Here is a 57,671-nt window from a genome sequence, read left to right as displayed (position 1 = left end):
AATTATGAAGTACGCCTTCCACTAGTGAAACTGCAAGATGCAGAACGTCAAACGTTAGAAGAAGCATATGAACAATTTAAAGCAGGTGACAATACATGAACATTGTTTTAATAGGCTATGGTGCCATGAATCAACGTGTAGCAAGATTAGCTGAAGCAAAAGGACATCAAATTGAAGGTGTGATTGTACCTAATTCATCTAAATCATACCCTTATCCAACGTTCCAACGTATTTCAGACGTTAAAGATGCCGATGTTGCAATTGATTTTTCAAATCCAGAGTTATTGTTGCCTCTATTAGATGATGAATTTAATTTGCCATTAGTTATCGCAACAACTGGAGAAAAAGAAAAAATTATTGCAAAATTAAAAGAATTAAGTAGTAAAATGCCAGTATTTTTCAGTGCAAATATGAGTTATGGAGTTCATGCTTTAACTAAAATTTTGGAAGCTGCGGTTCCCCTACTTCAAGATTTTGACATTGAACTAACTGAAGCACATCATAATAAAAAAGTGGACGCACCTAGTGGTACATTAGTAAAGCTTTATGATGTCATTGAGTCATTACGTGAAAAAACAACGCCAGTATACGACAGACATGAGTTAGATGAAAAACGTACACAAGATGAAATTGGTATCCATTCAATTCGTGGTGGTACGATTGTTGGTGAACATGATGTGTTATTTGCAGGTACTGATGAAACAATAGAAATCACCCATCGTGCTCAATCAAAAGATATTTTTGCCAATGGAGCGATTGGTGCAGCAGAAAAATTAATTAATAAATCAAATGATTTTTATACATTTGATAATTTATAACTTTTAAGGAGCGAAAAAATTATGGTACAACATTTAACGGCAGAAGAAATTATTCAATATATAAGTGATGCGAAGAAATCTACACCTCTTAAAGTTTATGTGAATGGTAAGTTCGATAAAGTAATATTTCCTGATAACTTTAAAGTATTTGGCGGACCTGACTCTAAAGTAATCTTTTGTGAAGCGGATGATTGGAAACAATTTTATGAAAAAAATCAATCAGCGATTGATGAATTAGAAGTTGAGATGGATCGTCGTAATTCAGCAATTCCATTAAAAGATTTAACCAATACGAATGCACGTATAGAACCTGGTGCATTTATTCGTGAACAAGCTACGATTGAAGATGGTGCAGTGATTATGATGGGTGCTACGATCAATATTGGTGCTGTAGTCGGCGAAGGAACGATGGTTGACATGAACGCAACACTTGGTGGTCGTGCTACTACAGGTAAAAACGTTCACGTTGGAGCTGGTGCAGTATTAGCTGGCGTAATTGAACCACCTAGTGCATCACCTGTGATCATTGAAGATGACGTACTCATTGGTGCAAATGCTGTAATACTTGAAGGTGTTCGCGTTGGTGAAGGCTCTATTGTTGCAGCTGGTGCAATCGTTACGCAAGATGTCCCTGCCGGATCTGTGGTTGCTGGAACACCAGCAAAAGTAATTAAGCAAACAAGTGAAGTTGAAGATTCAAAAAGAGAAATCGTTTCAGCACTAAGAAAATTAAATGATTAATACTGAATTAAGAAGATAGATCATAAAAACTGAAATTTTAATATTTGTAGGAGGTTTTAGACGATATAACATTTTATTATTAATGTATTCATTTATTTTAATGTATATATTAATTTGTAACTATAAAATCGTCTAACCTCCTTTTTATACATAAATAAGCATTTTTTATATTAATACATATTATAATAACTAAAAGGATTTGATTTTAATGAATGAGTTAGAATTTGTTACAACGCATAGACGTCATTTGCATCAACATCCAGAATTAAGCCTCCATGAATTTGAAACCACTAAATATATTGCAACATTTTTAGATGAACTTGGTGTCCAATACGATCGTCCATTGGAAACAGGTTTGATTGCTTATCTACCAGGTAATGGTAATCATACGATTGCTTATCGCGCAGACATAGATGCTTTGCCTATCTATGAAGAAAATGATGTCTCTTATCGAAGTAAAACAGATCATGTCATGCACGCATGTGGACATGATGGGCATACAACTGCATTAATGTTATTTGTTAAACGTTGTAAGTCTATGGCTGATCAAGGCACATTGCCTCAAAATATTGTATTTATCTTTCAACCAGCTGAAGAAACAGGAGGTGGCGCAAACCGTTTAATTCGTGCAGGCGCTTTTGATAAATACCCTATCGAAGCTATATTTGGTATCCACGTGATGCCTTTTGAAGATGAAGGTCGAGTTGTAATTCGTGATGAAGAAATTACAGCAAGTGCTACAGAGTATCGTTTTTATTTAACTGGTCTATCAAGTCATGTTGCGGATAAAGAACAAGGACATTCTGCTGGAGAAGCGCTGCAGCATGTTTTAAGTCAAGTGGGTCAGATACAACAATTCCATTTAAATGGCTTAAAGAGAAATATTGTACATATGGGTCATTTTGAAGCCGGAGAAGCCATAAACACAGTACCAAGCAATGGCTATTTAGAAGGCACTATTAGAACTTATGATGTCCATGATTTGGAAACTGTGAAACTGCAAATGCACAAAATTGCTGAAAGTGTAAAATTGTTATTTGACGTTGATTGTGAAGTGAAATTTGAAGAAGGCTATCCACCAACATATAATTCACCTGAATTACGTAAACATATTGAAAATGGTCTCAACATTGCTAACTTAACAATAGTTGATAAACCTACACCTTACTTATTTGGCGAGGATTTCAGCTTTTATAGTCAACTTGCACCTAGTTATTTTATTTTTGTCGGTGTACGAGACGAGACAAAAGGTTTTGTCACAGGTTTGCATACTGCCCTTTTAAATTTTAATGAACATATGTTGATTAAAATTGCAGATTATTATGAAGCGATTTTAAAATCCTATAGTGAGGTGGAATCACAATGACCGCAGTTTGGTTTGTTGACACTCAACGATTTTACAATAATGTGCTTAAAGTAATCCAAAACAATCAAATTATGGCAGTAGTTAAAAATAATGCCTATCATTATGGGTTGGAGTTTGCAGTACAGCAATTTTTAGAAGCTGGTATTAATACTTTTAGTACGACATCCTTAAGAGAAGCAATTCGCATAAGACAATTAGCCCCTAATGCAACGATTTTCTTAATGAATGCAGTATATGAATTTGATAAAGTGCGAGATTATCAAATTCAAATGACCCTACCCTCGTTAAATTTCTATTATGAACATATTAAAGATTTACAAGGTATTCAAGTTCATTTAGAATTTGAAAATTTACTGCATCGCTCAGGTTTGAAGAGTATAGATGAAATAAAAGAAGTGTTGCACCATCATATGAAAGATGAAAGTAAAGATAAAATGCGTATTACAGGTTTATGGACTCACTTTGGATATGCAGATGAATTTGATGTATCAGAATATCATAAAGAGCGTAAAGCTTGGTTAGAGATTGTTGACGCATTATTAGACGAAGGTTATCACTTTGAAATGATACATGCACAAAACAGTGCAAGTTATTATAGGGAAAACGGTGTGTTTGATAACCATACACATGCGCGCGTTGGCATTGCGCTTTACGGTTCTAGACCTTATCAAACGATTGATGTAAATGAGATTGAACAATCACTGACCGTTAAAGGTAATGTTATCCAAGTTCGTGAAGTAAATGAGGGTGATTATTGTGGCTATAGTTTTGCATTCGAAGTTACGCATAATCACACAAAATTAGCAGTAGTTGATATTGGCTATGGAGATGGTATTCTTAAATCAAGAGCAAAACATGAGGCACTTATCAACGGCAAGCGTTACCCTATTCGTGCGTTGATGATGAGCCATATGTTTGTTGAAGTTGATAACAACGTGCATGCACAAGATGAAGTAATATTATATAATAATGATATTCGTGTTGACGAGTTTACATTTAAAGGTGTTGGCGCGAATTCTGAACAATTAAGTGCAATGAATCACGACTCACTAATAAAGGAGTATAGATAAATTATGGTAGTAGAATATAATGATCGTGGCGAGTTAACAATGGGAGGTACAAGTCTTAAAACAATAGCTCAAAGTTTTGGAACCCCTACTATTGTTTACGATGAACATCAAATCAGATCACAAATGCAACGATTTCACACTGCTTTTCAGAAAAGTGGATTAAACTATAACATTTCATATGCTTCTAAAGCATTTACTTGTCTACAAATGGTGAAATTAGTACAAGAAGAAGGTCTTGAACTTGATGTAGTATCTGAAGGAGAATTGTATACAGCATTGGAAGCCGGTTTTGACCCACAGCATATACATTTTCATGGTAACAACAAGACAAAGCATGAGTTACAGTATGCTTTAGAAAGCAAAGTTGGCTATATCGTTATTGATGCATTAGAAGAAATAGAACTCATAGATAAATATGCGAGTGAAACGGTAAATGTCGTATTACGTTTAAACCCTGGTGTTGAAGCCCATACACATGAATTTATTCAAACTGGTCAGGAAGATAGTAAATTTGGTTTGTCAATTAAACATGGATTGGCAAATCAAGCAGTTGAAAAAGTAAAAAACACGAAACATTTAAATTTAAAAGGTGTTCACTTTCATGTAGGATCGCAAATTGAAGGCACAGAAGCGATGATTGAAACAGCAAAAATAGTAATTCAATGGTTAAAAGAAAATGCTATAGAGGTTGAACTGATTAACTTAGGCGGTGGTTTCAGTATTAGATATGTTGAAGGTGATGTAAGTTTCCCTATCGAAACTGGAATTTCAGAAATTACTGATGCGATAAAAGAAATTTCAACTGAATTTAACTACCCTCTTCCAGAAATTGGAATAGAACCTGGTAGATCTATAGTTGGAGAAGCCGGTATAACATTATATGAAGTTGGTACAATCAAAGAGATTCCCAATGTTAACAAATATGTATCAGTTGATGGTGGGATGAGTGATCATATTCGTACTGCATTATATGATGCTCAGTATGAAGCATTATTAGTTAATAGAAATGAACCAAAAGATGAAACTGTAACAATAGCTGGAAAACTTTGTGAGTCTGGAGATATTATAATTAAGGATGCTAAGTTACCTAGTACCGTTAAACGCGGTGATTATCTAGCTGTTTTATCAACAGGTGCTTATCATTATTCCATGGCATCTAATTACAACCAAATGCAAAAACCGTCAGTATTCTTTCTAAAAGATAGTAAAGCTAGAGAAGTTATAAAAAGACAATCATTGCGACAATTAATCATAAATGATACAAAATAACTTGTTAATAATATAAAGAATCAATCATAATTAAAGCTCTTTTTAAAGTACTCGATTAACGAGTATTCACTTTAAAAAGAGCTTTTTAAATTACATTTTAAAAATTTATATATTAAAAAAGAACCTTTAACAAGGTTCTTTTTATAGTCAATATTGCAATCTATATTATAGTTTTACAACGTTTGCAGCTTGAGGACCGCGATCGCCTTCAACTACTTCAAATTCAACTGATTGACCTTCTTCTAATGATTTGTAACCTTCTTGGTTAATCGCTGAGAAGTGTACGAATACATCGTTTTCTCCTTCTACTTCGATAAAACCAAATCCTTTTTCAGCGTTAAACCATTTTACTGTACCTTGTTTCATAAATGTGAAACCTCCAAGACTAATATTCATTCAATATGCATTATTCGCATATTACAAAAAATACAATTTCACAGTGTAAATCTGTCTTACAATATTCTTTGCAATATGGAATAAAACAATTGCTTGACTCATATTATAAGCCATAATAGCTGAAAATGCAATGCAATTGTGAAAAAACAATTTCTTAAACAATCGGTAATTTATAATAAACTTCATTATTATTTAAAACAATATAACTATAAAAAATCTGTAAATCTTCATCACAATCTTCACAAAATCCTAATTCACAATTATTATAAAATGCATGAATATTGTATTTACCAACCAGAAAATTGTCATAGTGCTTTTTACTATTTTCAATGATAGATTGATAGTAATTTAGCATCTTTTCATAGTTTTTAAAATGATATTGTTCCACGATATGATCAGTCCAGTCACTAAATAACCACCAGCCTTCGTAATCAGCCCGAATTTTTGCAACTGTCCACATGTAAATTACACCCTTTCACTTTCAACTTCATACTTGCTCTTATCAAATAAATCATTGTAATGATCATCATTATATTAATCATGATTTATTACGTTTATTTTGAATTATTTGTATATAATTTTATATATTGTCTATATGTTATGTAAAGTATTTTAAAAAATTTATTCATCCATACGCAAAAGATATTGCTAAATAGCTATGTGTAATATTTTAACTGTATCATATATAAAATCAAGTTATCTGTTTCATACTTTTGACGGATAGACACTTGTTATTCAGACAAAAATATTAGTTTTGTATGATAAAATTTCGTATAATGATAATAAGAGGTGATTATATGCAATGCAAACATATTAAAGTATTTGGTATAGTACAAGGCGTTGGTTTTCGCTATTATACTGAGAAGATAGCAAAAAAATATAATGTTGTAGGTACTGTTCAAAATATATCTGATTATGTAGAGATTTATGCTCAAGGAGATGAATCATCACTAACATCATTTATTAATGCTATCACTGAGGGTGCTTCACCTGCTTCTCAAGTTGAAGATTATGAAATTGAAGAGATAGAAACGAATGAATCATGGGAAAATTTTAGTACAATATAAAGGAAGATGAAGTTTGAGATATAATATTTCGCGAATTTATGGGACCATTATTGCTTTTCCAATAGCTGTTATCGCGTGGATTTCTAGTGTATTTGCATTAGAGTTAAATTTTATTTTTGATTTTCTTATTTCTGCAGTAGCGTTTATAGCATTCTACTTCCCTACTCAGCGTTTAACTTCTAGAAAATATTTAAATGAGATTGGTTTAACACGAAGAGATTATCATTTTGTAAATAGTCAATTAAATAATGCACAAGACAAGATAAGAAGAATTTTAAAAACTTTTGTTAACGTAAGATCAATCAAAGATTTTAGACAAGTAAACGAAATATATAGAATATCTCGAGCAATATACTATGCAGTAAAGCAACAACCCAGAATGTTTTTTAAAGTAGAAAGTTTTTTCTACTCTCATATTGATAATGCATTAAATCTCATTGAATCTTATACGAGATTAGCAAAATCACCAAAAAAATCAGAAGAAGAAAAGCAAAAGTTAGCACAAACTCGCATCACTTTAGATGAAGTTAAACGAACTTTAGTAGCAGATTTAAAGAGAATTAATGAAGAAGATTATAGCCAATTAGATATAGAAATGGAATTAAATAAAATTGAACAAAAAAGACAAAAGTAACTTATATAAAGAAGTGGAGTGAAATTAAATGGTAAGAGAACAAGACTTTTTAAATTCGCACCCATTGGATAAATATATTGATGAACAATCAGCAAATGAATCAGAAATTATTAACAGCACAAAACAATATACTAAAGAAGATGAACAGAAGATTGATGAATTAACTAAACAAATAAAACCAATGGATAATGATAGCTTATTAAATTATGGTACTTCTGCACAATCTGATATGTCTCAATTTTCACATCGTATTCTTAATGAGGTGAAAACCACAGATGTTGGTCCTGTTGGGGAATCTTTAAATGGATTGATGAGCAAACTTAAATCTGTAAACCCAGATGAGTTAAACCCAGAAAATCAATCAAAATTAAAACGTATTTTTAGAAGAACAAAAGCTTCAGTTAATGAAATTTTTTCAAAAATGCAATCTGTAGGATCTCAAATTGATCGCATTTCAATTGAACTAGATAAACATAAAAATAATTTAAATAAAGATATTGGAATGCTAGATGAATTGTATCATTTAAATAAAACGTATTTTGATGAATTAACACTGTATATAGAAGCAGCTAAAAGAAAGCAACAAGTGATACAACAAGAAGATATGCCGAAATTAAATGCTCAAGCTGAATCCACAGGTAATCAAATGGATGTGCAAGCTGTATCAGATATGGAACAATTTATAGATAGATTAGATAAACGCATTTATGATTTACAACTATCCAGACAAATTGCTATACAAACTGCGCCACAAATTAGAATGATTCAAAATGTGAATCATGCATTAGCAGAAAAAATTCAAAGTTCAATTTTAACGAGCATTCCTTTATGGAAAAACCAAATGTCTATTGCACTGACATTAATGAGACAACGTAATGCAGTTTCTGCACAGAAAGCAGTAACAGATACTACAAATAATTTGTTACTCAAGAATTCAGAACTTTTAAAGCAAAATGCTGTTGCTACAGCTACTGAAAATGAACGTGGTGTTGTCGATATTGAAACCTTAAAAACAACACAGCAAGATATCATAGACACGATTGAACAGACCCTCCAAATCCAGGAACAGGGTCGAAATAAACGTAAACAAGCAGAAACTGAATTAAACCAATTAGAAACAGAGATGAAAAATCAATTATTAGGTATGAAACAGCAAAAATAAAATGGATACAGAAATAAATTATAAGATATTAAGCCCGCAAATGAATATTTTTAATGATTCATTTACGGGTCTCTTTTTTTATTGTATATTTTGTCTTGGTTGTTATATCATGAGCTTGTTACTGTCCATCAGTTAAGTACTCCTTTCACCTAGAACAAGTAATCTTAATATACAAAAACGTCAATTTCTATTGAAATTGACGTTTTTTCGTAAATGAGGGATGTTTATACCCTACGAGTTATTTGATTTTATTATTCTTTTTCATAAACGATAGTTTTCTGTTTCTTAAATAACGGTGCTACAATATAACCAATAATTGTAGTGATCACTGCTATTGGGAACCATTCTAATGAATAATCTTTCAGTGGTAAGTTATCAATAAGACTTAACTTGAACCAACCTTGTGTGTGAATCACACTAAGGATTGAAATAATAGAAACTACTGCTACAGGAATTTGCTGTGCAATTGGTTTTGTTGGAATAAAACGTGCTAGTAATATTAAAAGTACCGAAGTAATCGCTACTGGATATACAATACTTAAAACAGGAACTGACATTGTAATCACTGAGTTTAATCCTTGATTTGCTAAAATAAAACTCACTAACGTGAAGATGATAACGTAAGTTTTATATGAAATTCTTGGGAATATTCTATTAAAATACTCTGAAACAGATACGATCAATCCACAAGCAGTTGTTAAACAAGCAAGAGCTACGATGATACCTAACAAGTACTTTCCAAAAGCACCAAATCCAGCGCTTGCCATTGTCGTTAGTAAATATGTACCAATATTTTGATCGTTAGCAATTAAACTGGCAACTTTCTCTTGCGGGACAGCCATATGGTTACCAATAAATCCTAAGGAAATATAAATAAACATAAGTGCCACTGCAGCAATAATTCCAGCTAATAGTGTTTGTCTGAAAATTTTGTTGGCGTGCGTGATGCCAGTTGCTTTTACCGCGTTAACCACAATCATTGAAAAAGCAATGGCAGCAATCGCATCCATTGTCAAATAACCATTCGTAAATCCTTGTGAAAAACCTGCAAAATTAGAAGTAAAAGCTTCAGCTGCCTGACTATGTGTATTACCACCATAATCAACAAACCCTTTGATAATCATCGCTAAAATAGTAATTAATAATAATGGTGTTAACAATGACCCAATGCGATCTACCATTTTATTTGGATTAATACATAAATATAAAACTACTAAAAAGTAAATGATTGTAAATATAAACAATGCTAAGCTACTATTTGTATGGGCAATTGGCGTAATTGTCATTTCAAATGACGTAGATGCAGTACGTGGTATTGCAAAAAGAGGTCCAATTGTTAAATATATGACAATTAAGAATATCACAGAAAATTTTGGTGAAATTTTATTTAAAGAACCAATATAACCTTGTTTATCTAAAGCACCAACGATTACCCCTAATAAGGGCAATCCTATACCAGTTAAAGCAAATGCTAATATGGAAGGCCAAAAGAATTGGCCGCTATCTAAACCTAAATTTGGTGGAAATATAAGATTGCCGGCTCCGAAAAACATAGCAAACAGCGTGAATCCTATAATCCATGTATTTTTATTCATAAATCGTTCTCCTTCTTGCCTATAAAATAATATTTACTATTCTATCACGATTTATAAGAATGCGTCTATATAAATTTCTGAATATTTCAATTTATGTGTGATTTTATAAATAAATTACGTACTAAAAAGATTTTAATAATAATTTTTTAAGTAATGGTGCAAGATGGCTTGGTAGATTTTCTACACCTTCTACGAAAATTGCATAGTTGCCATAAATGTTATGAATTGTTTCTTCAATATCTTCTGTAATTGGGTCTTGACTTAAAAATACATTAAAAACTTCAATACCAAATTTACGAGCTGTTTCCACAGCTTCATAAGTATCAAGAATACCATCTTGACTATAATTATAAGCTGATGGCTCACCGTCAGAAAACACAATTAGAAAACGTTGATTATGCGCTCTACGCATTAAGCGTTCGCTGCCAATTCTTATCGCAACACCGTCTCTATTATCATCTTGTGGTTGTAATGCCATGATTCTAGGTCCTTCTCGTTTTATAGTTGATTGATCATAAGCAATAATTTCATCAATAATATTAGGTTGTTTTGTATCATCAGCATCAAAGGCATCTTCATTAAATGCTAGTATCTCATGTTTTACGTTTAAAGATTTTAACGTTTCATGAAATAAAACGACACCTTTAATTGTTTCAGACATTTTATCTTGCATACTTGCTGAAGCATCAACTAATAAAGTAAAGGTTGCATCAAATGATTGACTTAAATCTTGTTTTTTATAAAATAATTTATATTGATCATCAATAAACCAATTTAATAGATTTTTTTGTAATCGTCCTTTTGTTAGATTTCGACGCTCATCTTGGTATTCTCTATCTATTGTTTTTTTGATAATTTGTATCAAGTCTTTTGTTTCAAATTGGACTTCTTTTTCAACATCATGATATTCATTATGATATTCAGGTAGTATTTCAGGTATGTTCCATTTAACGTCTACGTTTGCGTTTATCCCTTTTAATGCAAAAGCAGAATGATTGCCTACTGACCCACCTTCTTCACTTTCTACTTGATTCGTAGATCCTTTACCTTTTTTAGTTTGCATATCTGTCATATCATCACCGCTGTCGCCTTCTCTAGCAGTGTCATTATCACCAACAACCTCACTATTTTCACCTTCATGTAGTTCCATTTCTAAATATGCTCCACCTTGTGAAGCACTATCTTGATGATTAGATTCTATATCTTCACTAACACTTTCTTCGTCATGGTCATTGTTTGAAGATTTATCAGTATTACTTGCATCCGTTCGTTTTATATCTTCAAATTTGAGTTCGTGAATGGCTTCATATACTTTTTTAGGTAAATGATAATATTCATTTAACATATCTTCATTTAAGATATCATCAATTTGGAACATAATCCGTTCAGCTAAGTACATATTATCCTCGGACGAATCATTATAGAAAAAATTAGGCAAATATTGATACATATTTGTCAGAATATCATCAATTTGTGGACCAATTTGGGGTATGTCGTAAAAGTTCTCACTTAAAAACGATGATTCCAAATATAAAAAGAGTAAATCTGTAAACGTCTTTTTGGTTTTATATACATTGATTTGAGTCCTAGTATAACTTAATCTAATTTCATTGCGCATGTGAATGGCATCTTTAGTAGACGGCCGTTGTTTAACTATTTCGTTTAATACTCTTTTATCTTCTAATAATTTAAAAAGTTGTTGGAAAAATTTTGGATGCTTAAACGTATTATTATGAATAACTTCGTTGACAACTGTTTCATCCATCAATTTGTAGCCGTAAGCAGCAAGCATGACATCAGTCTTGAGCCCCGTTGTTTCAATGTCATTTCTTCTATGCGACCAAAAAGCACTCGTTATTAACATATTATTGATTGGATCGTAATATGGGAATTTTTGAATTTTAACTTGTGTTTGTTCATTTTTTAGTAATAATCGAGCTAAATCTTGCAACATCATTACTTGCTTTGCATCTAGCTGTTCGTCATTAAATAATATAAAACGATCGCTCATAAATATCCCTCACTAAAAGTTTAATTCTACTGCATTTAATATGGCTTGCTGTTCACGTTCGTCTTCTAGTTTATCGATAATTGTACGTTTAATGGCACGCTCTATAGGCATCACGGTAGCCAAATCACTTAAATCAATTAAAGCACGTATACTCGCTGCTTCTTCAGAAATTTGGCCTTGTTTGGTCATTGTTCGTAAATCTTCATTAAAATTAATGATTTTTTGTATTGTTTTATCATCTGATAATTGGCTTTGATTTTTAATTACATCACTTAAAATATCGCCATCAATATAATCTACTTGAATAACGACAAACCGGTTTTTAAGTGCTTCGTTCATTGGCAATGTACCAATATATCCTTCGTTTATTGCAGCGATTACATTAAATCCAGGGGCAGCATTGATAATTTCACCAGTGAACGGATTTGTTAATTTTCTACGGTAATCTAATACGCCATTTAAAATGGGTAAAGTTTCTGGTTTTGCCATGTTGATTTCGTCGATATAAAGTATATGGCCTTCTTTCATTGCTTTGATAACTGGTCCATCAATAAATACAATCTCTTGTGTGCCATTTTCATTTGTCTGTATCGTTTTAAAACCTAATAAACTTTCAGCGTCTAAATCTACTGAACAATTGACCTGGTGCATTGGACGATCTATTGTTTCGCTCAAAGTCTCAGCTAGCTTTGTTTTTCCAGAGCCCGTTGGTCCTTTTAATAAAATATTTTTATTCAATGCCATCATTGATGTTGCATCATCAAACACAGTTTCATCTTTGTTAATATATTGCGAATTCGTCATTGTTCCTTGCTCCTTTAAAAATAAAATAATTTATAAAATTCATATCATTAAAAATAGACTGGGGCTTGGATAATGTTTGAAATTATATAGCCCTAGTCTTATTAATTTAAGTTATATTTAATATTACACGTTTTCTATTTCACATGTTTCATATTGTAAATTATACCTCTTTAAAATAGGTTTTAAAGTAGCCACCGACAAGTCCAGAGTTGTCGATGATTTGATAATATTCTTCAGTTTCATTTATTACATCATATTGTTGTCCTACAGTTAACATGTCAGACACTGTGAATTTTTGTGCATCTGTATGTGTAACTTCTACTTTTTTAATGGGTGTATGATCTTTCCAAGTTTCATGTAGCATAGCTAAAAATCCTCTCTTTTTTATTATGAAGTTTCTAAGGTTAAAATGAATGTAATACCACTTTTTTCAGTGATTCTTAGTGATCTTTCGCCTTCTTGATCTAATGTTTGATAAGGGATTCCAATGGATTCAAGTTCTTCAATAGTCTTTTGGAATTGTGATTTAGATTCTATTCCAAATTCAATTTGTTCTAATATACCATGTTCCGGCATTAAAATTTCTTCGTCTGATGCGTGAACATGCAGCTCGCCGCCTAAACCACCATCACCAATACGAAAAACTTGTATTTTAAAATTAGCATGGTCGTTAGGAGTATATTCTGCAAAATGTTCTAGGCCAAACACCCTAGTTAAAATAGATTGTGTAAGTACTATATCGTTAACTTTTAAGATAACAGGACCTAGGCCTTGAATTTGATGCAGCGGGTTAACATTACTTTCGAAGGTTGGTATACCGAGTGGTGTACCAGAATTATGTTCATTGGAATAAATATTAAATGTCTGCCCATTTTGATCTTGGAAATTGAAATATTTATGACCGTTTAAATCAGTAGGCGCACCGAAAGCAATTTGATGCTGTTCTAAAATTGATTGATATTCTTCAAGTCCTTCATCACTTGGAACTCTTAAACCGATATTTTCAATATGGTTGTTATTGTTAATATAGTTTGGTACTTCTACAAAATGTATACGTGTACCTGAATTTAATTCAGCATCACCAAAACGTAAAGCTTGTCCTTTATCGGCCACATTTAATCCAAGTATGCTGGAGAATAACTCTTTGGTTTTACTTAAATCATTTGTCCCTGTAGTTACACTTCTAAGACCATTCATTATATTAACCCCTCTATTCATATTCTTTCAATACATTATAACTTATTTTACATGTTATTTGTATGATGAAGTATCTGATTGTGATTGTATTTACAAAATTGTAAATTTTAAACATTGGAGGATTAGCAGAAATGTATTAATATAGGTATATAATAGGAATAATTATTTTATATGTATGAAAAAATTTATTTTAGTTATTTAAGGAGGTTATATATATGTTTGGTACATGGATTTTATTTGGTGTCACAGTACTGATTGCAGTTTATTCAGGTATTACTTTCTTTTCCAATATAAATAATAAAGCAAAACAGCAAAAAGCAAGCAAAGAAAGTATTAAGAAAAATAATATTTATGGAATTGTTTTTCTAGTGTTTTTAATTTTAGCGATTATTGAGCTTTTTGTATTTATTGCTTAAAATAACGCGCTTTAAATTAGCCAAAGATTTTAATATTATTGATGAAATAATATAAATGTCAATTTCTATTGAAAAATTATAGAAATTGACATTTTGTTAATTTTAATGCAAATAAGATAAAGCCCACTTCCCATTTAAAGTTGTTTATGCAAAAATAAGATATTTTTGCTTCTATGTTTAATCTATTTTTTGATAAATCATTTGCACTACACCACTTTTATAAACATGTGTATTACATAATGAGATGTTGACGCGATTTTGATTGTGTTCAAAAAGAGGTTTTCCAGATCCTAAAATGACTGGGTGGATTGAAAGTCTATATTCGTCAATAAGGTTAAGATTTATAAAAGTTGTGATAATATTTGAGCCGCCATAGAGCCAAATGTCTTTGTTGCTATGTTTTTTGATTTTCAAAACCTTGCTACTGATATCATCACCGTTAATAAACTTTGTATGCGCTTTATCATTATAATTTTGGTTAGTAAACACAAATTTCTGCTTGCTATGAATTTGGTCCCACATCATTTTATCTCCAAATTGATCATCCTTTAAATTTGGCATAAATTCTCCCCATAAATCATAACTTTTCCTACCATATATAATAGTATCAATTTGTTCTAGAAAATGATTAAAGTTCATTTCTTCGTCCATGATGCACCAATCAACTTCTCCATTCGGCCCTTCTATATATCCATCCAATGTAATCGCTAAATCTAAAATAATTTTATTTGTGGTCATCATGATTACTCCTTATTTTGGTTATTATCATTATAGTTTATAAAATTACTATTTACAATAAAGCTAAGAATAATAAAAATGGACAGAAATCGATATAAAAAGGATTTCTGACCAGTTCATTAATTAACTTGAATGAGTTTACTTTTAATCGCTATGATTATGTTCCACAATAAATTAAAATACCAAAATTTCATTTGTTTGCTAAATACTCGTAAAATGAATTGTCTCATTTGTTTGTGAAGATTTTTGTATTGCATCTATGATTGCTATTGATGGTAATGCATCTTTAACATGTATATAGTTTTTAGTGTGATTATAAATGGAATCGTAGAATTGATTTATGAGTGTCCCATGACTTGGTCCATAATATGATTTTGTACCTGGCAATTTTTTATCTTCAATAATATGAATTTTGTATCCTTCTTTATTAACACGTGTAAGTATATTATCTTTAATTGTGAATTTTTCATTTTCAAAAATGACTTGAAGTTCGATACTTGAATTGCCAAAATTAGCGTTAGTGGCAAAAAACATTCCATTCGCCCCATTTTTAAATTTAATATGTGCAGAAGCGGTATCTTCGACTTCAATATGATAATCTAACAATTGTGATACATTGCCTTTAATTGTATCAACAGGGCCACAAAGTAATTGCATTAAATCCAAGGTGTGTATGGCTTGGTTGATTAATACACCACCTCCAGCAGTATCTAATTTTCCACGCCATGGTTTATCAGTATAATATGATTCAGGTCTGAACCAAGTAACGATACCTTTTATACCAATGATTTCACCAAACTTTTTGCTTTGTACTATCTGTTTTAAAGTTTGAAATGTTTCATTAAATCTATTTTGAAAGCAAACACATATTTTAGTATCTGGATATTTTTGCTCTAATTGTATTAATTTTAATCCTTCTTTAGTATTAATTGATAAAGGTTTTTCTTGCAAAACATGTATACCTCTTTCTACACAGGCAGTTGTCGCAGATACATGTAAATGATGAGGCAAACAAATATGTACACAATCTAGATCCACTTCTTTTAACATATTTTCAAAATTTGTAAAAAATTGAGCATTGGGTACTTTAGTTTGCATGGCGTTATCAATATCACATGCAGCTACTAATGCTACATTGGAATTTGCCTCTATCGTATTGAGATGTATTGCTGAAATATCACCTAGTCCTATAATTCCAATTTTCAACATATTACCAGCTCCGATTTTAAACATTTTTAATGTGCTTCGTTTTGAATTTGTTGCTTTAATGCATCTTTAAATTCTGAGGGATTTACTGGAACTGTTACTTCTTTACCTGTCCAACTAGATAAATAGATTGCATTTACTAAATTCACGCCATTTATGCCGTCATTTCCAGGCGCAATTAAAGGTGTCCCGTCAATGATATTAGCGGCAAAATTTTCTAATACATTTATATGTTGCTCACCCCATACACTTTCAAATTCAAATGTTTGCTGATCATAAATATTTTCTAATCCGTTGCCTTTAAAGATTTTAGCTGCTTCTTCCCAAGACATATTTCGATTCATTTGTGTTTCTGATTCTTTTAGACGTGTCAATGTGATTGTCTTACTATCTTCAACTAATATTTTGCCATTATCACCTGTGATTTCTAAACGATCAGTACCGATAATATCGTGGGTACATGTAATGAATACACCTGTCGCACCATTGCCATAATCTAGAATGGTTGTTACATCATCATCAACCGCTAAATCACGCTGATAGCCATATTTAATATTTGAAAACACAGATTTTGGCATCCCACATAGCCACTGTAATAGATCTATTTGGTGTGGCGCTTGGTTTACTAAAACACCGCCGCCTTCTTCTGACCATGTAGCTCTCCATGAACTTTGATCATAGTATGCTTGAGGACGCCACCAAGTCGTGATGATCCAATTCGTACGACGAATATTTCCAATTACACCGTCATCAATAAGAGATTTTACTTTTTGATAAAGTGGATTTGTGCGTTGATTAAAGAATATCGCAAATGTTAAATGTGGTTTGGATGCTGCTAATTCACTTATTTCTTTCACTTTTTCAGCATAAATATCAGCCGGCTTTTCAAGTAAAGCGTGAATATCCCGTTTTAAGGCTTCTTTACCTATATCAGTATGCAGATAATGAGGAACGGTTGTAACAATTGCATCAACATCCCCACTTTCTAGCATAGCGATATAGTCATTATAAAATGGTACATTAGGATAATGATTTTTTACTTCATTTTTCTTTTCAGTATTGATGTCGCAAATCGCTCCAATTTCAATTTGTGGAATTTTACCAGCTTTAATAAATTCAGCATACGTACTCCCTTGAGCGCCCAAACCAATAATGCCTAAACGAATTTTTTTCATTGTGTATTCTCCTTATTGTTTATATTCGATAATATTTTCAAAAGTGCTTCATATTGCATTTTATATCCTTCTGCACCATCTTTTGCAGCAGAATTTTGAATTGTTTCAGTTGAATGTTCTAATTCTAAGTCTTTAATAGCATCAAAAACGACAAGATGCGGTTCAAGTGTTAAGAATCCTTGATAACCTGATTCAAAAAATTGTACTAAGATACTTTCAATCTGACCATCACCTGTACCACATAGCACATTAACATTATCTTTGTATACTGCATCTTTAATATGGATATACGCTATGTCATCTGAAAGTAAGTCGTAACAGTCCTGTGTATCTTCTCCACATTGGACAAAGTTCGCAAAATCAAATATCGCCTTGAAATTTGGAGAGTTTACTTCATCAAGAATAAGTTTACATCGACGAGCAATATCACCAAAAATATCTTTTTCATTTTCATGTAACAGTACAATATTGTATTGCTCAGCTATTTTTGCAAATTCCTTTAATTTTGAAATCACTACATTTTTATAATCATCAAAATTGTCTTTTTTAGGAATATAAAAACTAAATATTCTAATATACTGACAATTGAGCAATTGACTTATTTCACATAATGATTTGAGCATTACTAATTGTCTTTCAAACGCTGCTTCATCATCTATATAAATTTTGCCAATTGGTGAACCTATAGATGATACTCCGATATTCCATTGCTTTAAGCGAGGAATTACATCTTTCTTAATCATTTCTACTGAGTAATCACCAATATTTTTATCATCAATTCCACGTAAGGAAATATAGCTCATGCCTAGCTCATTTACCGTTTTTAACTGTGTTTGAAAATCTGAAGCGATTTCATCAGAAAATCCAGAGATCTCAATATTTTTAAACATCGTATCTACATCCTTATCATTTTGATAGCGCTTACTTAATTAAATGTAAATAAGCACAGAATATTTATTTTAGAGTAAACATTAAAACCAAGATTTATAACCCAGATCATATAAGTGGTCCCGGCTAATTGTTAAACAATTATATGGATCTTCGCCGTATAGCTCGTCTTGTTCAACGAAGAAATATTCACTGCCACTTTCACGTCCAATTTCAATAATATCCTTAAGCGGTAAAGTGCCTTTTCCTAATTCAGCAAATTGAGTAATCATATGTAACATATAATATAATTTTTCATGTCCTTCGCCAGGGTATTGTGACATATCTATTTCACCTACTCGATAGTCTTTTAAATGTATAGCACGAATACGATTTGCATATTTTGGAATGACATCTATTGGATTAAGTCCTGCTCTCCAAATCCAATGGATATCTAGTTCGAAACCTAAATGATTTGTATGATCTCTCATTAAATCAAGCATAAATTGTCCATTGTATTGAACAAATTCTAAATTATGGGCATGATAGTATAAATCAATGCCTTCTTCTTTAAGTCTTTTGGCATAAGTTTCACAAATTTCAGCAAATTGTAAGGTGCTTTCTTTGGATCCCATATAGTTAATTGGTAACATTCCTATTCTCAAAATAGAACAGTTCACAGCTTTACAATCAGCTACAATTTTATCGAAATCATCTTCTAATGTATCTCCAGGATATTTTTGTTTAGCAGATATATGCTCTACACCACAGGACATTGCTGCAATATTCATTCCAAAATCATTAATCGCTTGTTGCATTGCTTCAATATTCTGTGGGTTCATGTCGATTTGAGAAATTTCGACCGCATTATAACCTAAATCACTGACTTTCTTCAGTACGTTATATAATCCTTCTTCTTGTACTTTTTGTTTGAGCATCATCATTTGAACGCCAATTTGAGTTGATGTCATATTCATTCTTCCTTTCAAAAATATTTATATTTTAGTGTTATAATATAATTATAATTTGAGGGAAAAATAACAACATTGTAAATCATGGAAAAAAGTATGTTTTTTGAGCAGGAGGGATATTTTCATGAAAGATAGAGAAACATTTACCCAACAATTTGATACAATTTCATTACCCTTTGATGGTCAATACGCCGCATGGCATAAAATAAGTGACGGTCATTTTGGAAATGAATTACATTATCATGATCATTATGAAATATTTTTTTCATTATCTGGAAATTTGCTTTATACCATAGAAGGACAATCTTTTAATTTAGAGGTTGGCTCAATGCTCATTATTCCACCATACGAATTCCATCGTTTGGATGAACAAAAGGATGGTCACGCAGAGCGTATCGGCTTACGATTTGATGCTGAAATAATAAATGAACTTTCTGTAGAAAATTGTGATCTAAGCGTGTGTTTTGATAAATATTCATCTAAATTTAAATATCTATTGCAGTTATCGGAATATCAAAAAAGAGAATTATATTATTTGTTACAAGGTTTAATTAATGAACAAGATAATCAAGCTTTTGGTAAAGATTTAGCTGCTAAATCTTTACTGACACAGTTTTTAATCATACTTAATAGAGTAGCAATAGAAAATGAAGGTATCGTTGATTATAGTGATGACCCATCTAGTCACTTAGTTAGACAGGTATTAGACTATATGGAATTACATTACAGTCAGGAAATATCATTAGAGCAACTTGAAAATAAATTTTTTGTAAGTCGACATAAAATCACGCAACAATTTACAAAACTAGTTGGCTATCCACCATATCGTTATTTATTAAATCTGCGTTTGCAAAATGCTCAAAGGTTATTAAAAAATGGAGAAAATCCACAACAAGTAGCAACTCATTGTGGTTTTAGTGATTATTCGAATTTTTACAGAAGATTTAAAACCTCATATGGTTGTAGTCCGCGCGAATTTTCACAACAATATGATAATCATTAAATAACAATCATTTCATAACTAGTGTATTAAAATATTTATAGCAACATAAACTAATAGACCAGCCATGACAAAATTAAATATACGTTCATGTGTTGATATAAATGATTTAAATAAAGAACCTAAAACACCCCAACTCAAAGTACCTAAAAAACCGATAATAGCCAGTAAGATAATAAAGGGTAATTGTTTTTGCCAATCCGTAGAAAAAGGTGTGATAAAAGTAGAAATTACTGTTAAAGCATAAATAATTCCTTTAGGATTAATGAATTGTAGCATTACACCAGATTTTAAACCACTGAGCTTGTGACTAAAAGTTTGCTTTGTCCCATAAATAGAACTCATAGAAATCTTTAAAGCTAAATAAAGTAAATATATAAATGCAAATATTTTCATCAAAAATTCAATTTTAGGAAAAGCGGCATGCAAAGTTGTATTAAATATACTGGATATTAGTAACAACAAAAGAAAACCAAATCCAACACCAATTGAAAATCGTAAGCTGCTTTTAAAATTTAAATTTTGAGAAAAAAACAAAGCCATTATATTATTAGGACCGGGTGTAAAGCTTGCAACAACAGCATATATAAGCATAGATATTATTAACATTTTAATCTCCCTCACGTATCAAAACATTATAACGTCCAAATTTACGTTATAATGTTTGGTCTTTAAAGTATATGGTTTATACGTTATATTGTAAATAGAGGTGCTTAAATTGATGAGAGAAATTAACGACATTATAGCTGAAAATTTAAAATTATATAGAAAACAAAGTGGTTATTCATTGGAACAATTATCTGATGTCACAGGTGTAAGTAAAACAATGTTGGGACAAATAGAACGTAAGATATCCATTCCATCTATCACAACATTATGGAAGATAGCAAATGGTTTAAAAGTATCATTCACAGAATTAACACAAGAAAATAGCAATATTATACAGAAAGTTAGTTTGAATGAAATACAACCCTTAATTTCAGAAGATAATAAATATAAAGCATATCCTCTATTTAAGTTTGATATTGAAAAGAAGTTTGAAAGCTATATGGTTGTTATTGGAGTTGAAGGGCAAATGGACGGGTCGCCCCATGGATCAAATACAATGGAATATATCACAGTCTATGAAGGTACCTTAACACTTATATTAGATGGAGAAACCTTTGTTATTCATAAAAATGAAGCTATTAAATTCAATGGAAATATATTTCACCAATATTTAAACCAACATGATGAACCTGTGTACTTACATATGACTATTCATTATTAATAATATCAATAGATTGAAATGAATATTTTTACAGCTTTTCATGTTTGATGATATGGATATGCTTAATTTGATAAATTCAGGGAGGACAATATTATGGTCAATCCTCAAATGAAAGATTTAAAACCACTTGAAATAATATTATTAATAATAGCTACAATGTTATTTGTTTTTCATATTTTCATAAGTTTTAATATCATTCATGTATCTGTTCTACTATCCATCTTAAGTCTAACTCTATCTATTTTCATTTTAAGTTATGTATTTTTTAAGCAAAATTTTAAAGTTACAGGCTACATCTGCTTAGCTTGTGCTTTATTATTAGTAATAATATCTATCATATAATACAAAAGCACTTAAATAATTTAGGTGCTTTTTATTTTATATTCAAATCATTACAATGACTTTCAACAGTAAAATAATACTAGAGCGTGCATTTGAATGTTATCAAAAATGAAATAAGCACATAAAAATACAACGACGCTGAACGTCGTTGTATTAAGGTTAGTAAACTATTTTGTGTTGTGGATTAAGATTCTAATAGTAAATCTTCTGGATTTTCAATTAATTCTTTAATAGTTTTTAAGAAACCTACTGCTTCTTTACCATCGATGATTCTATGATCATAACTTAATGCAATGTACATCATCGGACGGTTTTCAATTGTGTCTGCGTCGATAGCAATCGGACGTGTAATAATAGAATGCATACCTAGAATCGCAGCTTGGCTACCATTAATAATTGGTGTAGACATCATTGAACCAAAGATACCACCATTGGTAATAGTAAATGAGCCATTTACCATATCATCTAAACCTAATTTTTTATCACGCGCTTTGATAGCTAAATTAGCTATTTCATCTTCAATTTCGGCAAAGTTTTTCTTATCACAATCTCTTACAAATGGTACGAGTAATCCGTCATCTGTAGATACGGCAACCCCGATGTCATAGTATTGTTTCGTAATCATGTCTTCACCATCAATTTCAGCGTTTACTTCAGGGTACTTTTTCAATGCTGCTACTGATGCTTTTGTAAAGAATGACATGAAACCTAGTTTTGTACCATCATGATCTTTAATGAATTGTTCTTTTTTACGTTTACGTAAGTTCATCACATTTGTCATATCAACTTCATTAAATGTTGTTAGCATTGCTGTATTATTAGATACTTCTAATAACTTTTTGGAAGCTGTTTTCTTACGACGAGACATTTTTTCTCTGATAACTGGTTTTGTTGGGTTTTGTGGAGCTGCTTGTTTTTTAGGTTCTTCTTTTGATGATGATTGTGCAGCTTGTTCATTCTTATTATTTTGTGATTGATCAACATGTTCTTTTCTAACAACATCATTTGATTGCGTTGCTACTTCGGATAAGTCAATGCCTTTTTCACGTGCATATTTACGTGCAGATGGTGTCGCATTAACACGTTGTCCTTTACTTTGTGAATCGTCAGCAGTACTTTCATTATCATTTTGAGCTTCTGATTTTGGTTGCTCTGATTTTTCGTTACTATCAGCTGCTTGTGATTCAGAATTATCTTGTTTAGGTGCTTCTGAATTATTATTGCCACTTCCTTCGCCTACAACAGCGATAGATTGGCCAACTTCTACCGTATCACCTTCATTTGCAAGTAATTCTTGCAATACACCAGCTTCTTCAGAAACTACTTCGACGTTTACTTTGTCTGTTTCTAATTCAAGGATAGCTTCACCTTTATCTACACTATCACCGACTTGTTTTAACCATTCTGCAATGGTACCTTCTGTAATGGATTCTGCTAATTCTGGAACTTTTACCTCTGGCATGCTTAACTTCCCCCTAGTTAAATTTTGTGCTTTGTTCGATTATCATATTTTGAACAAGTTTGTGTATTTCTCCATCACCTTCAGCAGGAGCTGAACGTTGAATACGGCCATGATAGCTTAAATCGTATTTATCTGTAGTTAATTCTTTCAGATATGGATAAACAAATGACCAAGCGCCTTGGTTCTTAGGTTCTTCTTGTACCCAAGCTACATTTTCTAAATGAGGTAATTCATTTAGTAATGTTTCAATTTCTTCAGCTGGGAATGGATATAATCTTTCCACGGCAACTAGTAAAATTGAATTATTTGGATTTTTTGCTAAATATTCTTTTAAATCAATAAACATTTTACCTGACGCTAGAATTACTTTTTTAACAGCTTCTTTATCATGTTCTTCTGGTAAAATTGGTTCGAATTTTCCAGATGTAAATTTATCAATTGGGTCAGCAACTGTTTTATTACGTAAGAGACTCTTAGGAGACATTACTACTAGTGGTCTCATTGATTGTGTACCTAAGCTAGCAGCTTGAGCTCTCAGTAAATGGAAGTAGTTACTTGAGCTTGATAAGTTTACTACTGTACTGTTATTTTCCCCAGCTAATTGTAAGAATCTTTCTAAACGTGCAGATGAATGTTCAGGCCCTTGACCTTCAAATGAATGAGGTAAGAATAGCGTTAAACCTGAACGTTCCCCCCATTTAGCTCTAGCACTAAATAAGAAGTTATCGAATATCATTTGAGCCATATTAGAAAAGTCTCCATATTGGGCTTCCCAAATTGTCATACAATCTTTATTTTGCACATTATAACCATATTCAAAACCAACAACCGCTGCTTCTGATAGTGGCGAGTTACGCACTTCAAAAGTTGCTTTTTGTCCTGGAACATTGTGAAGTGGGATATATTCTTCACCTGAATCAGGGTCATGGAGTACGGCGTGACGGTGACTGAATGTACCACGTTCACTATCTTGTCCAGTTAAGCGAATAGGCGTACCTTTTTGAGTGATTGTTGCGAATGCTAATTGTTCTGCTTGAGCCCAATCAACTAATCCATCTTCGCTCTCAAAAGGCTCTCTTCTTTTCTCTAAGACTTTATTTAATTTTTTAAGAACATTAAAGTTAGATGGATATGATAGCATTGCATCATTAATTTCTTTAAGTTGTTCATAACTTACATCCACATCGACACTTTGGAGTGGTTCGGCAAGACTATCTGGTTTTTGCATATCTGGATTATCCATCTTGTCGTTTTTATCTATTTCATCATGAGCGGCACGGAGTTCTTTTTGAACTTCATCAAAGATTTGATTCATTTGATCTTCAGAAATAATATTATCTTGAACTAATTGATGACCATAAAGTACATCAACAGGGTCATGTTTTCGAATATTATGGTATGGTAACGGATTGGTAATGGATGGTTCATCCATCTCATTGTGCCCATATCTACGATAACCAACCAAATCAATGACAACATCTTTATGGAATTCTTTTCTAAACGCCATAGCAATTTCAATTGCTTCAATAGTTGCTTCAACATTATCTGCATTAACATGCATGATAGGTACATCGTAGCCTTTTGCAACATCAGATGAATACGTTGTAGAACGACCATCTTCTGGCTCAGTTGTAAAGCCAATTCTATTATTAGTGATTATATGGAGTGTACCACCTGTTGAATAGCCGTCTAAATTTTCTAAATTCATAGCTTCGAAGTTAATACCTTGTCCTGGGTAAGCAGCATCACCATGAATCAATATTGGCATAGATTTATGGAAATCAGTATGAACTTTTCCAGGTTTGTCGGTATCATCTTGATTTGCACGTGTTTTACCTAATACAACCGGCGCAACGATTTCAAGATGACTTGGATTATTCGCAAGAGATATGCGCTGCTCACTGCCATAAGAATTTGTAGTTTTTACACCACCGAGATGGTATTTTACATCTCCTGACCAACCTGAAGTTAATTCTAAACTACCATCTTTTGGTAGGAATTTCATTGGATCAGTGTGCATGAATTCAGAAATCATCATTTGATATGGTTTTTCTAACACATGTGTAAGTACATTTAATCTACCACGGTGGGCCATACCTATTTGTATATTTTGAATGCCTTCGTCACTAGCAAGTCTTAATGTTTGTTGTAACATTGGCACTAGTGTGTCTACACCTTCTATTGAGAAACGTTTTGCGCCCACAAAGTTTTTGTGTAAATATTTTTCGAAGCCTTCTACATGTGCTAAGTTTTTAAATAATTCAATCTTTTGATTATCGTTTAATGTTGCTTTGTATGGTGTTTCTATTCTACGTTTTAACCATACACGTTCCCTATTGTTATTGATATGTGTATATTCAAATGCAATAGGTCCTTTATAACGTTTTTCCATACGAACAATAGCTTCATAAGCATTATCGTAAATATCTTTAAAGTGTTCAGATACAATACCTGCTGAAATTGACTCTAGTGTTTCTTTATCCAAATTAAAATCTTCAATATTTAATTTTGGAACATTTTCTCTTTCAGGTTTGTTAACTGGATAAATATCTGCCAATAAATGCCCATATTGACGTATGTTATCTATGAGACGCATAACACGTTTAATCGTGCTATCAGCTTTAGTCGTATTTTGTTGACCATCAGCTGTATTTGTTGTGATGTTTGCTTCACCGTTTTTGATTGTACTAAATAGGACTTGTAAATCTTCAGGGACTGAAGCTGGATCATTCAAATATAAATCATATAGATCTAAAATGTATCCAAGATTTGCCCCGAAATTTACAGGTGCCTGGGTAACCTGACTTTCGTTGCTCATATTACACCCTCCACAAAATAGTTAAAACGCTTACAAATCAATAATAGCATTAAATAAACGCAAATTAAAGTATCAATAACTAGTTATATGAAAAAAGCAGAACCTGATTTTATTTGGCTCTGCTAATTGTATTTTCATTTTATAGCGTAACATATTTTTACTTGAATGAGTAACCTGTTAATAATCAAAATGTGATTTTAAATGTCGTGTATTTTCCTACTTCACTTTCTACATGAATTGTCCCATGATTTAATTCAATGATTTTTTTAGCTATCGATAAACCTAAACCATTGCCACCTAACTTTCTGGAACGGGATTTATCAACTCTATAGAATCTGTCAAAAATAAAATCTATATCCTCTTTTGGAATACCTACACCATGGTCAGTGATTTCAATTGATATTTGTTTGTTCCTTAGATTTGTTTGAATTTGAATATATTTATTAACTTGATCATATTTCATGGCGTTATCAATGAAGATAATTAGTACTTGTTCAAATTGATAACGGTCTATTTTTATATTAAGCGGTTTTTGATAAGGTACAAATTCAAAAACATAATCTTGATGAAGTTGTTTTAGTGATTTAATTCTGGATGTAATCTCTTGATTAATTTCTACACTTTCGGTTTCATTTTCTTTACTATTGTTGTTATCTTTTGTTAACAATAATAATTCTTCAACTAATTTTGTAATTCTAGTCATTTCTTCTAAGGATATGTCGAGTGACTCTTCAAGAATTGCTGCATCTTTTTTGCCCCACCGCTGTATCAAATTTAAGTGACCCTGAATAATTTGTAATGGAGTTCGTAGCTCATGTGAAGCATCTTCAACAAATTGACGCTGTTGGTTAAACGATTCTTCTAATTGGAACATCATTTCATTAAAAGTGACAATTAAATTATCTGTTTCTTCATAATTAGTAACTAAGTCCACTTTTTCTTGGAAACCATCACGACGAATTTGCTGCATTTTATTAGACATTAAGATTAATGGTTTTGTAATTTGTGCAGAGAAGAAATAACTTACCATTGCAGTTATAAAAGTAGCAATCACTCCAAATATGAGTGCAATAAAATACAATGAATTGACGAGTGCATTATAATTCTCTAAAGAATGAATGATTACGCTATATCCTTTAAAATGGTGCGTATTAATCCGGTTTGTAATAATTAAATAATCGTTGTTATGGTATTTTTTTATTAAAGCCGTATCAATTTCTTTAGGTTTGAAATTAGGTGAATAAACGATATCGTTGTCATTTGAAGTCTCTATTTGTTTTTCACCATTTTTATTATAAAGAATCACTTTTTGAAAATTACCTAACGAAGCATTTAAGTCTAATGGTGTAATATCATTCAATTGTTTAGATTCGAAAAGTTGAATGATATCCGATGAACTTCTTTCAGCTTCGCTTAGTTCGTTGTGACGTAATGCGTTACTTAGAAAGAATATGATAATTAAACTAAATATAAATATGGTTGAAAACGTAATCGTTGTTGTGATAATCATCCACTTGGTTTTTAATTTACGCTGTTTCATTTTCTAACCACATATCCCACGCCACGTACAGTTTCTATGATTTTATCTTTATTATATGGTTTAAGCTTATTTCTTAAATAGCGGATGTATACATCAACAACGTTAGTTTCAACTTCTGAATCATAACCCCACACATCTGCGATAATTTGTTCACGCTGTAATACATGATTACGATTTTCAGCTAATAAGGTCAATAAATCATATTCTGTTTTCGTCAAATCCAAAGAATTACCATCTACAGTTACTTTAAAGCCATCTCTATCTATAATAATGCCTTGCATGTCGATGATGTTCTTTTGCGGCTGTCTACGTAACATTGCTCTTATTCTTGCTAATAATTCTTCAATATCAAAGGGTTTTACTATATAATCATCTGCCCCATAATCTAATCCAGCTACTTTATCGTAAGTGTCACTTTTTGCTGTGATAATAATTATAGGAGTGGATTTATTTTGTCTGACTTGTCTACAAATTTCTAAACCATTTATATGAGGTAGCATCAAATCTAACAAAATCAAATCGTAATCATTTGTTAAAGCTTTTTCCAACCCAGGTTTGCCATCATATTCAATATCTACTGCATAGTTTTCGTGCTCTAATTCTAACTCGATGAAACGTGCAAGATTTTGTTCATCTTCCACAATTAAAATTTTTGTCATTGCTTACACCTCAAAATATATAATATATGAAATAACAGTTTATAGAAAGTAACAGGGTATTAAAAATAAAATAAGATATTGAATATAAATAAGTATAACGATGTTGAAATAAAAAATAAGAAAATATTCGAAATCTAATTGACAATTATTCTCAGTGTTGTATAATGTAATTGAAAATGATTATCAATACTACATAGACATTCCCCCCACACATATTTGTTTTAGTAGAATTGATCATTTTCGTAAATATCCCCTTTTATATGCCCGTAAAAGACTAACGTTGTAAATCAACGTATATATAGAAACCGGTTTGCATTATGAAATCGGTTTTTATAATAATTTTTGACACAATTAAATTAAGTTTGAGATATAAGTATCTCAGATGAATTTAAAAAATGGCAATTTCTATTTTATATAGAAATTGCCATTTGTTCTATTTCGTTATTTTTTAAATTTTTAATTTGTGTCTTAATATTAATGTTGATAATACGACACAAAAAGCACCACCAATGATACCGGCAATGATATCAGTTGGATAATGAACACCAAGATATACTCTTGATGATGAAATTAAAATAATAAATAGTGCTGAAAGACCTATCATAATTCCTTTTGTTTTACCTTTCAAGACACGATTAGCAATGTAAATGGTACTGCCAAAGAAAGCGGCTGACCCCATTGCGTGTCCACTTGGAAAACTAAAACCAGAGATATCTATGAGACGTAATAGTGTAGGTCGTTCTCTGTCAAATACGTTTTTTAATAATGGGTTTAAAGTACTTGATAAACTCATTGCTATTGCAAAGAAAAGTGCCTCTATATTTAATTTTTTAAGCATTAAATAGGCGATAAGTAATAATGATAAACAAACCATTGCCCATACTTCCCCGATTTTAGTTACTCCTAAGAAAAATGTAGTAGTTATAAAACTTTCAGAAGAATATATGAATTCATAAACTTCATTGTCTATCCATTTCCCTAATCTTGATTCATGGAAGGATGCAATAATGCCAAAAATTAATGTAAAAATAATGAGTAGACTTATTCTTTTCCAACGACTCATTGCGTATCCTCCCTATTATTAGTTATTTGCATCTTTAATAATTTTATGAAATAAATCTTGGCGTGTAAAACTTTCTTTGTATGTTTGCATCTGAGTTATAATAGATTCACGGTGAGTTTCGATATCTTTTAACTGATCGATGAGTTTATCCTCGGTTAAAGTGTCTTCAGGAATTGTTCTTCCAAAACCTTTAGATTCAAAATTTTTCGCATTGTCAATTTGATCTCCTCTAGATTGGTCAAGGCCTAATGGAATTAAGAGCATTGGAATTCTTAATGCCAAGAATTCATATATAGCGTTTGAGCCAGCACGACTAATAACTGTGTCTGTTATCGCTAATAAATCAGTTAAATCGTCTTTAACAAATTCAAACTGAACGTATCCTTCTTTATTTGTCAAGGATTGATCCAGCAATCCTTTACCAGTTAAATGAATCACTTGATAATTATTTAATAATGCGTCTAAATTATCTCTAATAATATCATTTAACTTTTTACTTCCAAGGCTACCACCCATGATTAATAAAACCTTTTTATTATCTTTAAATTCTGTTAATTGATAGCCTCTATTTTTATCACCACTTTTTAAATCTTCCCGCACTGTAGCACCTACAAAATCCGCTTTTTCACTCGGCAGGTATTGTAATGTATCCTCAAAGGTTGTATAAATCTTTTTAGCAAACTTTAAAGCAATTTTATTTGCTAGTCCGGGTGTTAAATCAGATTCATGTATAATAGTTGGAATTTTTAGGGATTTAGCAGCGATAACTACAGGCACAGATACAAAACCACCTTTTGAGAATAATAGGTCAGGTTTTTCTTTTTTTAATATGCGTCTTGAATCGAAGATACCTTTTAATACTTTAAAAATATCTTTAATATTTTCAAAAGAGATGTATCGTCTTAATTTACCGCTTGAAATTTTATGATATGGGATTTCTGGTAATTGGGATTCAATCATTTCTCGTTCCATACCATTTTTGGAGCCGATATAAAATGCTTCATGTCCTTCTTCTAAAGCTGTTGGAATCAAACTTAGATTAACAGAAACATGTCCAACAGTACCGCCACCAGTAAATGCGATTTTTGTCATATTATTACCTCTATTCTTCTAATTTTTTATAATAGGCATAGAATGGTTCTCCTTTATCGAAAGGAGGATAATCAATATTTACTTCACCTAATTTGATAAAGCCAAATTTTTGGAATAATCCTTGAGCACGTTTATTCAATGCAAAAGTGTCAGTTAACATTACATGTACATTATCTCGTAAAGCAAGGTTAACAGCAAAATCAAATAATTTTGTAGCAGCACCTTTATATTCTGATGAGGCTGCCAATCTATGAATAACGTATGCATTTTTTCTATCAATTGGCCATGCCAGTTCATCATACCACTCAGATTGTTGCTGGTCGACAACTATAAAGGCAAAAATTGTATCTTTTTCTTCTAAAACAAACAATGAATCTTTACTAATATCTTCTTTGAAATGTGATTTTAATGGATATTGTTCATCCCATTGGTTGTTGTTTTCTTGTTGCATTATTGACTTTGCTTCTTCTACAATCGTTAAAATAGTTGGTAAATCTTCTACGGTACCTAATCTTATCATGCGAGGTTCACCTCTTTATTTTAATTTGTTTAATAGGGTTTGTAATACAGTATCTTCTTTATTTGCTTTATTAACTAAAGCTTGTGTGAATTTATCATTGGTTTGTTTGTTGAATTTTCCATTAACTGTTAAATTATTATCTTTTTGGAATGATTTAATAGCATCTTCTAATTCCTTATCAAAGCGTTTAGATTTATTATTAGACTGATAGTTTAATGCAGATAGACCCACTTTAATTGTTTTAACATGTTTGTCTTCATCACCCAACTGGTATGTCTGTGTATTAGGTATGACGCTTAAAGATTGATATTCAGGTTCATTAATTTTTGTATCAGGATTAATGCCTTTCCCATGAATATAACGAGATTTTGGAGTCAACCATTTCATATTCGTAAATTTTAATAGAGAACCATCATCAAATTCATGTGTGGTTTGTACTATACCTTTACCAAAAGTTTTTGAACCGTAAACTTTAGCTTTATTATAATCCATCATAGCACCAGTGAATACTTCTGACGCGCTGGCCGAACCTTTATTCACTAAAATTGAAACATCCATATCCTTAGCTTCTTTGCTTGCATCGTTTGATGTTTTTATTTGTTCTTTTTGATCGCCTTTTTCAAGTTGAACTGCGGTTTTTCCTTTATCCACGAAAATATTTACCATTTTCACAGCTTCATCAAGCAATCCACCAGGATTATTACGTAAATCTAGAACAATTTTTCGAATTCCATCTTTATGAGCTTTAATAATTAAAGATTTTAATTCACTAGAAGTACTACTTTGAAATTTATTTATTGTAAACACACCAGTATTACCATGTTTTTCATATTCAACACTCTTAACATGTATTTTATCCCTTTTAATAGTGATGTCGTGTTCTTGGTTCGCTCTTTCAATTGTTAATGTAACTTTTGAACCTTGTTTTCCACGCACTTTTTTGACTATAGCTTCAAGTGGTTGGCCTTTAATAGACTTACCATTCACCTTAGTCACTACATCTTTAGGTTGAATGCCAGCTTTTTCTGCAGGAGAGTTTTTCATAGGGCTTGTAATTTGAATTTTTTCTCCCTTTTTTTGCATTTCTGCACCAATACCCACAAAATCACCTGAGACATCCTCGTTAAACGATTTAGATTCTTTTTTAGTCATATATTCCGAATATGGATCATCTAAATCTTTTACCATTCCCTTAATTGCAGATTCCGATATTTTTTCTGAATCTGTATTTTTATAATATTCCTTATTTAAAATACTATAGACATCTTCAACCTTTTTCATTTCTGTTCTTTGTTTTCCATCTAACCCACTTGTCCAGTTCATGACTGCTATGGTTGCAAAAACTGTTAAAACTGCTGTTATAAGCACAATACTTATGATTGTTAAAATGAAATTTTTCCGTTTAAAGCTCATATTTTTAGTGGAATATTTGTTATTAGCATCGTTATTTTTAGTTTCTTCGTGGTTTTCATTTTGCATGTCTGATCTTTCCGACATTTTATCACTTCCTAAATATATGTATAATTCAAATCGAAATTTTATTGATTTGAAAATAAAAGTAGCTGGGATTGAATCATTAAAGATTAATCCCAGCTCTCTATGATACTTTATTATTTTAATATACTTTACTATATTCTCTCAAATATAAACTAAGACTAAAATTTTAACCATTCAGTATATTCATCATATAAACTATCAAAAACAGACATTGAAACGGTATAACTTCCTTGCATTTCAATGTAATCTGATAGAGCATGAAAATCTTTTTCCTGTCGTGGAAAAGACAAATCATCAAAAATTTCTTCAGCTAATTCGCCTTTTTCGTCTTTTCGACCACGTGCTGTTAATGCAAATTGATAAAATGAATGATCTTTCATTAGTTCATTGTCACATCAATAATTTTAGTTTCACCTTTAGTTACTGATGTTATATCGTCGGCAATTGCCACAGATGACGTGTTATCTGAGTTTGTAACAATTATTGGAGAAATAACTGATTTAGCATTTTCTTTTATATAATCTAAATCAAAACGTAATAATGGGTCTCCCACACTAACAGTATCGCCACTTTCGACTAATACTTCGAAACCTTCTCCGTCAAGTTGTACTGTATCTAAACCAATATGAACAAGTAGTTCAAGTTCATTATCAGCTTGTAAACCAATTGCATGTTTTGTTGGGAAGATATTATCTACTTTACCATTGATTGGAGAAACAACTTCACCATCAGTTGGATTTACTCCAAATCCTTCTCCCATCATTTTTTGCGCAAACACTGGATCTGGGATATCTTCTATTTTCACATATTCTCCAGTAATAGGTGCATATACACTCGTTTCTTTGTCGACTTCTTTACCTTTACCAAATAATTTTTTAAACATGTCTTGTTCGCTCCTTATTTTTCAAAATGTGGTATTAAATCTCCGTAACCTAATTCTTCCAGTTTTTCAAATGGTATAAATTGCACAGCAGCTGAGTTAATACAATATCTTAAACCGCCACTTTCAGTTGGACCATCATTGAAAACATGTCCTAAATGGCTGTTCGCATCTTCAGAGCGTACTTCTGTGCGCACCATACCAAATGTTTTGTCAACGAGCTCTATGATTTCATCATCATCTAAAGCTTTTGAGAAACTAGGCCAACCACAGTCTGATTCAAATTTTTCTTCTGAGGTAAATAAAGGTTTACCAGAAATTTTATCAACATAAACCCCTTTTTCAAAATGATTCCAATATTCATTTTGGAAAGGAGGCTCTGTTCCATCTTCTTGAGTTACCAAGTATTCCATTTCTGTTAAATCATTTTTATTTTTCTTAATCATATTGTTTCCCCCAATGTTTTTCTATAAAACTTTTTCTGCCAGAACCACGTTGATATTGCTCATAATGCAATGGATTCTTTTTATAGTAATCTTGATGATAGGATTCAGCAGGATAAAAGTTTTTGTATGGTTTTATGGGTGTAATTACGGGTTTATTAAATATTGCCTGCTCATTTAACTCTTGAATTTTTGCTTCTGCAGCTTTTTTTTGTGCTTCATTATGATAAAAAATAGCTGGTTGATAATGTTCGCCTCTATCAAAAAATTGACCGCCATTATCAGTTGGATCAAATGTTTTAAAATAAACATCTAAAATGTTCTCGAAGGAAGTAATTTCAGAGTTATATGTGATTTGTACTGCTTCTACATGGCCGGTTTGTCCATGACTAACATCTTCATAAGAAGGGTTTTCAACATGTCCACCACTATAGCCAGAAACAACATTTTCAATGCCCGGATAAGAGGTGAACGGTTTTACCAAACACCAGAAACAACCCCCAGCTAATGTCGCATATGCCATGGTATACCTCCTTTTTTATTATCTTGTCATTAAGTTATCATTATTTTCAGTGATAAGCTATTAAATTGTTTTGAAAATTTAACAAATGAAAGAATAATTAAAACGAACCTTAATTTATTATAAATTAGTTTATGATTTTAAAACAACTAGACCTATTGCGCCTTCTCCAGTGTGTGTTGATATTATAGGTGTTGTAACATTTGTATCATATTCAGTGATATTAAATTCTTCGGTAAAATGCTTTTTAATTTTATCCACAAATTCTAAAATATTAGCGTGTGCGATACCGATAGATTTAATTTTTTTATCTCCTAAAAACGTACTGATTTCTTTTTTTAGAAATTGAATACTACCATTTTGAGTACGAGAATTATGAATGAGTTCAATTTTACCATCGTCAAGCGTCCCAATTGGCTTGATTTTCATCATATTACCAATTAATCCTTTCGTTTTACTGATTCTACCACCTTTGATTAATTGATTTAATTGGCCAATAACAACATATAATTTTATATTACTTTGTAAGTCAGTTATTTTTGAAACAATTTCTTCTGATGAAAAACCTTGGTTATTCCAATCTACAACATGTTGGACTTGATATCCTAATCCAAATGAAATAGATTTTGAATCTATGACAGTTACCGTACTATCTGTCATTTGACTTGCTTGAAGTGCGGTTTGATAAGTACCGCTAAGCCCTGATGTCATGTGGATACTAATGATTTCAGAACCATCTTTGCCTAATTCATCATATAACTCAATAAAATTACCGATAGCTGGTTGACTCGTTTTTACATCAGCATTTTCTTCTAATTTTTTTATATATGCTTCAGAGGAAATGTCGACTTGATCTACATACGACTTACCATCAATAGTTAAATTAAGTGGGATGACATGTATATCATTATCTTTTAAATAAGCATGAGATAAATCTGATGTTGAATCAGTTACAATTTTCATTTTCATTATTCTTTCCTCCTATGTTGTATCTTTACGAACTAAATGTAGAAATGTATGTGGAATCGTATTTTTTTCATCTAATGTTCCCGGAATAGAAGATTCTACTTCCCATTCTTCAAATGTATAAGGTGGAAAGAATGTATCTCCATTATATTTATCTTCAATTACTGTAATATACATATCATCGACTTTATCAATCATTTCTTCAAATAATGTTTGTCCACCAAAAATGAACACATGGCCTGGCAAATTATATATTTCGTCAATTGAATGGATAACATCTACACCGTCATGTGCGAATGATTTATTTCTTGTTAATACTACGTTTTTTCTATTAGGAAGCGGCTTTCCTATAGAATCAAATGTTGCACGGCCCATAACAAGTGTATTGCCAGTGGATAGTTTTTTTACATGCTTTAAATCATTTGGTAAATGCCATGGTAGTTGATTATTTACCCCAATAACACGTTGCTGATCGTGAGCAACAAGTATAGAAAGTGTCATAATTTCCCTCCTAATAGTAATATAATATTATCAGTAAATATATTAAATCATTATTAATACTAATCATTTTTTAAAATTTTATACAGCTATTGGTGCTTTAATTGCTGGATGTGATTCATAATTTACTATTTCTAAATCTTCATAGTTAATGTCGAAAATAGAGTTATCTGAATTTATTTTAAGTTGTGGTGGCGCATAGCTTGTACGAGACAACTGTGTTTCAATAGCTTCCATATGATTTGTATAAATATGAGCATCGCCGAATGTGTGCATAAATTCACCCACCTCTAAACCACATTCTTTAGCAATTAAATGTGTCAGCAAACTGTAACTAGCAATGTTAAATGGTACACCTAAAAAGATATCTGCACTTCTTTGGTATAATTGGCAACTTAATTTCCCATCTTGGACATAAAACTGAAACATTGTGTGACAAGGTGGTAATGCCATAGTATCGATTTCAGTTGGATTCCAAGCTGAGACAATATGGCGTCTTGAATTCGGATGATGTTTAATTTGTTCGATAACAGTTTTTAACTGATCAAAATGATTGCCATTTTTATCTTCCCAATCACGCCATTGTTTGCCATAAACATTTCCTAAATCACCATATTTTTTAGCAAAAGACGCATCATTTAAAATTAGCTCTTTAAATTTACGCATTTCCGCTTTATATTTTTTATTAAATGCCTCATCGGTTTGGGCTCTATGACCAAAGTTTGTCATGTCTGGACCTTTATAATCAACTGAGTTAATATAATTTTCAAACGCCCATTCATTCCATATATTATTATTATATTGGAGTAAATATTTAATATTTGTATCGCCTTTGATAAACCATAGTAATTCAGTTGCAATCAATTTAAATGATACTTTTTTGGTAGTTAGCAATGGGAATCCTTTTGACAAATCAAACCTTAATTGATGTCCGAATTTTGAAATAGTACCTGTATTTGTACGGTCTTCTTTTTGCTTTCCTATTTCTAATATTTCGTTACAAAGATCATGATAGGATTGATCAAATGTATTTAGCATGACGAACACACTCCTTTCAACAGTAAAGTTATTTATAGTTAATCATATTTTAAAATACCAATAATTTAAAGAAATAACCACTAGTAAAGTGAAAATATGAGTGGAATTTGAGAATAAAATATGTATTCAGTTTATGCCTTAATAATATTGGCTGGTTGTTCTAATGATTATGATAAATAATTAGAAGTATTATAAACTTTTTAAATAGTTATAATCAATAAAAGGATGACCTAGAAACTACTCAAAAAACAGTAAAAATATGCTCATTAAATTAATGCATGATAAGTATTAAGGATGTTGTACTTGTTATTAAAGCAATTTAAGGCTGAGACACTTATTTATATCTCAGCCTTGGTCTTATTGATTAATCACAATAATCATCAAATATGTCTTTAATATCCATACAAATATCTTGTATATCTCTACCTTCTATATGTTCTCTTGGCATAAAATGTTTTAATTCTTTTCCTTTAAACAATGCATACGATGGACTGGACGGTACTTGTTGAATAAAAGCGCGCATTTCTTCGGTTGCTTCTTTATCTTGACCGGCAAAAACAGTCACTTTATTTGTTGGTTTTTTTTCATTTTGTTCTGCAACAGTAACTGCAGCAGGTCTTGCCAATCCAGCAGCACAACCACAAGTTGAATTAATCACGACAAAAGTTGTTTCATCTTCAGATACATTATTCATAAAGTTATCAACATCAACAGCAGTTTCTAAACTGTTAAAGTCGTGATTTGTGAGTTCGCTGCGCATTTGTGTTGCGAGTTCATTCATATATGCTTCATAAGCATTCATTTATAACACTCCTATTTCATTTAATGATAGTTTCTTTAGCTATTATTTCGATTTGCAATTTGCTTCCAAACGGAACCTAATGCCTCATCGCCATTTTCAATTCTTGTTATAGCCATTTCGATTTGCAGCTTCACTTCATAGGCTGAATCGTCAGCATGTTCACGAAGTGAATTTAACTGCTCTGGCCCACCTTCATCAAAAATAAACATTGCTGCTCTCCATCTGACTATTTTATGTGGATCGTCTAATGCTTTTTCCATTTCTGGTAATGCTTGTTTGAAACCTAAATCGCTTAAACAATCACCAGCAGTTCTTCTTACTGCAGGGCTTTTATCGTTTAAGCCTTTATAGAGGTATGGGAGTACGATTTCATCTTCAATCATTCCAAGGAGTATAATTGCTTCACGTCTTAATGGTGTTTTCTGTTCATCACTCACGACCTCACCGAGCAACGGTAAATCTTCAATTGTAGGTGTTGGGAATGATTTTAGCATTCTTAATCGTTCTTTCCAACTTTCAGTTGCTTGATATGCTTCCAATGTTACATGTCGGTATTTAGTTTCAGGAATTGTAACGTTGGATGCTAAAGCTTCTTCAACTCGTTTTTGCAATTGATCTTTAGGATAGATTGCCGTTATTTCTTCAACGACGTCTTCCATTACCTCTGAGAGTTCGCCATAGCGTATTCCAAAATCTTCCCATTTACGTTGGAACACAACATTATCATCATCTTTCTGTGCAGCTAACATGCTATCAACATATATTTCAGGTAATTGTTTACGTTGTTCTTCTGAACTTGTCGTTAGTTTAATTTGATAAGGAATACCTTTGAATGTCAAAACCTCTGCTTTTACTTCACCAAAATGTTCATCTGGTTGTGCTTCGGAAGTTATTTCTTGTTCATCATTGAGTGTTGCTGTTACTTTTGGTAAAACATCTTCCCAATCAAATTTTGGTTTTTTATCTACAGCCAAAAAATCCATTACATGAAATATAGATTTAACACCATCAATTGCTAAAACATCATTGATAAAATCAGGTTGCCCTTCTGCGACTGATGAATAAGTATTAGACTGGTTATCTTCTCTTTTTTCACTTAGTACAATTTTCATTGTATTTGGACTTGGTGTAGGTTCAACACGTACTATTTCCATTAAGGCACCCTCCTTATGTTTATATTTCTTCTAGAGCTTTTGTGATGTTTGGTAAAAGTGTATCCCAATCTACTTCTGAATTTTTATCTACAGAAATAAAATTCATTGCTTGAAATATAGATTTAACACCTTCTACATCTAGTACTGCATTGATGAAGTCAGGTTGTCCCTCTTTAACTTTTGTATATGTGTTAGGTTTGTTATCCCCACTATCTATGTTTAAATCAATTTTCATCGTATTTGGATTTGGTGTCGTAGCTATATTTATTATTTCCATAATCGTATGCTCCTTTTTATTGTAATTCATTGCCAATTTGCTTAATTTGTTTTCCGACAGAACATTCATTAATACAAAAATGATGTGCTTGTGTTTTGCCGTTTGTCTTTTTTATATGACGTTTCAATAAACACGCTTTACAATATGTGTTCATTAATTGGTCTATGGCATCAATTGCCTCTTTTTCAGAATAGGTTAGAATACGTTTCACGCTCCTGTACTTCTAAAAATGAATTATAAGTACCCAACTAGTTAATTTATTATAAGATTTGAGACTTGTTGATATTATATCATTTGTAACAACGATTGTTTAATCATTAATATGAAATATAACATTAGTATAAATATTTAAAAAATCAGTTGAAGTTTGAACTTGCTTTTTTAATATTTTCTAGTAAAATAATGTAGTTGTTTATTTTGCGGTTTCTAAACACCCGCATTATCAAAATTTAGGAGGAATAAAATTGTTTAATGAAATATTTGGCGTTATTACTTTTTTAGTAACATTCATATTATTAGTTACTATGTATCGTTTGTTTGGTAAACATGGTTTGATTGCATGGATTGCTATTGGCACCATTATAGCTAATATCCAAGTTATTAAAACAATCGATATTTTTACTATTTCAGCAACCCTGGGAAATGTTATGTTTGCATCTATCTATTTAGCAACTGATATTTTAAATGATATTTACGGACGCAAAATAGCTAAACGTGCAGTTTGGTTAGGTTTTTGTTCGACATTGGTGATGATTATCGTGATGCAATTTTCGCTTCATTTCACGCCTTCGCCGGTAGACAATACACAAAAAGCATTAGAATCTATTTTTAATATTGTTCCAAGGATTGCTTTAGGTTCGGTTATAGCATACATTATTGGACAACATTTAGATGTTTTACTTTTCTCATTAATCAAAAAAGTGTTTAGTTCAGATAGAACATTTATTATAAGAGCTTATGGTAGTACTATTTTAAGTAATATCGTGGATACTGCGTTATTTGTCATCATTGCTTTTTTAGGTGCAATGCCAAATGAAGCGGTATTTGAAATCTTTATTACAACATATTTATTAAAAATTGTTTCTACTATCTTTAATGTTCCTTTTGGTTATTGGGCAAAATCAATGTACCGAAAAGGCAAAATACAAAAATTAGATGAAGGTTATTAATGACATGTTTTAATATAACTGAGGAAAAGCCCGTAAATGATTAACAGATAAGTTCATTTACGGGCTTATTTATTTCTGGTGATTTAATATAATTATAATATTTCAATTATCTTTTCTTTTAAGAACTTGAATGTGTGATACCCTTCAGTTTCTAAAAAGTGGCCGTTATGATTTATATAATGTGTATTGACATTTAATTGTTTTGATAATCTATCTGTCGCGTCTATATTCACTACTGGATCATTTAAAGCACCAATTGTAATAATGTGTTGCGCGCATAATTTATCGAGTTTTATACGTGTGTTATCTATATATTGATTTAATTCGGGTATGTTCGATAACTTTTCGTTAAAACCTGAAACTAGAAAAAGGCCTTTTATTTTTGAATGAGGCTTAACAGAAGTTAAATAATGTAATATTGATATGACTCCCAAACTATGTGCAACGATAATAGTTTCTGAATTCAATTTACTTTGAATAATATCATCTATTGCTTGACACCATGAATCAAGTTCAGGATGATCAGAATTTGGTAAGTGTATAATTTCAACATTATAACCATATGCCTCTATTTGTGAGGCTAACCATTGAAACCAATGGCTTTTTGTACTAGCTTGATAGCCATGTATAATAAACATATTTTTCAATTAGATCATCCTTTATTAAATTAATGTTGTGCTTTTTTAACGACGGTAATAGCTTACGTTATATTGATGTATTTTTCCAAGAAAAATGCATCTACATGATTATACTTATTTATGTTCTTTTGATAATATAAAATTAACTTATTAAATTTGAAGGTGAATTTATGGCGAAAATATATTTTGATGCTGCTACAGCAGGCAATCCTGGTCAAAGCGCATGTTCTATCGTTATCATTACTGAGCAAGAACGATTGCATTATGACTGTGATTTAGGAATCTTAGACAATCATAGTGCAGAATGGGCAGCTTTCGTATTTGCATTGGAATGTGCAAAACACCACGGGATTACTACAGCACTCGTATACACTGATTCGAAATTAATAGAAGATAGTATGAACAAAGGACAAGTAAAAAATAAGCAGTTTATAAATTACTTGCTTAAAATAAAATCATTAGAGTCATATTTTGATTTATTGTTTGTTAAATGGGTTCCAAGGAATCAAAATAAAGAAGCAAATCATCATGCCAAAAATGCCTTATATAAAATTACTAAAACAAGAGCAAAAAAGCGTTAAATCAAAACAGTATCTTAACAATTCAAAGTCAGTAGGATATTTGAAAACTTATTATGACGAAAATCAGAAATAGTCCCTTTCTATAGTGAGAAACTTTTAATAGATGATTCTAAACACATTTTTTGAATTTAAACCTTTATTTTAAAATATATGAGTGTGACTACAGGATAGAAGGATATCATGTTTATCTCGTTAAACATGTACGATGAAAAGGATTAGACAATAATTATAAAGGACTCGTACGTATTTATTTGAATACGTATGAGCCCTTTATTTTTTATTTAACTAAAATGTCTAGCTAAGTATTTTCCTGATACATAGAGTTCATGTTCTTTACAAATATTTAGTATTTCAGCTAATTCCGTCCCAAACTTCATGTCGTTTAATAAATCAGAAGTATTAATAGGTACTTCTGTATGAATTTTAGCTAGTGATTTAGAAAGTTTCAAATTGTATAAATTATCTTCTATTTTATGTCTTTGACCAGGTGTCAATTCGTTTAAAGCGTCAATCACTGCTTCAACAGAACCATGATTTTGAATAAGTTTTATAGCAGTTTTTTCACCAATCCCTTTAACACCAGGATAACCATCAGCACTATCTCCCATAAATGCTTTAACATCTATTAATTGTAGCGGATTTAATCCATATTCATTTTGAAATCTGTCTAATGTATAGCGGTTGTATAAGTTAAATCCTTTTTTAGTTAACCAAATTTCAACATTAGGATTAATACATTGTAGAATATCTTTGTCACCAGTGATTACAAAAATTTGATTTTGTTGTGAATATTGATGTGCCAAAGTGCCTATTACATCATCTGCTTCATAATTTTGGACACCAATATTTACAAATCCAAATTGGTTTGATATTTCTTTAACATAATCAAATTGTGGTATCAATTCTTCTGGTGGTGCGGGTCGATTTTGTTTATATCCGTCAAACATTTCATTTCGAAATGTAGATTTACCCATATCCCAACACACAGCCACATGTGAAGGTTGTATTTCGTTTATCGCAGTAAATACATGACGAACAAACCCTTGAACACCGTTTGTAGGAATACCTGATGAATTTCTCATGAATTGTTTGTGTAGGCTAGTTGCGTAAAAATGACGAAACAGCAGAGCCATACCGTCTATTAATAATATCTTTTTGGACATCGTAAGTACCTCTTTCTAAATTAACAACTGAGCTTTTAATTCGCTATTTGTTTCTTGGAGTTGTTTTATTAAAGAATGATCCATTTCAAATGCTAAGAGTTGTTTAATTTGTGTGTGTATATCTTTTTCATACTGATTGAATTTTATTTCTGCATCATTATTCAAATTATTCACGATTTCAATTAATGCTTTTCTTAATTCAGCTATACAAGGTTTAAGTTGTACGAGCGTGTTTTGAGTTATTGTGGTTTGAACTTCATTTTGCATTTTTGGCTGCAAGATGTTCTTTTTCGTTAATGATTTAGGCAAAGCGGAAAGCATTTGACTTAAATCAATTTTTAAATAAGGATCGTCTAGTTCTATATTACTCTTATTAAATTCAGGTTCAATGAAAATGTGTAATTGCTCTAATTTTTGTTTTAAAGGAGCAATTTCTTCATGTATTTGTTGAATGAAATACTTTTTAACACGTTCCACTAGTAAGGATTGTTCTAAATACAATCTTTGATGAATTTGATCTAAGTATTGCTTTGTGGAATGACGTTTTGCTTCGTTAAAGTTGTTGCTCTGTGTCATTTGCCCATTATAAATTGATTTAACTTCATCTAACAACTGAATTTTCAAACGTTCATTGAGGTGATAAATTTGATCTTCAACTTCATTTGAAGCACGCTGCACGGCAATTTGTAATATATTATTATTCAGTAATATTTGATTATGATACTGCTCGAGTTTGTTTTTACGTTGCTTAATTTTAGATTGATTATGCTGTGCGTCTTCTATCATTTGGTCAAATGCTTCTGAAATATTGGTTAATTGTTTCGTCATTTGTTGTTGCATTATATCTTTAGACTCAACTTGAGTAAAATAGTTTATACTATTTTTTAGTTTATCAATTCCTAAGTCTCCTGTTTTTAAAGCTTCTCGACTCGAAACTGCAAAAATGTCCGAATTCATATTTACTTGGTTAAGTGCATCACTTACATAGTTTATGACTGCATTTAAGTCTTCTTCAGTTTCAGCTAAATCAGTTGCATTTATGACCATTTTAAATGCTTGATTTTCACTTAATTGGTTCATTTCTTTCATATGTTCTATAAAGCGTTTGTCATTATCTGTGAATGAATGATTAAAATAACTTACATAAAGTATTAAATCTGAAGAAGTTAAAATCTTTTCTGTTTCATTTGTATGACGTTGATTATTGGAATGTAACCCAAGTGAATCTACGATAACTTTATCTTTCAACCAATCGATAGGTAATTTCAAATGAACTGTATTTACAAAGGTTGCATATTCGTCTTCTGCACTCCATTTTTTTATTTCATCCCGTGCAATGGTATGTGTTAAACCTTGTTCTAGCATTTCTTGATACATCGCATAATGTTTCTCAATCGCATTGATAAATGCTAATTTGTTTTTTTCTAAAGATGCTGTTAGTTTTTTTGTGTTTTGATTTAAAAATGCCTCAATTGAATCAAAAGTTTTATTTTCCAATTCAAATAATTGGTTTAACTCTTCTAAGATTTGCTCAGGTGATTTAAGTGTGATTTGACTTTCTTCACCGTATGTCAGTTCTGTCATTGCTGCTGTTGTAGGATTTGGTGAACTAACAAGATATGCATCGCCTAGTAGTGCGTTGATTAAACTACTTTTTCCAGCACTGAACGTCCCGAAAACACCTATTTTAATGATTTTATGATCTAGGCGTTTCAGTGTATCGTTGATATCTTGTTTTGTTTGTTCGAATAATGGAATATCTTTTATCAAGTTTAATGAATTTTTTATATCTTGAATTGAAGTATCCGTTGTTTTTGTTTTAGTGGTATTAGAACGATTCTGTTTTTGAACTTCTGAATGCTCTGGTTTAGCTTGATATGTGATTTCTTCTCTATCTATTAATTTATCTAGTGAATCATCAATATGAATGTAGTAGTGTCTATAATTTTGTGTTTCAAGTGATTCTCTTAGATTACGCAACTCCATAAATTTAACATAATCATTGTAATCTTCTACTTCTTCTGTGCCAATGTCGTTTGCTTGAGAATGGCTGATTGCTTTCTCAAATAATGGTTCAGTTTCTTTAATAATAAATTGTTTAATAGATTTCATTAAGTCATCTGAAAATGTTAAAACATATTGATTACTAATAGATATTTGCATTTGATACAAATCATCTATGAGATTTGGAGGCATTTGATAGTGTTGGTTTAAAATCGCATCATTTACTTCGGATGAGTTAATAAATCGCGTTAAAAATGACATATCTTCTCTCAAAGGTTGGCGTATTTCTTGATTTACTTTTTCTTGTAATTGCTCAAGTAATTCTTGAAGTCTAATTTGTTGCGTTTCTAATGTTTTTTTCTTTTTATTGAATATGCCGCCTACTTTAAAGTCTTTAGTTTTGCTCTCTAAATAAGTTCTTATTTTTTCTCTAGTATCGTGCGTCATAACATATGCATTGTCGAGAATCGCTTTACGCTTTTGTTTTAAGAAATCATACAATTGATCAGGGTTATTAAGTAACTTCGCTTCTTCACTTACTTGTTGATGTTGTTGAAAGTTTAAATATGCTTGGTCAAAGTCTTCTTCAAATATATCTAGCTCATTTAGAATCGTTTGAATTTCATGTTGTATAAAAGATAGTTGTTCGTCTGTAATAAAATTCACAGTACGCTCCACATAATCCGCCATTGATTCTCTATGTTGATCTTTATCGATGAGATAATCTGAAAGTGCTTGAATTTGGTTGTGTTCATGTTCAAATTTAGAAACATAAAATATTTGATCTAATTTGATTTCCCATTCAGCAATTGATTTTTCAACGCGTTGTTTAAATGTGTCGAATGGAATTTCCGATTCATGATGTTTATCTATTTGGTTGATAACAAAAACGACCGGAACACCAGCATAGTTCAGCTGTTTCATAAATTGAAAATTCATTGCAGATTGAACATGGTTATAGTCTACTGTGTAAAATAAAACATTACTTGTATACATAAATTCTTCAGTACTAGATTGGTGTGTTGATACATTTGAATCAACGCCTGGTGTATCTTGAAGTGTGAACCCTTTATTAAATTTATCAGAAGGAAATTTAATTTCTACAGATTCAACGTCAATATTTTCACGATTCATTTGTTTAACTTCATCGTAGTTTGTTAATAAAGTATATTTTTGGTTGTTCAAATTAGCTATAATACCTGGTTCATCTGATACAGAGACAATTGCTGTGTTACTGGTTGTGGGCACTGGTGAACTTGGTAGTATGCTTTCTTCTAGTAGCATATTGATAAGTGTGGATTTGCCTGCTGAAAAATGGCCGACAAAAGTAGCAGTATACTGTTCTAAAAATATTTTTTTAATGACTTGATTTATAATATGAATCAATCTATGATTGTTTGATTTTTCAACCTCTTTTTTTAATTTATATAGTATATCGAGTTGCTTCGTTTTAGACATGTTATGTATCCCCTTTATTACTTATATGTAATTAATTTCTATTGTATAACAAATTAATGTGCGTCTAAAGTAAGTTAGCAAAATTAAATTGTATTTAGCAATGTTTTATAAGTAGAAATGTAAAAAGTATTTTCCACTTATTGAATGTGACTTAATTTAAAATTAAAAATACCACCTTAACTGGTGGTATTCGCAATCATTAATAAATTAGTCGATTTTACAATTTTATTTTTATTTCCATCTTGGTTTATTAAAATCAGTATTAGGTTTGTTAATACCAATGTTTTCTTTTAAATACAGTTCAGGGTTTTTGGCAATTTGGACTGCAACAGCAGCAACACTTTTTCTGGAAACTTCTGTTCCCTTAAATAATTCATTTTTATGACTAATCTCATAATCAATTTCGTTAATATCTGATAACCATGCAGGTCTTAAAATAGTATAATCGAGGTTTGAACTTTCAATGATATCAGCTGCTTGTTTATAAATAGGTAAGTGATTATGGATTTGTTTATTTACCCATTCACCAAATTTACGTGGTACCTCATTGTAAATACCAAGAGCCGCTACAAATATTAAACGATCAACGTGATTTTGTTCCATAGCTTTAACAATAGTACTTGCTTCTTTATCTAATTCACCAGAAAGGCTAGCAAATACAATATCTACATCTTCCATTGCACTGTTAACATCCTCGAAGTTTGTAGCATCTCCTTCACGTACACGGATGCGATCTGATGCATAATCAGGTAATCTGTTAGCGTCTCTTAAAAATAATCTCAGCGTATATGAGGTGTTTTCTAAAAAAGAATTAATAGCTGCTTTAGAAATAGCTCCATTTGCCCCTAATATTAATACTCTCGTCATATAATCACTCCATTATAATATATGATTAAAAATAATAGTGTATATAATAAATTTTCGATTGGTTCACTTTTTATCTAATTTTACAATACTACAAATGCATAATTTATACTAATGATATATTTGCGACATTGAATATAATAAAATGACCGATTTGATATGTAAACATGTTTTGAACAATTTCAAAACATAATAAAAATCGTAAAGATAACTTATATAAAGTTACCTTTACGGAATTGAAAATATCGTTTAGTGAATAACAGGGTTATTATTCTTTTTAATTTTTACATATTGTGAAATACTATAAATTACAATGCCAACCCAAATAAAAATAAATGTAATAAATTGATCGATGCTAAAAGGTTCTTTGAATAAGAAAATACCTAATACAAACATAATTGTCGGTCCGATATATTGTATAAAACCAGTCAGTGATAGCGGAATTCTACGGGCGCCAGCTGAGAATAGTATAAGTGGAATTGCCGTTACAGCTCCTGAGAAGATTAACCAGAAAGATGAGGTATTATAGCCAAACGTTAAACTACCTTGTTGCCATATGTACCATAGGTATATAATGCCTGCTGGTGCAGTAACAATGCATTCTATTGTAATACTACTGATTGCATCAATCGGTACGATTTTTTTAATCAATCCGTAAATACCAAATGAACATGCTAGTAGTAACGAAATACTAGGGAATACACCGACTCTTATAGTCATATACAAAACACCGATAACTGCAAATCCAATGGCAATCCATTCTAATTTATTAAATCGCTCTTTAAGAAAAATTAACGCTAATAGAATACTTACGAGTGGATTAATGTAGTAGCCTAAACTGGATTGCAATACGTGGCCATTCGTAACAGCCCATATAAAAGTGCCCCAATTAATTGTTATTACATAACCAGCAGCTATGATAGCAATGAGTTGTATAGGATTTGCTATGAGCTGTTGTAAATCACGTTTAAATGGTGCTGTATTGTTAGTGACGACTACCACTATTAACATAAATATCATTGAAAGTATAATTCTAAAAGCTAATATTTCAAAAGCACCAATATCTTCTATTAAATCCCAATATATAGGTAAAATCCCCCATAAAATATATGCACCAAAAGCAAAAAATATGCCTTTTTTAAACTCGTTATTCATTTGTCACACCTCTTTCTGATTGCTCATGCAGTCTATTTTTTAGGTTTTTTACTCCCCCAGTACTGATAGTAAGTACACTCTATATAACCATTAAATAACTTTCGTCTTTTGGTTGCTTTTTGATTAACTAAAAATTCAAATTCATTGTTACTTGTTAAAATATAAGTTGATAAGTAAGGATGCTCCTGCATTAATTGGCCGATATAACGATACATTTCTTCCACTTCTGCTCTATCGCCAATGCGTTCACCATAAGGTGGATTGCCAATCAATGCAACTGGTTCTGCCGACTCAATTGATAAAGTGTTAACATCTTGAACTTTAAAGTTAATAATGTCTGATAAGCCAACCTCTTCAGCATTTCTACGTGCAATTTCTATCATTTCTGGGTCAATATCTGATGCATATATCTTTAAAGGTCTATCATAATTAGCTTGTTGATCAGCTTCATCTCTCAATTCATCGTATAATCTATCAGGCATAATATCCCATGTTTCTGAAACGAAATCTCGATTAAAACCGGGTGCAATATTTTGAGCAATTAAACATGCCTCAATCGCAATCGTTCCAGAACCACAAAATGGATCAATCAATGGTGTATCACCTGTCCAATTTGCTAATTTAATTAAACTAGCAGCAAGTGTTTCCTTTATAGGTGCTTCACCTTGAGCTAGTCTATAACCACGTTTGTTAAGTCCTGATCCAGAAGTATCTATTGTCAGTAGTGCTTTATCCTTTAATAGAGATACTTCCACTGGATATTTAGCTCCCGATTCATCTAGCCACCCTTTTTCTTTATAAGCAGATTTTAAACGCTCTACTATTGCTTTTTTAACGATTGCTTGGCAATCTGGCACACTATACAAAGTAGATTTTACACTACGACCTTGTACTGGAAAGTTTCCTTCTTTTTCGATGATTGTTTCCCAAGGGAGTTCTTTTGTCTTTTCAAATAATTCATCAAATGTTGTTGCATTAAATTGTCCAACAACAATCTTTATTCTATCAGCAGTTCTTAACCATAAATTACATTTAACTATTGCTGCTTCATCACCTTCGAAAAAGATTTTGCCGTTTTCTACTGTTGTTGTATAACCAAGTTCTTGAATTTCCTTAGAAACAACTGCTTCTAACCCCATTGGACACACAGCTAATAATTGATACATTGTTTTGCTCCTTTTTTAAGTAGATTTAATTTTATTTTATCAAAAGTTATTTTAAATAGATATGACCTTACTTCTGTTCTGGATTATATTAAGGCTTTATGTTAAATTTAAACATTAAAAAAGCTCTCCTAATTGGGAGAGCTTGGGGTCTAGTAATGATGTTTCTATAAGCCATGTTTTGTACCTTTGTACTGCCAACGTGTACTAGTTACACTCGTACGCTGGTGGTAACCATCTGTCTACATACTTTTAAAGTATGCCTTATTTATACGTTGAATTCCGTTAAATAAGTGCTCCTACCTAATTTGGATTGCTCACTCGAGGGGTTTACCGCGTTCCACCTTTTATATTTCTATAAAAGCTACGTCACTGTGGCACTTTCAAACTATTTTAACCGTATCTAAAGACTTAGGTTATTTCGTTGCCGTCAACTTAATGCCTTGACTTATTGTTTCATCAAGCACGAACACTACAATCATCTCAGATTGTGTGAGCATGGACTTTCCTCTATATCGCTATAGCGATTACCCAAAACACCATCTTTAAGAGTATATCATTTTTCAAAGATCAGAACAAATAAAAATAAGATAAGTTTTGAGAAAAACAAAACTTATCTTTATGTACGCAATTATAACTACTTGGACATCGCATTTGTTATGATTGCTTGTTTTATTATTTACCAAAAACTGCTTTTTCTAAGTTTGAAATTCTTTTTAGTATATCGACGTTGTTATTATTAGTAGCATTGCTTGCAGCATTCCCATTTGCTGAAAAGTTTTTGTTTTCTTGTGGTCTTGAAGTAGCCACACGCAATCTCAATTCTTCTAGTTCTTTTTTTAGTTTATTGTTTTCTTCGGAAAGTTTAACAACTTCATTATCTAAATCTGCCATCTTTTGATAATCTGCTATGATGTCGTCTAAGAAAGCATCCACTTCTTCCCTTCTATAACCACGTGTCATAGTTTTTTCAAAATCTTTTTCATAGATATCTTTAGCTGATAGTTTTAATGAAACATCTGACATATTTTTTCCACCTCATTCGAAACTTTGTTCTTGAGACCACTGTAAATCGTTGATAAATTCTGTTAATTCATCAAACGAAACAATGTCACAAGTATAATTTGTTTTTTCCATAAAATCAACTAACATTTGCTTAAAGTATTTTGGACTAGCTTCTTGTTCTTCATCATATATTAGTAATGTTTGATCTGTATGGTCGAGCATAAATTGATCTGTTTGTTTAAATTGGTGTGGTCCCACATATGATGTATGAAATACACTATCTACAAAATCAGCATGCTGTACAATGTGATTATATTTTGCTTGATTCTGTTCATTCCATCTATCTGTGTGGCCATAAAATGGTGTAACGACACCAAGTTTAAGATCAGGATACGTTTCTTTTAAATCAATTACTACTTCAGCAGTCCATAATTCTATACCCATCTTTCCTTGTATTAATACCCATTCAAGTCCTTCTTCAATCAATGATTTTAATTTATGTGCTATAAATTTTTTTAAATATGAAACTTCAGGTGCGTCATCTTTAAAGATATTAAGTTCAAATGACTTGTAGCCAGTCACATAAATTGTCTTTATCATAATTTAGCATCACTTCTTTGTATATAACTTAAATCGTATTGTACTGCCTTGACTTTTTCAGTAAATAATTTCCGGCTAGTCCTTTTAAAATGACATTCAACGGACAGTGATTCAATATTTGAAATAAGTAAATCAAATTTTTTCTTATTCATATAGGATAATCTTAGTATTTTAGGTTCGAAGGTGCTAAACGTTTCTAACAGATTATCTATGTAACTCGTAAATGGAACAACATCTTTGTAAAAGTCATAATCTATATCTTTCGATTTGACTGTTTCGTATCTATTTTGCATCTTTTGTACATCATTTAAGAGTTGGGTAATTAATTGTTGCATGAAGTTTCCTCCTACATATTAAATTTACCATAAATGAATTTGATAGTCATTTGAGAAACAATGAACTTACATTTATGTTATATTATAGGCTTATTTATAGGGAAATATTGTTTAATTGAGAAAAGCACGTTAAAATAAATATTGATGTATGTACAGATACATTGCTTTATATTTCATAGTTTGGAAAAAATGACTGTTTTCATGTATAATGGAAAAAGTTTTTGAAACCAAATTAAAGTGGTGAAAAACAATGAATTATCCAAATGGGAAACCATTTTACGGAAATAAGTCTCAAGTCGGACGAACTTATAAGGATGATAAGAGTAAAATAAATTATGGTGGCAGAGGTATGTCACTTGAGAGCGATATTGAATTATCTAATACGCACTATTTGAAACTTGGGCAAGCTGTTATACATAAAAAGCCCACCCCTGTTCAAATAGTTAATGTTCATTATCCTATGAGAAGTAAGGCGGTAATTAATGAGGCTTATTTCCGAACGCCTTCGACTACTGATTACAATGGTATTTATAAAGGGCACTATTTAGATTTTGAAGCGAAAGAAACTAAAAATAAAACTTCATTTCCATTGAATAATATGCATGAGCACCAAGTGATACACATGGATGCTTGTTATGATCAAGGAGGTATTGTTTTTTTATTAATTCGCTTTAAATTATTAGATGAAGTTTATTTATTGCCTTATTGCAAATTTAAATATTATTGGCATCGGTACAAAAAAGAAATTAAAAAGTCGATTACGGTTGAAGAAATTAGAAAAAATGGTTACTATATTCCTTATCAGTATCAACCAAGATTGAATTACCTCAAAGCAGTTGATAAGTTGATATTAGATGAAAGTGAGGACCGCGTATGACGGAGAAAAAAAGGACTTCTGATTCAAAAAAGAATGATAAGTCCGGAGAAAAAAAGAATAGGAATATAAAAAGAACGATTATTAAGATAATCGGATTTCTCATCATAGCCTTCATTGTTCTAGCATTAATTGGTATTTTGTTATTTGCATATTATGCTTGGAAAGCACCAGCATTTACAGAATCAAAATTACAAGATCCAATTCCTGCTAAAATATATGATAAAGATGGCGATTTGATTAAAACGATTGATAATGGGCAAAGACGTGAACATGTTGATTTAGATGAAGTACCTAAAAACATGAAAGCAGCTGTCTTGGCTACAGAAGATAATCGTTTCTATGACCATGGTGCACTTGACTATAAACGTTTGTTTGGTGCAGTGGCTAAAAACTTTACGGGAGGATTTGGTTCACAAGGTGCATCGACATTGACTCAACAGGTAGTTAAACGTTCATTCTTAACGGATCAAAAATCAATTGCCCGTAAAGCACAAGAAGCTTACCTATCATATAGACTTGAACAAGAATATAGTAAAGATGAAATATTTGAGATGTATTTAAATAAAATTTACTATTCTGACAGTGTTTATGGTGTGAAGGCTGCAGCTAAATATTATTTTGATAAAGATTTAAAAGATTTAAATTTAGCTGAATCGGCTTATCTTGCTGGTTTACCACAAGTTCCGAATACTTATAATATCTATGATCATCCAAAAGAAGCAGAATCACGTAAAGATACTGTTTTATACTTAATGGAATATCATAATCGTATTACTAAGAAGCAAAAAGAAGAAGCACAAAATACATCATTAGAAGATAATTTAGTAAAACGTGATTCGGAAGAACGTCAAGTTAGTGATAAAAGTTCAAATCCTGAATACGATTCTTATGTTAACTTCGTAAAATCTGAATTAATGAATAATAAAGCATTCAAAGGTAAAGATTTAGGAGAAGTTCTTAACAGTGGTGTTAAAATCTACACAAATATGGACAAAGACGTACAACAAACACTTCAAGATCGTGTAGATAATGGTGGTTACTATAAAAACGAAGACCAACAAGTTGGTGCTTCTATCGTAGACAGTGAATCTGGCGGATTAGTGGCAATATCAGGCGGTAGAAACTATAAAGATATTGTTGATAGAAACTTAGCTACAGATGCACACCCTACTGGTTCATCATTAAAACCATTCTTAGCTTATGGCCCTGCTATAGAAAATATGAATTGGGCTACGAACCATGCAATTCAGGATGAAGAAGCATATCAAGTAGATGGTGTTACCTTTAGAAACTATGATACTAAAGGTCACGGCGAGGTTAAATTGTATGACGCTTTACGTCAAAGTTTCAACATTCCAGCATTAAAAGCATGGCAGTCTTCAAAAGAGAACGCTGGAAATGACGCACCAAAAGATTTCGCAAATAAAGTAGGTTTGGAATATGAAGGAGATATTGGACCTTCTGAAGTATTAGGTGGTTCATCATCAGAATTCTCACCTACTCAATTAGCATCTGCTTTTGCATCAATTGCAAATGGTGGCGAATATAATAATGCGCATTCTATTAAAAAAGTAGAAAAAGAAGATGGGGAAACAATTAATTACGATCACACAAGTAAGAAAGCAATGAAAGATTCCACTTCTTATATGCTTGCAGAAGTACTTAAAGGTACATTTGAAGCATATGGTTCTGCATATGGCCACGGTATATCTGGTGTAAATGTTGCAGCCAAAACTGGTACAGGTACTTATGGTGATCAAACTTATCAACAATATGGTTTACCTGACGATGCTGCAAAAGATGTATGGATGAATGGTTTCACGCCAAAATACAGCATGTCTGTGTGGATGGGCTTCAAAGAAGTTAAACAAGGCGGCGTAAATTCATTTGTTGGTCATGACGAACAAGAATATCCGCAATATTTATTCGAGGATGTAATGAGTAATATCTCACCAAGAGACGGCAAGGACTTTAGTAAACCTGACTCAGTAAATGGTGATAGTAAAGACAGCCTATCTGTTGCAGGACATCCTGATGACAACACAACAAGTAATAAGCCTCGAGGACAAGGTGGAAGCAGCAGTAGTAGTAATAATAATAGCGGTGGTAGCAATAATAACAACAACAATAACAATAATGCATCATCAGCTAACTCGAACAGTAATAATGCAAATAATTCTACTGGCTTATCAAGAGCACAATAGTGTCCAAATAAATTTTTGAACAAGTAACTAAGTGCTTAATAAACACTTGATTATCATTATTCTTTACTAACAAATAAACGCCAATTTCTATTGAAATATTATAGAAATTGGCGTTTTCTTTATTTTATAGAGTTTTCGTAACTAATTGAAGATTGATGGCTTTGTATGAGTGAGCAACTGACTATCAAGTATTGATCTTCTACTCATGCATAAGTCCCACTAACCCAACAAGTTGGGAAGTGGTTTTAAGGATTACCTTTGTTTTTTCTACGTATTTGATAGGATGCATTCATTTTTATTAATTCTGATTTGACTGTCTTCATTTGACTGTAACCCATAAAATGGTATTTACGGGCAAGCATATATTGATAACGCTCTTTAAAATTCATTGGTACAACTGGATAATCGTTTAATTGTTCAAAATCAATCGTATGAATGTGATTGATTTGTTTAAAAAAAGACTCAATCATATCAAAGTATTTATCAATTAATACCTTGGCTTCAGAAGAATTTAATTTCTTCTGTTTAGAAAATAAATCTATTTGTTCTTCTAATTGTTTAAACGCTTCTTTTGAAATCAATTGTGTCACACTTCTTTCAAACTGGCTTTATATCTTTTTTGTCCTTCTCTACATTCATTAAATAAGGGGCATATATCACATTTAGGGCTACGTGCTAAACAGTGATAGCGTCCGAAGAAAATAAGTTGATGATGTGTTTTATTCCAACGTTCTCTTGGTACGACTTTACACAATTTATCTTCTACTTGTCTAACATTATCTTTCCACCTACAAATGCCTAAACGTTTAGCTACACGTTCTACATGAGTATCTACTGCAAGTGAAGGCTCATTAAAAGCAACACTCATCACTACGTTTGCTGTTTTACGCCCCACTCCAGCTAGACTTTCAAGTTCGGCATGTGTTTGCGGAATCACCCCGTCGAATTTATTTAGTAATGACGCACATAATTTTTGAATGTTTTTAGCTTTATTTCTGTATAAACCAATGGTACGCAGATCATTTTCTAATTCTGATATATCTACATTTAGATAGTCTTCAGGTGTTTTGTATTTTTTGAAAAGGTCTCTAGTGAGTTTATTTACAGAAACATCTGTAGTTTGTGCTGATAATAGTACCGCAATTGTTAGTTCAAATGGGTTGTCATGTACGAGTTCACATTCAGCGTTTGGGAACATATTAGCAATAACATCGATCATTTCTAAAGCTTTTTTATTACTTATCATCTTGATTCTCCTCATTTAGCCAATCAAATTTAGGCACTTTTTTAACAGTGTGTTTCATTTTAGGTTGGTTAAACTGTTGACTTATTTTTTTGGAATCCTCAATGGTTTTTACATTATTTTTTTTCCAATTTAATAAAATTCGATCAATGTATTTAAAACTCATTTTGTTCTGACTTTGCGCTTCATCCAATGCTGCTTGAATCACACTTAAGTCGTGTTTATCTATGTCTAACCATTGGTTTAATGTTTCGATTTCATACGGTGATAATGGTCTACCAAAAGCTTGCTCAATCTGTTGGAAAAGTTTATTGAATTCAAGTTCAACTTGTTTTTGGTTACTATTATTATTAACGTGTTGCATAATATCATTTAGTTTATGATAGAACTGATCGAGATTCATATATTCAGTGAATTTACCTTCTTCGTCTTTGTTAACATTTAACTCTAATAAATCACGTTGAATAAGATTTTGTATAATAGCAGTAATTTCTCTAGAATCTAGTGATGTGCCTTTTTGTAAAGATTCAATGGATGGTTGTTTATTGGTCGTTTCCGACGCGTAAATTAATTTTATTAAGATAACTAATTCACGCTCATTGATACCTAATTCATTATAATGATCTAGTAATTCTTTGCGAATTACAACAGGTCTAGTTTTAAGCATATCGATATTCAAAAGCACCCCTCCTTATCGTGTGTAAATATTATAAAAAAGTCCAGCCGTAAAATAGACTGGACGTAGTTTAGGTAGTTTCTTGTATTGATAATATTATGGATATAGTCGATTTAATAAACGAGGGAATGGTGCAGTTTCACGAACATGCTCTACACCTGATAGCCATGCGACTGTTCTTTCTAGACCTAAACCGAATCCACTGTGAGGTACACTACCATAACGACGTAAATCTAAATAGTAACTATAACTTTCAGGGTCTAATTCAAATTCATCGATACGTTGTTCTAATAATGCAAGGTCATTGATACGTTCAGAACCACCGATTATTTCTCCATATCCTTCGGGTGCTATTAAATCTGCACACAACACTGTATCCTCATTATCTGGATTTGGTTGCATATAGAAAGGTTTGATTTTTGTTGGATAATTTGTAATAAATACAGGTAAATCGTAATGATTTGCAATTGCAGTTTCATGAGGCGCACCAAAGTCTTCTCCCCATTCGATATCATCAAAGCCTTGTTCTTTCAAGAATTCAACTGCATCATCATATGTGATACGTGGGAAAGGCGTTGTAACTTTTTCAAGCTTTTCAGTGTCACGTTCTAAAATATTTAATTCTAATTTGCAATTTTCTAGTACTGATTTAACAACATGTGTCACATATTGTTCTTGAATTTCTAGGCTTTCGTTATGATCGCAAAACGCTTTTTCAGCCTCTATCATCCAAAATTCAATTAAATGACGGCGTGTTTTAGATTTTTCTGCACGGAATGTAGGTCCAAATGAAAATACTTTACCATGAGCCATTGCAGCTGCTTCTAAATAGAGTTGACCACTTTGAGATAAAAAAGCATCTTGATCAAAATATTTAGTATGGAATAGTTCACTTGTACCTTCTGGTGCACTAGCTGTTAAAATAGGTGGATCTATTTTGGTAAACCCAGTATTATTAAAGAATTCATATGTTGCACGAATAATTTCGTTTCTTATTTTCATAACTGCATGTTGTTTTTTTGAACGTAACCAAAGGTGACGATGATCCATTAAGAATTCTGTACCATGGTTTTTCGGTGTGATTGGGTAATCATGAGCTTCTGCAATGATTTCAATAGAATTTACTTGCATTTCATAACCTAAATCAGAGCGATTATCTTCTGAAATGACGCCAGTAATATATAATGAAGTT

The 57,671-nt window shown here is 31.5% G+C and carries 61 protein-coding genes and 1 other RNA gene (2 of these 62 only partly in view); 16 read left to right on the top strand and 46 right to left on the bottom strand.

The features are described 5' to 3' along the window. The 6 genes from dapA to lysA form a co-directional block, all read left to right on the top strand. Nucleotides 1–99: the 3' end of a 4-hydroxy-tetrahydrodipicolinate synthase gene (gene dapA, locus KA833_RS09580; protein ID WP_210128496.1), read on the top strand. 789 nt of this gene lie to the left of the window's left edge; 99 of the gene's 888 nt are visible here — the last part of the coding sequence; its start codon lies beyond the left edge, outside the window; its stop codon occupies nucleotides 97–99. After that, on the top strand, nucleotides 96–818 hold the full coding sequence (gene dapB, locus KA833_RS09575; protein ID WP_046208295.1) for a 4-hydroxy-tetrahydrodipicolinate reductase: 723 nt from the start codon (nucleotides 96–98) through the stop codon (nucleotides 816–818). The genes dapA and dapB overlap by 4 nt, the downstream gene beginning before the upstream one ends. Before the next feature lie 21 nt (nucleotides 819–839). Then, nucleotides 840–1,559, top strand: coding sequence for a 2,3,4,5-tetrahydropyridine-2,6-dicarboxylate N-acetyltransferase (gene dapD / locus KA833_RS09570; protein WP_046208294.1), 720 nt, complete (start codon nucleotides 840–842; stop codon nucleotides 1,557–1,559). Nucleotides 1,560–1,767: 208 nt separating this feature from the next. Beyond that, on the top strand, nucleotides 1,768–2,925 hold the full coding sequence (locus KA833_RS09565) for an amidohydrolase (protein ID WP_046208293.1): 1,158 nt from the start codon (nucleotides 1,768–1,770) through the stop codon (nucleotides 2,923–2,925). Then, on the top strand, nucleotides 2,922–3,995 hold the full coding sequence (locus tag KA833_RS09560; protein ID WP_210128495.1) for an alanine racemase: 1,074 nt from the start codon (nucleotides 2,922–2,924) through the stop codon (nucleotides 3,993–3,995). Before KA833_RS09565 ends, KA833_RS09560 begins: the two co-directional genes overlap by 4 nt. A gap of 3 nt (nucleotides 3,996–3,998) precedes the next feature. Next, nucleotides 3,999–5,264: a diaminopimelate decarboxylase gene (lysA, locus tag KA833_RS09555; protein ID WP_210128494.1), complete on the top strand. Its 1,266-nt coding sequence runs from the start codon at nucleotides 3,999–4,001 to the stop codon at nucleotides 5,262–5,264. Between the two features lie 165 nt (nucleotides 5,265–5,429). Here lysA and cspA read toward each other — a convergent pair whose 3' ends face one another. Then, a complete protein-coding gene (gene cspA, locus KA833_RS09550; protein ID WP_001831260.1) occupies nucleotides 5,430–5,630 on the bottom strand; it encodes a cold shock protein CspA in 201 nt (66 codons plus the stop codon). A 184-nt stretch (nucleotides 5,631–5,814) separates the two neighbouring features. Beyond that, entirely contained in the window at nucleotides 5,815–6,120 is a 306-nt protein-coding gene (gene msaA, locus KA833_RS09545; protein ID WP_210128493.1) for a DUF1033 family protein, read from the bottom strand. A 337-nt stretch (nucleotides 6,121–6,457) separates the two neighbouring features. Between msaA and KA833_RS09540 the strand changes: the two genes are divergently transcribed. The 3 genes from KA833_RS09540 to KA833_RS09530 are packed head-to-tail and all read left to right on the top strand — an operon-like array spanning nucleotide 6,458 to nucleotide 8,523. Continuing rightward, the gene (locus KA833_RS09540) at nucleotides 6,458–6,727 is read left to right on the top strand and encodes an acylphosphatase (RefSeq protein ID WP_046208290.1); all 270 of its coding nucleotides are present in this window, start codon (nucleotides 6,458–6,460) and stop codon (nucleotides 6,725–6,727) included. Between the two features lie 13 nt (nucleotides 6,728–6,740). After that, nucleotides 6,741–7,361: a 5-bromo-4-chloroindolyl phosphate hydrolysis family protein gene (locus KA833_RS09535; protein WP_046208289.1), complete on the top strand. Its 621-nt coding sequence runs from the start codon at nucleotides 6,741–6,743 to the stop codon at nucleotides 7,359–7,361. Between the two features lie 28 nt (nucleotides 7,362–7,389). Next, nucleotides 7,390–8,523 (top strand): toxic anion resistance protein, encoded by a 1,134-nt coding sequence (locus KA833_RS09530; protein WP_046208288.1) that lies wholly within the window; start codon nucleotides 7,390–7,392, stop codon nucleotides 8,521–8,523. A 251-nt stretch (nucleotides 8,524–8,774) separates the two neighbouring features. Here KA833_RS09530 and brnQ3 read toward each other — a convergent pair whose 3' ends face one another. From brnQ3 to KA833_RS09505, 5 genes are all read right to left on the bottom strand, one after another. Further along, nucleotides 8,775–10,118: a branched-chain amino acid-like transporter carrier protein BrnQ3 gene (gene brnQ3, locus KA833_RS09525; RefSeq protein ID WP_046208287.1), complete on the bottom strand. Its 1,344-nt coding sequence runs from the start codon at nucleotides 10,116–10,118 to the stop codon at nucleotides 8,775–8,777. A 121-nt stretch (nucleotides 10,119–10,239) separates the two neighbouring features. Beyond that, nucleotides 10,240–12,129 carry a vWA domain-containing protein gene (locus tag KA833_RS09520; RefSeq protein WP_210128492.1) on the bottom strand — a complete coding sequence of 630 codons (1,890 nt, stop codon included), beginning with the start codon at nucleotides 12,127–12,129 and terminating at the stop codon, nucleotides 10,240–10,242. Nucleotides 12,130–12,141: 12 nt separating this feature from the next. Further along, a complete protein-coding gene (locus tag KA833_RS09515; protein ID WP_046208285.1) occupies nucleotides 12,142–12,933 on the bottom strand; it encodes an ATP-binding protein in 792 nt (263 codons plus the stop codon). Between the two features lie 160 nt (nucleotides 12,934–13,093). Next, on the bottom strand, nucleotides 13,094–13,297 hold the full coding sequence (locus KA833_RS09510) for a DUF6501 family protein (protein ID WP_019468793.1): 204 nt from the start codon (nucleotides 13,295–13,297) through the stop codon (nucleotides 13,094–13,096). 23 nt (nucleotides 13,298–13,320) lie between these two features. After that, complete coding sequence (locus KA833_RS09505) at nucleotides 13,321–14,130, bottom strand: VOC family protein (protein ID WP_046208284.1); 810 nt, start codon at nucleotides 14,128–14,130, stop codon at nucleotides 13,321–13,323. Nucleotides 14,131–14,345: 215 nt separating this feature from the next. On the opposite strand from KA833_RS09505, the gene KA833_RS09500 reads away from it, so the two are divergent. Beyond that, nucleotides 14,346–14,546, top strand: coding sequence for a hypothetical protein (locus KA833_RS09500; RefSeq protein ID WP_046208283.1), 201 nt, complete (start codon nucleotides 14,346–14,348; stop codon nucleotides 14,544–14,546). 177 nt (nucleotides 14,547–14,723) lie between these two features. On the opposite strand, the gene KA833_RS09495 is transcribed toward KA833_RS09500, so the two are convergent. The 5 genes from KA833_RS09495 to KA833_RS09475 all read right to left on the bottom strand — a co-directional run bounded on the left by KA833_RS09495 (nucleotide 14,724) and on the right by KA833_RS09475 (nucleotide 19,503). After that, nucleotides 14,724–15,287: a dihydrofolate reductase family protein gene (locus KA833_RS09495; RefSeq protein WP_046208282.1), complete on the bottom strand. Its 564-nt coding sequence runs from the start codon at nucleotides 15,285–15,287 to the stop codon at nucleotides 14,724–14,726. Between the two features lie 198 nt (nucleotides 15,288–15,485). After that, the gene (locus tag KA833_RS09490) at nucleotides 15,486–16,493 is read right to left on the bottom strand and encodes a Gfo/Idh/MocA family protein (protein WP_064208963.1); all 1,008 of its coding nucleotides are present in this window, start codon (nucleotides 16,491–16,493) and stop codon (nucleotides 15,486–15,488) included. 26 nt (nucleotides 16,494–16,519) lie between these two features. Further along, a complete protein-coding gene (locus tag KA833_RS09485) occupies nucleotides 16,520–17,665 on the bottom strand; it encodes a Gfo/Idh/MocA family protein (protein WP_046208281.1) in 1,146 nt (381 codons plus the stop codon). Next, nucleotides 17,662–18,555 (bottom strand): sugar phosphate isomerase/epimerase family protein, encoded by an 894-nt coding sequence (locus KA833_RS09480; protein ID WP_046208280.1) that lies wholly within the window; start codon nucleotides 18,553–18,555, stop codon nucleotides 17,662–17,664. Before KA833_RS09480 ends, KA833_RS09485 begins: the two co-directional genes overlap by 4 nt. Nucleotides 18,556–18,636: 81 nt before the next feature. Beyond that, nucleotides 18,637–19,503, bottom strand: a complete 867-nt coding sequence (locus tag KA833_RS09475) for a sugar phosphate isomerase/epimerase family protein (protein WP_064208962.1) — start codon at nucleotides 19,501–19,503, stop codon at nucleotides 18,637–18,639. Between the two features lie 124 nt (nucleotides 19,504–19,627). On the opposite strand from KA833_RS09475, the gene KA833_RS09470 reads away from it, so the two are divergent. Beyond that, entirely contained in the window at nucleotides 19,628–20,506 is an 879-nt protein-coding gene (locus KA833_RS09470; protein ID WP_046208278.1) for an AraC family transcriptional regulator, read from the top strand. An 18-nt stretch (nucleotides 20,507–20,524) separates the two neighbouring features. On the opposite strand, the gene KA833_RS09465 is transcribed toward KA833_RS09470, so the two are convergent. Beyond that, on the bottom strand, nucleotides 20,525–21,112 hold the full coding sequence (locus KA833_RS09465) for a LysE family translocator (RefSeq protein WP_064208961.1): 588 nt from the start codon (nucleotides 21,110–21,112) through the stop codon (nucleotides 20,525–20,527). Between the two features lie 112 nt (nucleotides 21,113–21,224). Here KA833_RS09465 and KA833_RS09460 point away from each other — a divergent pair, with 112 nt between their 5' ends. Beyond that, nucleotides 21,225–21,773 carry a helix-turn-helix domain-containing protein gene (locus KA833_RS09460; protein ID WP_064208960.1) on the top strand — a complete coding sequence of 183 codons (549 nt, stop codon included), beginning with the start codon at nucleotides 21,225–21,227 and terminating at the stop codon, nucleotides 21,771–21,773. Between the two features lie 526 nt (nucleotides 21,774–22,299). Here KA833_RS09460 and sucB read toward each other — a convergent pair. The 19 genes from sucB to KA833_RS09365 form a co-directional block, all read right to left on the bottom strand. Then, nucleotides 22,300–23,577, bottom strand: coding sequence for a dihydrolipoyllysine-residue succinyltransferase (sucB, locus tag KA833_RS09455; protein ID WP_210128491.1), 1,278 nt, complete (start codon nucleotides 23,575–23,577; stop codon nucleotides 22,300–22,302). A gap of 13 nt (nucleotides 23,578–23,590) precedes the next feature. After that, entirely contained in the window at nucleotides 23,591–26,395 is a 2,805-nt protein-coding gene (locus tag KA833_RS09450; protein ID WP_046208273.1) for a 2-oxoglutarate dehydrogenase E1 component, read from the bottom strand. Nucleotides 26,396–26,579: 184 nt separating this feature from the next. Further along, entirely contained in the window at nucleotides 26,580–27,935 is a 1,356-nt protein-coding gene (locus tag KA833_RS09445; RefSeq protein ID WP_046208272.1) for a HAMP domain-containing sensor histidine kinase, read from the bottom strand. Further along, a complete protein-coding gene (locus tag KA833_RS09440; protein ID WP_210128490.1) occupies nucleotides 27,932–28,594 on the bottom strand; it encodes a response regulator transcription factor in 663 nt (220 codons plus the stop codon). The genes KA833_RS09445 and KA833_RS09440 overlap by 4 nt, the downstream gene beginning before the upstream one ends. 448 nt (nucleotides 28,595–29,042) lie before the next feature. Next, nucleotides 29,043–29,657: a phosphatase PAP2 family protein gene (locus KA833_RS09435; protein WP_046208270.1), complete on the bottom strand. Its 615-nt coding sequence runs from the start codon at nucleotides 29,655–29,657 to the stop codon at nucleotides 29,043–29,045. Between the two features lie 18 nt (nucleotides 29,658–29,675). Beyond that, nucleotides 29,676–30,749 (bottom strand): undecaprenyldiphospho-muramoylpentapeptide beta-N-acetylglucosaminyltransferase, encoded by a 1,074-nt coding sequence (locus KA833_RS09430; protein WP_046208269.1) that lies wholly within the window; start codon nucleotides 30,747–30,749, stop codon nucleotides 29,676–29,678. A gap of 10 nt (nucleotides 30,750–30,759) precedes the next feature. After that, nucleotides 30,760–31,269 (bottom strand): GNAT family N-acetyltransferase, encoded by a 510-nt coding sequence (locus tag KA833_RS09425; RefSeq protein WP_064208958.1) that lies wholly within the window; start codon nucleotides 31,267–31,269, stop codon nucleotides 30,760–30,762. Between the two features lie 15 nt (nucleotides 31,270–31,284). Beyond that, nucleotides 31,285–32,766: a S41 family peptidase gene (locus KA833_RS09420; protein WP_210128489.1), complete on the bottom strand. Its 1,482-nt coding sequence runs from the start codon at nucleotides 32,764–32,766 to the stop codon at nucleotides 31,285–31,287. A 158-nt stretch (nucleotides 32,767–32,924) separates the two neighbouring features. Next, a complete protein-coding gene (locus tag KA833_RS09415; protein WP_046208266.1) occupies nucleotides 32,925–33,146 on the bottom strand; it encodes a YozE family protein in 222 nt (73 codons plus the stop codon). After that, nucleotides 33,146–33,649 carry a PTS sugar transporter subunit IIA gene (locus KA833_RS09410; RefSeq protein WP_046208265.1) on the bottom strand — a complete coding sequence of 168 codons (504 nt, stop codon included), beginning with the start codon at nucleotides 33,647–33,649 and terminating at the stop codon, nucleotides 33,146–33,148. The genes KA833_RS09415 and KA833_RS09410 overlap by 1 nt, the downstream gene beginning before the upstream one ends. Nucleotides 33,650–33,663: 14 nt before the next feature. Continuing rightward, a complete protein-coding gene (gene msrB / locus KA833_RS09405; RefSeq protein ID WP_046208264.1) occupies nucleotides 33,664–34,092 on the bottom strand; it encodes a peptide-methionine (R)-S-oxide reductase MsrB in 429 nt (142 codons plus the stop codon). Next, entirely contained in the window at nucleotides 34,085–34,612 is a 528-nt protein-coding gene (gene msrA / locus KA833_RS09400; protein WP_046208263.1) for a peptide-methionine (S)-S-oxide reductase MsrA, read from the bottom strand. The genes msrB and msrA overlap by 8 nt, the downstream gene beginning before the upstream one ends. 129 nt (nucleotides 34,613–34,741) lie before the next feature. Then, the gene (locus tag KA833_RS09395) at nucleotides 34,742–35,581 is read right to left on the bottom strand and encodes a DegV family protein (protein ID WP_046208262.1); all 840 of its coding nucleotides are present in this window, start codon (nucleotides 35,579–35,581) and stop codon (nucleotides 34,742–34,744) included. 9 nt (nucleotides 35,582–35,590) lie between these two features. Beyond that, complete coding sequence (locus KA833_RS09390) at nucleotides 35,591–36,076, bottom strand: dihydrofolate reductase (RefSeq protein ID WP_046208261.1); 486 nt, start codon at nucleotides 36,074–36,076, stop codon at nucleotides 35,591–35,593. Nucleotides 36,077–36,154: 78 nt separating this feature from the next. Continuing rightward, the gene (locus KA833_RS09385) at nucleotides 36,155–37,111 is read right to left on the bottom strand and encodes a thymidylate synthase (protein ID WP_210128488.1); all 957 of its coding nucleotides are present in this window, start codon (nucleotides 37,109–37,111) and stop codon (nucleotides 36,155–36,157) included. Nucleotides 37,112–37,475: 364 nt separating this feature from the next. Continuing rightward, nucleotides 37,476–37,913, bottom strand: a complete 438-nt coding sequence (brxA, locus tag KA833_RS09380) for a bacilliredoxin BrxA (RefSeq protein WP_046208259.1) — start codon at nucleotides 37,911–37,913, stop codon at nucleotides 37,476–37,478. Between the two features lie 35 nt (nucleotides 37,914–37,948). Continuing rightward, the gene (locus KA833_RS09375) at nucleotides 37,949–39,067 is read right to left on the bottom strand and encodes a conserved virulence factor C family protein (RefSeq protein ID WP_046208258.1); all 1,119 of its coding nucleotides are present in this window, start codon (nucleotides 39,065–39,067) and stop codon (nucleotides 37,949–37,951) included. Nucleotides 39,068–39,086: 19 nt separating this feature from the next. Then, nucleotides 39,087–39,344: a NifU N-terminal domain-containing protein gene (locus tag KA833_RS09370; protein WP_046208257.1), complete on the bottom strand. Its 258-nt coding sequence runs from the start codon at nucleotides 39,342–39,344 to the stop codon at nucleotides 39,087–39,089. Nucleotides 39,345–39,360: 16 nt separating this feature from the next. Further along, nucleotides 39,361–39,555: a zinc-finger domain-containing protein gene (locus KA833_RS09365; protein ID WP_046208256.1), complete on the bottom strand. Its 195-nt coding sequence runs from the start codon at nucleotides 39,553–39,555 to the stop codon at nucleotides 39,361–39,363. A gap of 253 nt (nucleotides 39,556–39,808) precedes the next feature. On the opposite strand from KA833_RS09365, the gene KA833_RS09360 reads away from it, so the two are divergent. After that, entirely contained in the window at nucleotides 39,809–40,513 is a 705-nt protein-coding gene (locus KA833_RS09360; protein ID WP_046208255.1) for a queuosine precursor transporter, read from the top strand. 92 nt (nucleotides 40,514–40,605) lie between these two features. Here the strand turns inward: KA833_RS09360 and KA833_RS09355 are convergent, their stop codons facing one another. After that, on the bottom strand, nucleotides 40,606–41,151 hold the full coding sequence (locus KA833_RS09355) for an RBBP9/YdeN family alpha/beta hydrolase (protein ID WP_225309918.1): 546 nt from the start codon (nucleotides 41,149–41,151) through the stop codon (nucleotides 40,606–40,608). A gap of 170 nt (nucleotides 41,152–41,321) precedes the next feature. Between KA833_RS09355 and KA833_RS09350 the strand changes: the two genes are divergently transcribed. Continuing rightward, nucleotides 41,322–41,732, top strand: a complete 411-nt coding sequence (locus tag KA833_RS09350; RefSeq protein WP_046208253.1) for a ribonuclease HI family protein — start codon at nucleotides 41,322–41,324, stop codon at nucleotides 41,730–41,732. Nucleotides 41,733–42,013: 281 nt separating this feature from the next. Here KA833_RS09350 and KA833_RS09345 read toward each other — a convergent pair whose 3' ends face one another. From KA833_RS09345 to KA833_RS09305, 9 genes are all read right to left on the bottom strand, one after another. Further along, nucleotides 42,014–42,895 (bottom strand): 5'-3' exonuclease, encoded by an 882-nt coding sequence (locus KA833_RS09345; RefSeq protein ID WP_210128487.1) that lies wholly within the window; start codon nucleotides 42,893–42,895, stop codon nucleotides 42,014–42,016. A 15-nt stretch (nucleotides 42,896–42,910) separates the two neighbouring features. After that, on the bottom strand, nucleotides 42,911–46,357 hold the full coding sequence (locus tag KA833_RS09340) for a dynamin family protein (protein WP_210128486.1): 3,447 nt from the start codon (nucleotides 46,355–46,357) through the stop codon (nucleotides 42,911–42,913). A gap of 231 nt (nucleotides 46,358–46,588) precedes the next feature. Further along, nucleotides 46,589–47,224, bottom strand: a complete 636-nt coding sequence (locus tag KA833_RS09335; RefSeq protein ID WP_210128485.1) for an SDR family oxidoreductase — start codon at nucleotides 47,222–47,224, stop codon at nucleotides 46,589–46,591. A gap of 246 nt (nucleotides 47,225–47,470) precedes the next feature. Beyond that, complete coding sequence (gene rarD, locus KA833_RS09330; protein ID WP_046208249.1) at nucleotides 47,471–48,376, bottom strand: EamA family transporter RarD; 906 nt, start codon at nucleotides 48,374–48,376, stop codon at nucleotides 47,471–47,473. Between the two features lie 32 nt (nucleotides 48,377–48,408). After that, nucleotides 48,409–49,542: a THUMP domain-containing class I SAM-dependent RNA methyltransferase gene (locus KA833_RS09325; protein ID WP_064208950.1), complete on the bottom strand. Its 1,134-nt coding sequence runs from the start codon at nucleotides 49,540–49,542 to the stop codon at nucleotides 48,409–48,411. A 162-nt stretch (nucleotides 49,543–49,704) separates the two neighbouring features. Further along, nucleotides 49,705–50,078: RNase P RNA component class B (rnpB, locus tag KA833_RS09320), an RNA gene on the bottom strand. Between the two features lie 136 nt (nucleotides 50,079–50,214). Then, nucleotides 50,215–50,565 (bottom strand): cell division regulator GpsB, encoded by a 351-nt coding sequence (gene gpsB / locus KA833_RS09315; protein ID WP_046208247.1) that lies wholly within the window; start codon nucleotides 50,563–50,565, stop codon nucleotides 50,215–50,217. Between the two features lie 12 nt (nucleotides 50,566–50,577). Continuing rightward, the gene (locus tag KA833_RS09310) at nucleotides 50,578–51,144 is read right to left on the bottom strand and encodes an SLOG family protein (RefSeq protein WP_070038186.1); all 567 of its coding nucleotides are present in this window, start codon (nucleotides 51,142–51,144) and stop codon (nucleotides 50,578–50,580) included. Beyond that, nucleotides 51,141–51,479, bottom strand: coding sequence for a DUF1798 family protein (locus KA833_RS09305; protein ID WP_064208949.1), 339 nt, complete (start codon nucleotides 51,477–51,479; stop codon nucleotides 51,141–51,143). Before KA833_RS09305 ends, KA833_RS09310 begins: the two co-directional genes overlap by 4 nt. Before the next feature lie 250 nt (nucleotides 51,480–51,729). Between KA833_RS09305 and recU the strand changes: the two genes are divergently transcribed. Continuing rightward, entirely contained in the window at nucleotides 51,730–52,356 is a 627-nt protein-coding gene (recU, locus tag KA833_RS09300) for a Holliday junction resolvase RecU (protein WP_046208244.1), read from the top strand. Continuing rightward, nucleotides 52,353–54,560 (top strand): transglycosylase domain-containing protein, encoded by a 2,208-nt coding sequence (locus tag KA833_RS09295; RefSeq protein ID WP_192945981.1) that lies wholly within the window; start codon nucleotides 52,353–52,355, stop codon nucleotides 54,558–54,560. The genes recU and KA833_RS09295 overlap by 4 nt, the downstream gene beginning before the upstream one ends. Before the next feature lie 245 nt (nucleotides 54,561–54,805). Here KA833_RS09295 and KA833_RS09290 read toward each other — a convergent pair whose 3' ends face one another. The 4 genes from KA833_RS09290 to asnS all read right to left on the bottom strand — a co-directional run. Continuing rightward, complete coding sequence (locus KA833_RS09290) at nucleotides 54,806–55,141, bottom strand: YpoC family protein (protein WP_064208947.1); 336 nt, start codon at nucleotides 55,139–55,141, stop codon at nucleotides 54,806–54,808. Nucleotides 55,142–55,146: 5 nt separating this feature from the next. Continuing rightward, the gene (gene nth / locus KA833_RS09285; protein WP_073342060.1) at nucleotides 55,147–55,806 is read right to left on the bottom strand and encodes an endonuclease III; all 660 of its coding nucleotides are present in this window, start codon (nucleotides 55,804–55,806) and stop codon (nucleotides 55,147–55,149) included. Continuing rightward, the gene (locus KA833_RS09280) at nucleotides 55,796–56,470 is read right to left on the bottom strand and encodes a DnaD domain-containing protein (RefSeq protein WP_371090942.1); all 675 of its coding nucleotides are present in this window, start codon (nucleotides 56,468–56,470) and stop codon (nucleotides 55,796–55,798) included. The genes nth and KA833_RS09280 overlap by 11 nt, the downstream gene beginning before the upstream one ends. Nucleotides 56,471–56,575: 105 nt before the next feature. Continuing rightward, on the bottom strand, nucleotides 56,576–57,671 hold the 3' portion of the coding sequence (gene asnS / locus KA833_RS09275) for an asparagine--tRNA ligase (RefSeq protein ID WP_210128484.1). It continues 197 nt past the right edge of the window; 1,096 of the gene's 1,293 nt are visible here — the last part of the coding sequence; its start codon lies off the right edge, out of view — the gene reads right to left on this strand; it ends in the stop codon at nucleotides 56,576–56,578.

It is taken from the genome of Staphylococcus sp. GDY8P67P (assembly GCF_017892545.1).
Lineage (GTDB): Bacteria > Bacillota > Bacilli > Staphylococcales > Staphylococcaceae > Staphylococcus > Staphylococcus ureilyticus.
The sequence above is the reverse complement of the archived record's forward strand: the minus strand, read 5'-3'. Positions and strand labels throughout refer to the sequence as shown.

Bases quoted from the DNA above. Each gene is read 5' to 3' on its own strand.
- KA833_RS09435 (WP_046208270.1), bottom strand. From the start codon at position 29,657: ATGAGTCGTTGGAAAAGAATAAGTCTACTCATTATTTTTACATTAATT.
- KA833_RS09390 (WP_046208261.1), bottom strand. From the start codon at position 36,076: ATGACACTTTCTATACTTGTTGCTCACGATCAGCAACGTGTTATTGGG.
- KA833_RS09565 (WP_046208293.1), top strand. From the start codon at position 1,768: ATGAATGAGTTAGAATTTGTTACAACGCATAGACGTCATTTGCATCAA.
- KA833_RS09500 (WP_046208283.1), top strand. From the start codon at position 14,346: ATGTTTGGTACATGGATTTTATTTGGTGTCACAGTACTGATTGCAGTT.
- KA833_RS09515 (WP_046208285.1), bottom strand. From the start codon at position 12,933: ATGACGAATTCGCAATATATTAACAAAGATGAAACTGTGTTTGATGAT.
- KA833_RS09325 (WP_064208950.1), bottom strand. From the start codon at position 49,542: ATGTATCAATTATTAGCTGTGTGTCCAATGGGGTTAGAAGCAGTTGTT.
- brnQ3 (WP_046208287.1), bottom strand. From the start codon at position 10,118: ATGAATAAAAATACATGGATTATAGGATTCACGCTGTTTGCTATGTTT.
- KA833_RS09350 (WP_046208253.1), top strand. From the start codon at position 41,322: ATGGCGAAAATATATTTTGATGCTGCTACAGCAGGCAATCCTGGTCAA.
- KA833_RS09305 (WP_064208949.1), bottom strand. From the start codon at position 51,479: ATGCAACAATTAATTACCCAACTCTTAAATGATGTACAAAAGATGCAA.
- KA833_RS09460 (WP_064208960.1), top strand. From the start codon at position 21,225: ATGAGAGAAATTAACGACATTATAGCTGAAAATTTAAAATTATATAGA.
- KA833_RS09490 (WP_064208963.1), bottom strand. From the start codon at position 16,493: ATGTTGAAAATTGGAATTATAGGACTAGGTGATATTTCAGCAATACAT.
- KA833_RS09425 (WP_064208958.1), bottom strand. From the start codon at position 31,269: ATGATAAGATTAGGTACCGTAGAAGATTTACCAACTATTTTAACGATT.
- KA833_RS09520 (WP_210128492.1), bottom strand. From the start codon at position 12,129: ATGAGCGATCGTTTTATATTATTTAATGACGAACAGCTAGATGCAAAG.
- KA833_RS09310 (WP_070038186.1), bottom strand. From the start codon at position 51,144: ATGATAAAGACAATTTATGTGACTGGCTACAAGTCATTTGAACTTAAT.
- KA833_RS09560 (WP_210128495.1), top strand. From the start codon at position 2,922: ATGACCGCAGTTTGGTTTGTTGACACTCAACGATTTTACAATAATGTG.
- lysA (WP_210128494.1), top strand. From the start codon at position 3,999: ATGGTAGTAGAATATAATGATCGTGGCGAGTTAACAATGGGAGGTACA.
- cspA (WP_001831260.1), bottom strand. From the start codon at position 5,630: ATGAAACAAGGTACAGTAAAATGGTTTAACGCTGAAAAAGGATTTGGT.
- msaA (WP_210128493.1), bottom strand. From the start codon at position 6,120: ATGTGGACAGTTGCAAAAATTCGGGCTGATTACGAAGGCTGGTGGTTA.
- KA833_RS09505 (WP_046208284.1), bottom strand. From the start codon at position 14,130: ATGAATGGTCTTAGAAGTGTAACTACAGGGACAAATGATTTAAGTAAA.
- KA833_RS09280 (WP_371090942.1), bottom strand. From the start codon at position 56,470: ATGCTTAAAACTAGACCTGTTGTAATTCGCAAAGAATTACTAGATCAT.
- KA833_RS09445 (WP_046208272.1), bottom strand. From the start codon at position 27,935: ATGAAACAGCGTAAATTAAAAACCAAGTGGATGATTATCACAACAACG.
- sucB (WP_210128491.1), bottom strand. From the start codon at position 23,577: ATGCCAGAGGTAAAAGTTCCAGAATTAGCAGAATCCATTACAGAAGGT.
- KA833_RS09480 (WP_046208280.1), bottom strand. From the start codon at position 18,555: ATGTTTAAAAATATTGAGATCTCTGGATTTTCTGATGAAATCGCTTCA.
- KA833_RS09335 (WP_210128485.1), bottom strand. From the start codon at position 47,224: ATGACGAGAGTATTAATATTAGGGGCAAATGGAGCTATTTCTAAAGCA.
- gpsB (WP_046208247.1), bottom strand. From the start codon at position 50,565: ATGTCAGATGTTTCATTAAAACTATCAGCTAAAGATATCTATGAAAAA.
- KA833_RS09370 (WP_046208257.1), bottom strand. From the start codon at position 39,344: ATGGAAATAATAAATATAGCTACGACACCAAATCCAAATACGATGAAA.
- KA833_RS09415 (WP_046208266.1), bottom strand. From the start codon at position 33,146: ATGAAAGATCATTCATTTTATCAATTTGCATTAACAGCACGTGGTCGA.
- KA833_RS09495 (WP_046208282.1), bottom strand. From the start codon at position 15,287: ATGATGACCACAAATAAAATTATTTTAGATTTAGCGATTACATTGGAT.
- msrA (WP_046208263.1), bottom strand. From the start codon at position 34,612: ATGGCATATGCGACATTAGCTGGGGGTTGTTTCTGGTGTTTGGTAAAA.
- KA833_RS09410 (WP_046208265.1), bottom strand. From the start codon at position 33,649: ATGTTTAAAAAATTATTTGGTAAAGGTAAAGAAGTCGACAAAGAAACG.
- KA833_RS09355 (WP_225309918.1), bottom strand. From the start codon at position 41,151: ATGTTTATTATACATGGCTATCAAGCTAGTACAAAAAGCCATTGGTTT.
- KA833_RS09420 (WP_210128489.1), bottom strand. From the start codon at position 32,766: ATGTCGGAAAGATCAGACATGCAAAATGAAAACCACGAAGAAACTAAA.
- KA833_RS09385 (WP_210128488.1), bottom strand. From the start codon at position 37,111: ATGCTAAATACATTTGATCAATCCTATCATGATCTTTGTAACGAAATA.
- KA833_RS09465 (WP_064208961.1), bottom strand. From the start codon at position 21,112: ATGTTAATAATATCTATGCTTATATATGCTGTTGTTGCAAGCTTTACA.
- KA833_RS09510 (WP_019468793.1), bottom strand. From the start codon at position 13,297: ATGCTACATGAAACTTGGAAAGATCATACACCCATTAAAAAAGTAGAA.
- KA833_RS09450 (WP_046208273.1), bottom strand. From the start codon at position 26,395: ATGAGCAACGAAAGTCAGGTTACCCAGGCACCTGTAAATTTCGGGGCA.
- KA833_RS09475 (WP_064208962.1), bottom strand. From the start codon at position 19,503: ATGACATCAACTCAAATTGGCGTTCAAATGATGATGCTCAAACAAAAA.
- KA833_RS09345 (WP_210128487.1), bottom strand. From the start codon at position 42,895: ATGTCCAAAAAGATATTATTAATAGACGGTATGGCTCTGCTGTTTCGT.
- msrB (WP_046208264.1), bottom strand. From the start codon at position 34,092: ATGATTAAGAAAAATAAAAATGATTTAACAGAAATGGAATACTTGGTA.
- dapD (WP_046208294.1), top strand. From the start codon at position 840: ATGGTACAACATTTAACGGCAGAAGAAATTATTCAATATATAAGTGAT.
- KA833_RS09340 (WP_210128486.1), bottom strand. From the start codon at position 46,357: ATGTCTAAAACGAAGCAACTCGATATACTATATAAATTAAAAAAAGAG.
- dapB (WP_046208295.1), top strand. From the start codon at position 96: ATGAACATTGTTTTAATAGGCTATGGTGCCATGAATCAACGTGTAGCA.
- KA833_RS09375 (WP_046208258.1), bottom strand. From the start codon at position 39,067: ATGGAAATAGTACGTGTTGAACCTACACCAAGTCCAAATACAATGAAA.
- KA833_RS09540 (WP_046208290.1), top strand. From the start codon at position 6,458: ATGCAATGCAAACATATTAAAGTATTTGGTATAGTACAAGGCGTTGGT.
- KA833_RS09470 (WP_046208278.1), top strand. From the start codon at position 19,628: ATGAAAGATAGAGAAACATTTACCCAACAATTTGATACAATTTCATTA.
- KA833_RS09295 (WP_192945981.1), top strand. From the start codon at position 52,353: ATGACGGAGAAAAAAAGGACTTCTGATTCAAAAAAGAATGATAAGTCC.
- KA833_RS09430 (WP_046208269.1), bottom strand. From the start codon at position 30,749: ATGACAAAAATCGCATTTACTGGTGGCGGTACTGTTGGACATGTTTCT.
- brxA (WP_046208259.1), bottom strand. From the start codon at position 37,913: ATGAATGCTTATGAAGCATATATGAATGAACTCGCAACACAAATGCGC.
- KA833_RS09530 (WP_046208288.1), top strand. From the start codon at position 7,390: ATGGTAAGAGAACAAGACTTTTTAAATTCGCACCCATTGGATAAATAT.
- KA833_RS09485 (WP_046208281.1), bottom strand. From the start codon at position 17,665: ATGAAAAAAATTCGTTTAGGCATTATTGGTTTGGGCGCTCAAGGGAGT.
- recU (WP_046208244.1), top strand. From the start codon at position 51,730: ATGAATTATCCAAATGGGAAACCATTTTACGGAAATAAGTCTCAAGTC.
- rarD (WP_046208249.1), bottom strand. From the start codon at position 48,376: ATGAATAACGAGTTTAAAAAAGGCATATTTTTTGCTTTTGGTGCATAT.
- nth (WP_073342060.1), bottom strand. From the start codon at position 55,806: ATGATAAGTAATAAAAAAGCTTTAGAAATGATCGATGTTATTGCTAAT.
- KA833_RS09440 (WP_210128490.1), bottom strand. From the start codon at position 28,594: ATGACAAAAATTTTAATTGTGGAAGATGAACAAAATCTTGCACGTTTC.